42 protein-coding genes, 1 tRNA gene, 1 rRNA gene and 1 other RNA gene (1 of these 45 running past the window's edge) are annotated in these 47,179 nt (G+C 70.9%); 30 read left to right on the top strand and 15 right to left on the bottom strand.

Annotation, left to right across the window (positions count from 1 at the left end):
* Positions 1-4 precede the first annotated feature (4 nt).
* The 5 genes from rrf to ACCP09_RS09280 all read left to right on the top strand — a co-directional run bounded on the left by rrf (position 5) and on the right by ACCP09_RS09280 (position 4,909).
* Positions 5-121, top strand: a 5S ribosomal RNA gene (rrf, locus tag ACCP09_RS09300).
* Positions 122-209: 88 nt separating this feature from the next.
* On the top strand, positions 210-953 hold the full coding sequence (locus tag ACCP09_RS09295) for a type 1 glutamine amidotransferase (protein WP_123683763.1): 744 nt from the start codon (positions 210-212) through the stop codon (positions 951-953).
* Positions 954-992: 39 nt separating this feature from the next.
* Positions 993-3,971, top strand: coding sequence for a bifunctional [glutamine synthetase] adenylyltransferase/[glutamine synthetase]-adenylyl-L-tyrosine phosphorylase (locus ACCP09_RS09290; RefSeq protein WP_433744966.1), 2,979 nt, complete (start codon positions 993-995; stop codon positions 3,969-3,971).
* 52 nt (positions 3,972-4,023) lie between these two features.
* Entirely contained in the window at positions 4,024-4,449 is a 426-nt protein-coding gene (locus ACCP09_RS09285; protein ID WP_027932282.1) for an acyl-CoA thioesterase, read from the top strand.
* A gap of 91 nt (positions 4,450-4,540) precedes the next feature.
* The gene (locus tag ACCP09_RS09280) at positions 4,541-4,909 is read left to right on the top strand and encodes a hypothetical protein (RefSeq protein WP_433744962.1); all 369 of its coding nucleotides are present in this window, start codon (positions 4,541-4,543) and stop codon (positions 4,907-4,909) included.
* Between the two features lie 318 nt (positions 4,910-5,227).
* Here ACCP09_RS09280 and glnA read toward each other — a convergent pair whose 3' ends face one another.
* Entirely contained in the window at positions 5,228-6,652 is a 1,425-nt protein-coding gene (gene glnA, locus ACCP09_RS09275; protein WP_027932281.1) for a type I glutamate--ammonia ligase, read from the bottom strand.
* A 173-nt stretch (positions 6,653-6,825) separates the two neighbouring features.
* On the opposite strand from glnA, the gene ACCP09_RS09270 reads away from it, so the two are divergent.
* Positions 6,826-7,299, top strand: a complete 474-nt coding sequence (locus tag ACCP09_RS09270) for an RDD family protein (RefSeq protein WP_084022661.1) — start codon at positions 6,826-6,828, stop codon at positions 7,297-7,299.
* Between the two features lie 53 nt (positions 7,300-7,352).
* On the opposite strand, the gene ACCP09_RS09265 is transcribed toward ACCP09_RS09270, so the two are convergent.
* Positions 7,353-8,084, bottom strand: coding sequence for a DUF4191 domain-containing protein (locus ACCP09_RS09265; RefSeq protein WP_123683762.1), 732 nt, complete (start codon positions 8,082-8,084; stop codon positions 7,353-7,355).
* 80 nt (positions 8,085-8,164) lie between these two features.
* Between ACCP09_RS09265 and ACCP09_RS09260 the strand changes: the two genes are divergently transcribed.
* The 5 genes from ACCP09_RS09260 (at position 8,165) to ACCP09_RS09240 (ending at position 13,645) form a co-directional block, all read left to right on the top strand.
* Complete coding sequence (locus ACCP09_RS09260) at positions 8,165-10,225, top strand: ATP-dependent DNA helicase UvrD2 (protein WP_433744976.1); 2,061 nt, start codon at positions 8,165-8,167, stop codon at positions 10,223-10,225.
* Between the two features lie 1,099 nt (positions 10,226-11,324).
* Positions 11,325-11,561 carry a hypothetical protein gene (locus tag ACCP09_RS09255; RefSeq protein WP_027932277.1) on the top strand — a complete coding sequence of 79 codons (237 nt, stop codon included), beginning with the start codon at positions 11,325-11,327 and terminating at the stop codon, positions 11,559-11,561.
* 118 nt (positions 11,562-11,679) lie between these two features.
* On the top strand, positions 11,680-12,081 hold the full coding sequence (locus tag ACCP09_RS09250) for a WhiB family transcriptional regulator (protein WP_026153842.1): 402 nt from the start codon (positions 11,680-11,682) through the stop codon (positions 12,079-12,081).
* A 77-nt stretch (positions 12,082-12,158) separates the two neighbouring features.
* Positions 12,159-12,332 (top strand): hypothetical protein, encoded by a 174-nt coding sequence (locus ACCP09_RS09245; RefSeq protein WP_157360651.1) that lies wholly within the window; start codon positions 12,159-12,161, stop codon positions 12,330-12,332.
* A gap of 248 nt (positions 12,333-12,580) precedes the next feature.
* Positions 12,581-13,645 carry a methyltransferase domain-containing protein gene (locus tag ACCP09_RS09240; RefSeq protein WP_433744957.1) on the top strand — a complete coding sequence of 355 codons (1,065 nt, stop codon included), beginning with the start codon at positions 12,581-12,583 and terminating at the stop codon, positions 13,643-13,645.
* 183 nt (positions 13,646-13,828) lie between these two features.
* Here ACCP09_RS09240 and ACCP09_RS09235 read toward each other — a convergent pair whose 3' ends face one another.
* The 3 genes from ACCP09_RS09235 to ACCP09_RS09225 form a co-directional block, all read right to left on the bottom strand.
* Positions 13,829-14,770 carry a hypothetical protein gene (locus ACCP09_RS09235; RefSeq protein ID WP_433744954.1) on the bottom strand — a complete coding sequence of 314 codons (942 nt, stop codon included), beginning with the start codon at positions 14,768-14,770 and terminating at the stop codon, positions 13,829-13,831.
* A gap of 538 nt (positions 14,771-15,308) precedes the next feature.
* Positions 15,309-16,655 carry an ABC1 kinase family protein gene (locus ACCP09_RS09230; protein WP_433744973.1) on the bottom strand — a complete coding sequence of 449 codons (1,347 nt, stop codon included), beginning with the start codon at positions 16,653-16,655 and terminating at the stop codon, positions 15,309-15,311.
* Positions 16,652-17,764 (bottom strand): ThiF family adenylyltransferase, encoded by a 1,113-nt coding sequence (locus ACCP09_RS09225; RefSeq protein ID WP_433744951.1) that lies wholly within the window; start codon positions 17,762-17,764, stop codon positions 16,652-16,654. The genes ACCP09_RS09230 and ACCP09_RS09225 overlap by 4 nt, the downstream gene beginning before the upstream one ends.
* Before the next feature lie 166 nt (positions 17,765-17,930).
* Here ACCP09_RS09225 and ACCP09_RS09220 point away from each other — a divergent pair, with 166 nt between their 5' ends.
* Entirely contained in the window at positions 17,931-18,500 is a 570-nt protein-coding gene (locus ACCP09_RS09220) for a M48 metallopeptidase family protein (RefSeq protein ID WP_027932272.1), read from the top strand.
* Positions 18,501-19,542: 1,042 nt separating this feature from the next.
* Here ACCP09_RS09220 and ACCP09_RS09215 read toward each other — a convergent pair.
* On the bottom strand, positions 19,543-20,874 hold the full coding sequence (locus ACCP09_RS09215) for a zinc-dependent metalloprotease (protein WP_123683756.1): 1,332 nt from the start codon (positions 20,872-20,874) through the stop codon (positions 19,543-19,545).
* 116 nt (positions 20,875-20,990) lie between these two features.
* Between ACCP09_RS09215 and ACCP09_RS09210 the strand changes: the two genes are divergently transcribed.
* Complete coding sequence (locus ACCP09_RS09210; RefSeq protein ID WP_027932270.1) at positions 20,991-22,136, top strand: YlbL family protein; 1,146 nt, start codon at positions 20,991-20,993, stop codon at positions 22,134-22,136.
* A gap of 158 nt (positions 22,137-22,294) precedes the next feature.
* On the opposite strand, the gene ACCP09_RS09205 is transcribed toward ACCP09_RS09210, so the two are convergent.
* On the bottom strand, positions 22,295-22,843 hold the full coding sequence (locus ACCP09_RS09205; RefSeq protein ID WP_027932269.1) for a PPA1309 family protein: 549 nt from the start codon (positions 22,841-22,843) through the stop codon (positions 22,295-22,297).
* Between the two features lie 164 nt (positions 22,844-23,007).
* Between ACCP09_RS09205 and ACCP09_RS09200 the strand changes: the two genes are divergently transcribed.
* From ACCP09_RS09200 to ACCP09_RS09165, 8 genes are all read left to right on the top strand, one after another.
* Complete coding sequence (locus ACCP09_RS09200) at positions 23,008-25,977, top strand: UPF0182 family protein (protein ID WP_027932268.1); 2,970 nt, start codon at positions 23,008-23,010, stop codon at positions 25,975-25,977.
* A gap of 81 nt (positions 25,978-26,058) precedes the next feature.
* Positions 26,059-26,135: transfer RNA gene (locus ACCP09_RS09195), tRNA-Met, on the top strand.
* Between the two features lie 147 nt (positions 26,136-26,282).
* Positions 26,283-26,783 carry a PadR family transcriptional regulator gene (locus tag ACCP09_RS09190; protein WP_027932267.1) on the top strand — a complete coding sequence of 167 codons (501 nt, stop codon included), beginning with the start codon at positions 26,283-26,285 and terminating at the stop codon, positions 26,781-26,783.
* Positions 26,784-26,851: 68 nt separating this feature from the next.
* The gene (prfB, locus tag ACCP09_RS09185; protein ID WP_020417601.1) at positions 26,852-27,955 is read left to right on the top strand and encodes a peptide chain release factor 2; all 1,104 of its coding nucleotides are present in this window, start codon (positions 26,852-26,854) and stop codon (positions 27,953-27,955) included.
* 64 nt (positions 27,956-28,019) lie between these two features.
* On the top strand, positions 28,020-28,709 hold the full coding sequence (gene ftsE, locus ACCP09_RS09180) for a cell division ATP-binding protein FtsE (protein ID WP_017987098.1): 690 nt from the start codon (positions 28,020-28,022) through the stop codon (positions 28,707-28,709).
* Between the two features lie 48 nt (positions 28,710-28,757).
* Positions 28,758-29,654 carry a permease-like cell division protein FtsX gene (gene ftsX / locus ACCP09_RS09175; protein ID WP_017987099.1) on the top strand — a complete coding sequence of 299 codons (897 nt, stop codon included), beginning with the start codon at positions 28,758-28,760 and terminating at the stop codon, positions 29,652-29,654.
* Positions 29,655-29,694: 40 nt separating this feature from the next.
* Positions 29,695-30,171 (top strand): SsrA-binding protein SmpB, encoded by a 477-nt coding sequence (gene smpB, locus ACCP09_RS09170; RefSeq protein WP_026153846.1) that lies wholly within the window; start codon positions 29,695-29,697, stop codon positions 30,169-30,171.
* Positions 30,172-31,062 (top strand): amidohydrolase family protein, encoded by an 891-nt coding sequence (locus tag ACCP09_RS09165; protein WP_027932266.1) that lies wholly within the window; start codon positions 30,172-30,174, stop codon positions 31,060-31,062.
* Here the strand turns inward: ACCP09_RS09165 and ACCP09_RS09160 are convergent.
* From ACCP09_RS09160 to ACCP09_RS09150, 3 genes are all read right to left on the bottom strand, one after another.
* Positions 31,052-32,335 (bottom strand): acyltransferase family protein, encoded by a 1,284-nt coding sequence (locus tag ACCP09_RS09160; protein ID WP_027932265.1) that lies wholly within the window; start codon positions 32,333-32,335, stop codon positions 31,052-31,054. The genes ACCP09_RS09165 and ACCP09_RS09160 overlap by 11 nt on opposite strands.
* A gap of 97 nt (positions 32,336-32,432) precedes the next feature.
* Positions 32,433-32,651 (bottom strand): hypothetical protein, encoded by a 219-nt coding sequence (locus tag ACCP09_RS09155; RefSeq protein WP_020417604.1) that lies wholly within the window; start codon positions 32,649-32,651, stop codon positions 32,433-32,435.
* 94 nt (positions 32,652-32,745) lie between these two features.
* On the bottom strand, positions 32,746-33,201 hold the full coding sequence (locus tag ACCP09_RS09150) for a MarR family winged helix-turn-helix transcriptional regulator (RefSeq protein ID WP_378361882.1): 456 nt from the start codon (positions 33,199-33,201) through the stop codon (positions 32,746-32,748).
* Positions 33,202-33,280: 79 nt separating this feature from the next.
* On the opposite strand from ACCP09_RS09150, the gene ACCP09_RS09145 reads away from it, so the two are divergent.
* Complete coding sequence (locus tag ACCP09_RS09145) at positions 33,281-33,652, top strand: cupin domain-containing protein (protein ID WP_433744939.1); 372 nt, start codon at positions 33,281-33,283, stop codon at positions 33,650-33,652.
* Here ACCP09_RS09145 and ACCP09_RS09140 read toward each other — a convergent pair.
* Genes ACCP09_RS09140 through ACCP09_RS09130 form a run of 3 tightly spaced genes read right to left on the bottom strand, consistent with a single transcriptional unit; the run spans position 33,649 to position 36,169 of the window.
* Positions 33,649-34,293, bottom strand: a complete 645-nt coding sequence (locus tag ACCP09_RS09140) for a response regulator transcription factor (RefSeq protein ID WP_027932262.1) — start codon at positions 34,291-34,293, stop codon at positions 33,649-33,651. The genes ACCP09_RS09145 and ACCP09_RS09140 overlap by 4 nt on opposite strands.
* A 53-nt stretch (positions 34,294-34,346) precedes the next feature.
* On the bottom strand, positions 34,347-35,486 hold the full coding sequence (locus ACCP09_RS09135) for a sensor histidine kinase (protein ID WP_037322644.1): 1,140 nt from the start codon (positions 35,484-35,486) through the stop codon (positions 34,347-34,349).
* Positions 35,486-36,169 carry a sensor domain-containing protein gene (locus tag ACCP09_RS09130; RefSeq protein WP_027932260.1) on the bottom strand — a complete coding sequence of 228 codons (684 nt, stop codon included), beginning with the start codon at positions 36,167-36,169 and terminating at the stop codon, positions 35,486-35,488. Before ACCP09_RS09130 ends, ACCP09_RS09135 begins: the two co-directional genes overlap by 1 nt.
* A gap of 155 nt (positions 36,170-36,324) precedes the next feature.
* Between ACCP09_RS09130 and ssrA the strand changes: the two genes are divergently transcribed.
* Positions 36,325-36,697: a transfer-messenger RNA gene (gene ssrA, locus ACCP09_RS09125) on the top strand.
* Between the two features lie 482 nt (positions 36,698-37,179).
* Here ssrA and ACCP09_RS09120 read toward each other — a convergent pair.
* Positions 37,180-37,986, bottom strand: coding sequence for a nuclear transport factor 2 family protein (locus ACCP09_RS09120; protein WP_433744935.1), 807 nt, complete (start codon positions 37,984-37,986; stop codon positions 37,180-37,182).
* 63 nt (positions 37,987-38,049) lie between these two features.
* Between ACCP09_RS09120 and ACCP09_RS09115 the strand changes: the two genes are divergently transcribed.
* Positions 38,050-39,003, top strand: coding sequence for a helix-turn-helix transcriptional regulator (locus tag ACCP09_RS09115; RefSeq protein WP_433744932.1), 954 nt, complete (start codon positions 38,050-38,052; stop codon positions 39,001-39,003).
* Here the strand turns inward: ACCP09_RS09115 and ACCP09_RS09110 are convergent.
* Positions 38,994-39,767, bottom strand: coding sequence for an IclR family transcriptional regulator (locus tag ACCP09_RS09110; RefSeq protein ID WP_378335218.1), 774 nt, complete (start codon positions 39,765-39,767; stop codon positions 38,994-38,996). The genes ACCP09_RS09115 and ACCP09_RS09110 overlap by 10 nt on opposite strands.
* Positions 39,768-39,839: 72 nt before the next feature.
* Here ACCP09_RS09110 and hutH point away from each other — a divergent pair, with 72 nt between their 5' ends.
* The 6 genes from hutH to ACCP09_RS09080 form a co-directional block, all read left to right on the top strand.
* Complete coding sequence (hutH, locus tag ACCP09_RS09105; RefSeq protein ID WP_433744928.1) at positions 39,840-41,351, top strand: histidine ammonia-lyase; 1,512 nt, start codon at positions 39,840-39,842, stop codon at positions 41,349-41,351.
* Positions 41,348-43,000: a urocanate hydratase gene (hutU, locus tag ACCP09_RS09100; RefSeq protein ID WP_378361868.1), complete on the top strand. Its 1,653-nt coding sequence runs from the start codon at positions 41,348-41,350 to the stop codon at positions 42,998-43,000. Before hutH ends, hutU begins: the two co-directional genes overlap by 4 nt.
* Positions 42,997-44,157 (top strand): allantoate amidohydrolase, encoded by a 1,161-nt coding sequence (locus tag ACCP09_RS09095; protein ID WP_433744924.1) that lies wholly within the window; start codon positions 42,997-42,999, stop codon positions 44,155-44,157. The genes hutU and ACCP09_RS09095 overlap by 4 nt, the downstream gene beginning before the upstream one ends.
* Positions 44,154-45,431, top strand: a complete 1,278-nt coding sequence (locus tag ACCP09_RS09090; protein ID WP_433744921.1) for a formimidoylglutamate deiminase — start codon at positions 44,154-44,156, stop codon at positions 45,429-45,431. Before ACCP09_RS09095 ends, ACCP09_RS09090 begins: the two co-directional genes overlap by 4 nt.
* Positions 45,419-46,564 carry an imidazolonepropionase gene (hutI, locus tag ACCP09_RS09085; protein WP_433744918.1) on the top strand — a complete coding sequence of 382 codons (1,146 nt, stop codon included), beginning with the start codon at positions 45,419-45,421 and terminating at the stop codon, positions 46,562-46,564. The genes ACCP09_RS09090 and hutI overlap by 13 nt, the downstream gene beginning before the upstream one ends.
* 84 nt (positions 46,565-46,648) lie before the next feature.
* Positions 46,649-47,179 carry the 5' portion of an inorganic phosphate transporter gene (locus tag ACCP09_RS09080; RefSeq protein WP_123683740.1) on the top strand. 591 nt of this gene lie beyond the right edge of the window, so the window shows 531 of its 1,122 coding nt (coding positions 1-531); it begins with the start codon at positions 46,649-46,651; its stop codon lies beyond the right edge, outside the window.

The raw sequence follows: 47,179 nt of genomic DNA, 5'->3' as shown, positions 1-47,179 counted from the left end.
GAGTTTCGGTGGTCATGGCGGTAGGGAAACGCCCGGTCCCATTCCGAACCCGGAAGCTAAGCCTGCCAGCGCCGATGGTACTGCACCCCCGCGGGTGTGGGAGAGTAGGACACCGCCGAACACAACTTCACAAATAAGCCCAGGGGCTCGGTCGAGAACGTCGCGTTCTCCCGAGCCCCTGGGCGTTTTTGTGCCCTTATCCTGGACGCATGACGCGCCTCCTGGTCCTGCAGCCCGACCCGTCCGATCCGATCGGGCCCCTCGGCGACTGGCTCACCGCGGCCGGCGCGGAACTCGACCTCCGGCGCCTGCCCGAGGACCCGCTCCCCGGCACCCTCGACGGGTACCAGGGCCTCGTCTGCCTCGGCGGCGGAATGAACGCCGAAGACGACACCAAGCACCCATGGCTCGCCGACGTTCGGGCGCTCCTCGCGACCGCGGCCCGCACCAGCCTGCCGACGCTCGCGATCTGCCTCGGCGCTCAGCTCCTCGCTGTCGCCACCGGTGGGCGTGTCGAGCCGGGCGAGTCCGGACCAGAGGTCGGGGCAGCGCTCGTCGCCAAGAAGGACGCAGCCTGGACCGATCCGCTCTTCGCCGACCTCCCGCTCATGCAGGACGTCATGCACTTCCACGAGGACGTCATCACCCAGCTGCCCCGTGGCGCCGTTCTGCTCGCATCCGCTCCCAAGTACCCCAACCAGGCCTTCCGGCTGCACCGCTGCGCCTACGGCATCCAGTTCCACATCGAGACCACCACCCAGGTCGTCCAGGCCTGGGCCGACGAGGCGCCCCAGATGGCGGCGACCCGCCCCGCGAGCGCGTTCGACACCGAAACTCTCGATCGCAACCACGCCGACATCGCCGAGACCTGGCAGCCCTTTGCCACCAAGTTCGTCCGGCTGGCTGAAGGTGCCCTCGAGAGCGCCCCGCCGGCGTCCCTTCCGCTCACTTGATCGACAACGACCAGCCCGGCACGGTTACGGTGGACCCTGATGGCAGAGCAGTCACGAGGGGCTGGATCCCCTGCGCGCTACGGCTTCACCGACGACCGTGCCGAGGAGCACCTCCGCGCCGCCGGCTGGTGGACCGACACCGGGCCCGCCCTGGAAGCGCTGGACATCCTCGTCGCCCTGTCCCGCAGCGCCGATCCCGACCTGGCCTTGCGCAGTCTCGACCGCATCCGGGAAACCGACGAGCAGGGCTGGCCCGCCCTGACCGCCGCCCTGCGCGACAACCCCACGCTGCGCGGCCGGCTGGTCGGCGTCCTCGGCACATCGAGCGCGCTCGGTGACTTCCTCGTCGGCCACCCCGGCGAATGGACCCGCCTCGCCGCCGACAAGTGCACCGACGCCGACTGCTACGCCGAAACCATGCTCGACGCCGTCCGGGAGGACGGCGAGATCCGCACAGGCGCCCCAGCGGAGAACGCGCTTCGCACCGCCTACCGCGGCCTGCTCCTCGAAATCGCCGGCACCGACCTCGGGCACCTCGTCGAGGGCAAGCTCGACCGGCCCCGCTACGCGGAGGTCGCCCAGCAGCTCACACTCCTCGCCGAAGCGGCGCTCGTCACCGGCCTGGAAATCGCGCAGGCAGAGCAGGCGCCCAAGGGACTCGGCGACACCCGCCTGGCGGTCATCGCCATGGGCAAGTGCGGCGGCCGCGAACTCAACTACGTCAGCGACGTCGACGTCATCTTCGTCGGCGAGGGCGACCTGCAGCTCGCCACCCGTCTCGCCAGCACGATGATGCGCATCGTCGGCAAGGCGTGCTTCGAGGTCGACGCGGCTCTCCGCCCCGAGGGCAAACAGGGGGCCCTCGTCCGCACCCTCGAGGGCCACACCGCCTACTACGCGAAGTGGGCCCGCACCTGGGAGTTCCAGGCCCTCCTCAAGGCCCGCCCGGTCGCCGGGGACGCCGACCTCGGCAACCAGTACGCCGAGATGGTGACCTCCATGGTGTGGTCGGCCGCCGAACGGGAGAACTTCGTCGCCGACGTCCAGCAGATGCGCAGGCGGGTCGAGGGACACGTGCCGTCCGAGCTCGCCGAGCGTGAGCTGAAACTCGGGCGCGGTGGCCTGCGGGACGTCGAGTTCGCGGTCCAGCTGCTCCAGCTCGTCCACGGCCGGGCCGATCCGAACCTGCGATCGCCGTCCACCGTCGAGGCCCTGACGGCGCTCGGCTCGGGCGGTTACGTCGGCCGCAGTGACGCGGCCGAGCTGGAGATGTCGTACGAGTTCCTGCGGACAGTCGAGCACCGGCTGCAGTTGCGCCGCCTGCGCCGCACCCACCTGTTCCCGGACTTCAACGACTCGGACGAGCTACGCGTGCTCGGACGGGCGATCGGCATCCGCCCCGAGATGGCCCGCGGCGAGGGCGAGATCCTGCTCGTCGAGTTCCGCCGGCACAACCAGCGGATCCGCCGGCTCCACGAAAAGCTGTTCTACCGCCCGCTGCTGCAGTCCGTGGCCAGCGTGTCCACTGAGGACCTCCGCCTCACCACGAAGCAGGCCGCGCAACGCCTCGCGGCTCTCGGTTACGCGGCGCCCGACGGCGCGCTGCAGCACATCCGCGCACTCACCTCCGGGGTTTCCCGCCGGGCCGCCATCCAGAAGGCGCTGCTCCCCGTCCTGCTCGACCTGCTCGCCGACACCCCGGACCCGGACGGCGGGCTGCTCGCGTATCGGAAGGTGTCCGAGGCGCTGGAGGACACCCCGTGGTACCTCCGGGTGCTGCGGGACGAGGGCGCGGTCGTCGAACGGCTCGCGTCGCTGCTCGGCACATCGAAGCTGGTGCCGGACCTCCTGGTGCGTGCCCCCGAGGTCCTGCAACTGCTCGGCGACCCCGCGCGGCTGACCGGCCGAACGCCCGCCGAGGTGGCGAAGTCGCTGCGGGCGACGGTGCGCCGGCAGCCCGGGCTCAACGCGGCGGTGGCGGCGGCCCGGTCGCTGCGGCGCCACGAGGTCCTGCGCGTCGCCGCGGCCGACCTGCTCGGCCTGCTGGACGTGCGCGAGGTGTGCGAGGCGCTGTCCTCGGTGTGGGTCGCCGTGCTGCAGAGCGCATTGTCCGCGGCGATCCGCAAGCGCTGTGCCGAACTGGGTGGTGAGGCGGCGAAGATCGCCGTGATCGGTATGGGCCGGCTGGGTGGCGCCGAGCTGGGCTACGGCTCGGACGCCGACGTCCTCTTCGTCTGCGAGCCCGCCGAGGGCGTGTCCGACGGCGACGCGGTGCGCTACGCGTCCTCGGTCGCCGAGACGGTGCGCAAGATGCTCGGCGCCCCGAGCGCGGACCCGCCCCTGCAGGTGGACGCCGACCTGCGGCCGGAGGGGCGCGGTGGTCCGCTGGTGCGCACGCTCGACTCGTACCGGGCGTACTACGCGCGCTGGGGCGAGGTCTGGGAGACGCAGGCGCTGCTGCGCGCCCGGTTCGTCGCCGGTGACGCGGAGCTGGGGGAGCGGTTCATCGAGATGATCGACCCGATCCGTTACCCGGACGGCGGGCTGGACGCGTCCCGCGCCCGCGAGGTGCGGCGGATGAAGGCGCGGGTGGACACCGAGCGGATGCCGCGCGGAGCCGATCCGACCCTGCACACCAAGCTGGGCCGGGGCGGGCTGGCCGACGTCGAGTGGACGGTGCAGCTCTTCCAGTTGCGGCACGCGTTCGAGGTTCCGGACCTGCGGACCACCTCGACCCCACGAGCGCTCGCCGCGCTGGCCGAGGCGGGCCTGGCCGAACCGGAGGACACCGCGTCGCTCACCGAGGCCTGGCTGCTCGCGACCCGGGTGCGCAACGCCGCGATGCTGGTCCGCGGCAAGGCCGTCGACCAGGTGCCCAGCTCGGGCCGCGACCTGGCCGCGGTCGCGCGCATCCTCGGGCAGGGCGCCGACGACGACCCGGGGGAGTTCCTCGACTCCTACCGCCGCACCACCCGCCGGGCGCACGCCGTCGTCGAGAGGCTTTTCTACGAGGCCTGACGTGGCGAACGTCCCAGCCCGCGGCGGCTCGGTCTCGCTTTACAGTGGAGCCGTGACTGAGCGCGAACCGTTCCGGGTGGAGATCAAGGTCAGGCACTACGAGCTGGACACGCTCGGCCACCTCAACCACGCCGTCTACCACTCCTACGGGGAGGTCGCGCGCATCGAGGCGATGGAGCTCGCCGGCGGCGGCAAGCTGCGTGAGGAGAACGTGTCGCCCGTGCTGCTGGAGTCGCACATCGTCTTCCGCCGCGAGATCCGCGGCGGCGAAACCGTCTACGCGACGTGCGAGGCGAAGTTCGGCACCGGCAAGACGTTCCGGATGACCAACAACATCCTCAAGGCCGACGGCACGCTGTCCGCGGAGATCACCAGCACCCTCGGGCTGATGGACCTCGAGCGCCGCAAGCTGGTCGAGGACCCGCGCGGACGCTTCGAGCGCGCCGGGGTCGACTTGTCGGTCCTCGGCGCCGAGTAGCCCAACCTCCTTCACCGCGTGGCCGGCGTCTTGGTGGCGCTCGGACTCCTGGCGCTCCCTGCCGCCCAGAGGTGCCGCCTGAGGAGTCCCCATGCACCGGTTCCCCCGCCGCTGCTTCTTCAAGGAGCAGCACCTCGACGTGAGCCTGGAGACCGCCCAGGGCGGCGTGGCGATCGTGCCCGGTGTGATGAGGGGGCGGTTCCAGTTCGGCTTCAGCGACAACTGGCGTTCCCGGACATCGCCGCGGCCGCGGCGAAGGGTGACGTGGACGCCGGGCACTGGAAATCCTGTCGCGGTCGGGATCGTCGACGCCCGTTTCCTCGCCCCGGCAAGCGAAAACGCCCGGGCGCTCGGCGGTGAACTCGCGCACGGGGCGTTCTGGACATCGCTGGGACAGACCCTGCTCGGCTGGGCGGAGGGTCTCGCCATCGCGATGGCGGCCGGGCCGTCGTCGGCGTGATCGTCGGCAGCGTCCCGGTCCTGCGCTCGCGTTGATGGACGAGCCGTTCGCCGCGGTCGACGGCGGACCCGCGCCGAACTCGGCTAGGCGTGACGAACCGGCCCACCGTCGTGCTCGAAGACGTGCCGGTCGACCTGCCCGACGAACGGGACCAGCTGTCGACGCGGTCCACGCCGAACGCCGAGCTGCGCGCGCGTGTACGAGCAGATCCAGCTGGCCAAGCAGGGATACCGGCCAGGGAAATAAAGAACGCCGACGGCGAGGGCGTTTTCCGCTCCTCGCCGCCGGCGCGCTCAGGGTGTTTCTACCCAGTACGGATCACACGTCGTAGTACAGCGCGAACTCGTACGGGTGCGGACGCAGCCGCAGCGGGTCGATCTCGGTCTCGCGCTTGAGCGAGATCCACGTCTCGATGACGTCGGGGGTGAACACGCCGCCCTCGGTGAGGAAGTCGTGGTCGGCCTCGAGGTTGTTCAGCACCTCGTCGAGGGTCGCCGGGACCTGCTTGACGTCCTTGGCCTCCTCCGGCGGAAGCTCGTACAGGTCCTTGTCGATCGGCTCCGGCGGCTCGATCTTGTTCTTGATGCCGTCCAGGCCGGCCATCATCATCGCGGCGAACGCGAGGTACGGGTTGCCGGACGAGTCCGGGCACCGGAACTCGATGCGCTTGGCCTTGGCGTTGGAGCCGGTGATCGGGATCCGGACGCAGGCCGAGCGGTTGCGCTGCGAGTACACCAGGCTGACCGGCGCCTCGAAGCCCGGCACCAGGCGGTGGTAGGAGTTCACCGTCGGGTTGGTGAAGGCCAGCAGCGACGGGGCGTGGGCCAGGATGCCGCCGATGTAGTGGCGCGCCATGTCCGACAGACCGGCGTAACCGGACTCGTCGTAGAACAGCGGCTGGCCGTCCTTCCACAGCGACTGGTGGCAGTGCATGCCCGAACCGTTGTCACCGAACAGCGGCTTCGGCATGAAGGTCGCGGTCTTGCCGGCGTTCCACGCGGTGTTCTTCACGATGTACTTGAACAACTGCAGGTCGTCCGCAGCGTGCAGCAGCGTGTTGAACTTGTAGTTGATCTCGGCCTGGCCCGCGGTGCCCACCTCGTGGTGCGCGCGCTCGAGGGTGAAGCCGGAGTTGATCAGCTTCTGGCTGATCTCGTCACGCAGGTCGGCGAAGTGGTCGACCGGCGGGACGGGGAAGTAGCCGCCCTTGAAGCGGGTCTTGTAACCGCGGTTGCCGCCCTCTTCGTCGCGGCCGGTGTTCCACCAGCCCTCGACCGAGTCGATCTCGTGGAAGGAGCCGTTCTCACGCGAGTCGAAGCGCACCGAGTCGAACACGTAGAACTCGGCCTCCGGGCCGAAGAACACGGTGTCGGCGACGCCGGACTCGGCGATGTACTGCTCGGCCTTGCGCGCGATGTTGCGCGGGTCCCGGCTGTACGCCTCACGGGTGAACGGGTCGTGCACGAAGAAGTTGATGGAGAGGGTCTTCTCCTTGCGGAACGGGTCGATCCGCGCGGTCTCCGGGTCGGGCAGCAGCAGCATGTCCGACTCGTGGATCGACTGGAAGCCGCGCACCGAGGAGCCGTCGAAGGCCAGGCCCTCTTCGAACGCGTCCGCGTCGAACGCCTTCGCAGGGACGGTGAAGTGCTGCATCACACCCGGCAGATCACAGAACCTGACGTCAACGAACTGCACGTCTTCATCTGCGATGAGACGCTGGATATCGTCTGGAGTAGTGGACACCCTCTGTAACTCCTTCATACGCATTGCCGGGGGCAGTACTCTCTTCGGCTCACGCTAAGAGCGCGGTGTTGCCCGACCGTCACCCGTATGTTTCGCGGAGGTTAACGGGTTGGGCGATATCCCCCAGCAGACCAGGGCGGACGTGGCGCACGCCACCGGCATACCCTGGTCGGGTGGCGAGATGGACCGGTGAGTGGTTGTCCGCACCTCGGCTCGGCGCTGAGGAGCCCCCGCGCTGGCGAGGGGAACGCCTCGGCCTTCCCGAGCAGGGGGTTGGCGCCGTGGCCGGTGGCGGCGCGCGCCTGCTCGGCCTGGTCGTCGACCTGGTCGCCGCGTCCCTGCTGACCTCCCTCTTCGTGCGCCCCGACCTGCAGGACACCGCCGCGATGCAGTCCTACAACCTGTGGGCTGTCGCCGTGTGGGCGATCATCACGGTCGTCCCGGTCTCGTTCTTCGGGTTCACCCCGGGCATGTTCGTGACCGGCATCCGCGTCGCCCGCCTGGACGGCGCCGGGATGGTCGGGGTGCCCAGGGCGATCGTCCGCGCCGCGCTCACGTTCGTGATCATCCCGGCCGCGATCCGCAACGCCGACGGCCGCAGCTGGCTCGACCGCCTCACCGGAACCGTCGTCATCCGGATGCGCTGAGACCGAAAAAGGCCCCGACCTGCCTGGTCGGGGCCTTCTCTTCGGGTATGGGGTCAGCGGCGCTTGATGACCCGCTGCACGCTGCGCATCTTCGCGCCCTGCGGCATCGGGCCCTTCGGCATCGCGGCGCCACCGCGGTTGCCGAGCGCGGCGAGCTTGGCCTCCAGCGCGTCGACCTGCGCCGGGCGGAGGTTGCGCGGCAGCTTCATCATGTGGCTCGACAGGCGGCGCAGCGGGACCTGGCCCTCCTCGTTGCCGACCACGACCTCGTAGATCGGGGTGTCGCCGACCAGGCGGGCCACGCGCTTCTTCTCCTGCGAGAGCAGGTTCCGCACGCGGTGCGGGGCGCCCTCACCGACCAGCACGACACCCGGGCCACCCAGCACGCGGTGGACGGCGTCGAGCTGCGTGGTCGCGGCCACCGTCTGGGTGACCTTCCAGCGGCCGCGCAGGTTGTCCAGCGCCCAGCCCGCGGCTCCGGGCTGGCCCTCGGCCTTCGCGAACACCGTGCGCTGCACCCGGCGGCCGAAGATGATCACCGCGGCGAGCACGCCGAGGACGATGCCCAGCGGCAACAGGACCCACAGCATGCCGAGCAGCAGCCCGACCACGACGAAGACGCCGGCCACGACCAGGAACGCGCCGAGCATCCACGGGAGGAGCGCCTTGTCCTCCCGGCGCTGCATCTTGAACGCTTCCCAGATCTGACCGCGCCGGGCCTTGCTCGCGGCGCGTCGTTCCCGCTTGGCCTGCTTGGCAGCCTCTTTGTCCTGCTTTCCCGCCATATGAACCAGGATACGGCCGGGCAGGGCGACGCGATCCTGTCGGTCCCCTCTGCGAGGATGCCGGGGTGGCTAGCGCACCTGTGACCAAGTCCCCGACGGGCCTGTTGGACGGGCTGGACCCCGAGCAGCGTGCCGCCGCGGCAGCCCCGCGCGGGCCGGTCTGCGTCCTGGCCGGCGCGGGCACCGGCAAGACGCGCACCATCACCCACCGCATCGCGCACCTGATCGCGTCCGGGCACGTTTCCGCAGGTCAGGTGCTCGCGGTCACGTTCACCGCGCGCGCGGCGGGGGAGATGCGGACGCGGCTGCGCGCGCTGGGGGTCGACGGCGCCCAGGCGCTGACGTTCCACGCGGCGGCGCGGCGGCAGCTGCGGTACTTCTGGCCGCGCGTGGTGGGCGACCGGATGTGGGACCTGCTCGACGGCAAGCTGCGGCTGGTCGCCCAGGCGGCGCAGCGCTCGCGGGTCAGCACCGACACGGAGATCCTGCGGGACATCGCGAGCGAGATCGAGTGGGCGAAGGCGTCGCTGATCAGCCCGGAGGACTACCCGGCGCAGGCCGCGCGGCTGCAGCGGGACACGCCGATGCAGGCCGCACAGGTGGCCGAGGTGTACCGCAAGTACGAAGAGGTCAAGAACGCGGCGCGGATGCTCGACTTCGACGACCTCCTGCTGCACACGACGGCCGCGCTGGAGGACAACGCGGACGTCGCCCGCGAGTTCCGCGACCGGTACCGGTGCTTCGTCGTCGACGAGTACCAGGACGTCACCCCGTTGCAGCAGCGGCTGCTCGACGCGTGGCTGGGCGGCCGCGACGACATCACGGTGGTCGGCGACGCGAACCAGACCATCTATTCGTTCGGCGGGGCGTCGCCGCGGCCGCTGCTGGACTTCACGCGGCGGTTCCCGGAAGCGACGGTGGTGCGGCTGGAGCGGGACTACCGGTCCACGCCGCAGGTGGTCGAGCTGGCGAACAAGGTGATCGGCGCCGCGCGGGGGCGGCCGGCGGGGTCGCGGCTGAAGCTGATCGGGCAGCGCCCGGACGGCCCGCAGCCGCGGTTCGCGGAGTTCGACGACGAGCCGACGGAGGCGGGGGCGGTCGCCGGGCGGGTGCGGCAGCTGCTGGACGCGGGGGTGCCTGCGAGCGAGATCGCGATCCTGTACCGGGTCAACGCGCAGTCGGAGGTGTACGAGCAGGCGCTGACGGACCTGGAGATCCCGTATCTGGTGCGCGGCGGCGAGCGGTTCTTCGAGCGGCGGGAGATCCGGCAGGCGATGGTCTCGCTGCGCACGGCCGCGGCAGATCCGCCTCCGGGTGACCTGGTGACGGTGGTCCGTGCGGTGCTGGCCCGGGTCGGTTTGACGGAGCAGCCGCCGTCGGGCGGGGCGGCGAAGGAGCGGTGGGACGCGCTGCTGGCGCTTGTGGAGCTCGCCGAGGAGCTGGCGGCGTCGGTGGAGGGCGCGTCGATGGGCCGGTACGTCGCGGAGCTGGAGCAGCGCGCGGCGGCGCAGCACCCGCCGACGGTCGAGGGGGTGACGCTGGCGTCGTTGCACGCGGCGAAGGGCCTGGAGTGGGACGCGGTGTTCCTGGTGGGGCTCGCCGAGGGCACGATGCCGATCCAGCGCGCCGACGGCGACGAGGCGGCGATCGAGGAGGAGCGCAGGCTCTTCTACGTGGGGGTCACCCGCGCGCGGGAGCACCTGTGGTTGTCGTGGTCGCTGTCGCGGCACCCCGGCGGGCGACGGCACCGCCGCCGCAGCCGGTTCCTGTACGGCCTGATCCCGGAGGAACACCCGACGGCGCGGGTGCCCCGCCGCGCGGCGACCACAAGGACCAAGCCGAGCTGCCGCATGTGCGGCGAACAGCTGGCGAACACGCTCGAGGTGAAGCTGGGACGCTGCGCCCGCTGCCCGAGCGACCTCGACGAGGGCCTGCTGACGCGGCTGAAGGAGTGGCGAGCCGAGCGTGCGCGCGAACTGAAGGTGCCGCCGTTCGTCGTCTTCACGGACGCCACGCTGGTCGCAATAGCCGAACAACGCCCCGGCGACCAGCGCGGGCTGGTCGCGATATCCGGCATCGGCCCGACAAAGGTGCAACGCTTCGGCGACGAGGTCCTGTCCCTCCTCCGAGAGCACGTCTGAGCGGCTGTTCCGGTGGGCGGCCGTTTCTCGGTTGTCCAGTGGGTGGGTGTTTCTCGGTTCCCCGGTCGTCGGCCGGTTCTCGGCTGTCTGGTGAGTGGCTGTTTCTCGGTGGCCCACTGGGTGGCTGTTTCTTAGTGGCCCGGTGGGTGGCTGTTTCTCGGTTGCCCGGCCGGCGGCCGCTTCTCGGTTCCCCGGTGGGTAGGTGTTTCTCGGTCGCCCGGTGGGTGGCTGTTTCTCAGTGGTCCAGGGGGTGGGTGGTTCTAGGTTCCCCGGTGGGTGGCTGGATTCTCGGTTGTCCGATGAGCGGCCGTTCCTGATCGGTCGTTTGGTGGGATGGCTGTTCCTGCCCCGTTGTTCGGCAGCCGGCTGTTCTGGTCGGACGTGAGGTCGGCGGCCGTTCCTGGCCGCCGCGGGTGGAGTGACCGTTCCTGCCCGGTCGCTCGCGAGGGCGACCGCTCTCGCCCGCCCCACTGTCTACCCAGGCGGCTGCTCCTGGCCATCCGCCTATCGAGGGGCCGCTTCTGGCTCGTTGCTTACCGAGGCGGCCACTACTGACCGGCTGCATGCCGGGTGGCCGGTCTGCTCTACCACCCGCTGGGCGACCATTGCCGGCCTGGCTGGATTCGCAGCGGTCGCGGACCGCAATTACCCCCGTGATCGTGCCCTCGGCAAGCGGCCGGGTAGAAGCGGCCGTATCACCGGGCAGCCAGCCAGAAGTGGCGACTCGCCCGGGAGCTTGGCCCGCCCAGCCGCGAGCTCGGTCAGCAGCCTGTGGCGCGCAAAGACCTCGCGCGCTCACTCGGAACTGGCTAGCCTGGCGCGCCGGAACGACCGCGCAGCGTGCTGCATTCGTCACCGTGATCATCGGCGGTGCTGCGAGCTCGCGGGGCCACGCACGCTTGACCGCGTAGAAGGGCCGCTTCGCGCGGCGGAACCGCTGCTCAGGGACGATCTTCGTCGTCCGGGAAAGTTCTGCGAAAAATGAGTTGCCCCGCCTCGGGCAGGGGCAATAGCCTGCATGAGCGGGTGAAGAGCGCCCGCGAAGCGAACGCCCGTCGCCCGCCGGCGATGAGCGAAGGACGAGAGGAGGTGCTGGGACGTGAACATTTCGACCACGGTCACGCAGCCTGGCATCGCTCTGCCCTTCGCCCGTTCGGCGATGGCTTGCGCGAATGGCTGGGGCGTCGGCACTGCCGGCGTCGCTCTGCCGATCCTCGCCCGGCTGCGTGACCGCTTCGACGGGACCGGTGTGTCCGCCGTCAAGCCGGCGTACGTCCCGACCGACAAGCAGACCCGACTCCACGTTCCGCTGGCTCCTCCGGAGCTCAGACTCTGACCCCCCGTCAGGGAGACAGGCTCACGAGGGCCGCGGAACCGAGTTTCGGATCCGCGGCCCTCGTGTTTTTGTACCACCTCACAACCGAAAAACCGTTACTACACAAAGGAGAACGGGAATGTCATCGGCAATCGCCTTCGCGTCAGAGAAGGCGTTACCCGACGAACTCGCCCTTCCGGGATCCGGAATCGGTGAGCTTTTCGATGCCGTGGCCTCGCCGGACGCCGACCTGCCCTGCAGGTCCGGCGACGCCGACCTGTGGTTCGCGGAGTCACCGGCGGATCTGGAGCTGGCCAAGAGCCGGTGCGCCGACTGCCCGATCCGGAGTGCGTGCCTGTCCGGCGCGCTCGCCCGGCGGGAGCCCTGGGGGGTCTGGGGAGGCGAGATCTTCGAGCGCGGTGCCGTGGTCGCGCGCAAGCGGCCGCGGGGACGTCCTCGCAAGAACCCGGTGGAAACGCCCGTAGCGGAGAAGCGCATCGAGCGCCGCAACCGCACTGACCAGCAGAGTGCAGCCGCATGAGTACTGAAGCCCCCTTCGTTCCCGTGTCGTGGACGAAGCATCCGAGCACGCCGCGTCCCCGCGCCGGGGTCGCGCCCATGACCAAGGAGATCACCCGAATGTTGCTCAACGAAGAACTGGCCAGAGCACGAATACAGGACCTGCACGACGACGTCCGCCCGCGATCGGTGCGCACCAACGCACGCGCCGCCCGCCGGTGGGACCGGGTGGCCCGCTGGGCTTCCCGCCGCGCAGGTCGCTACCGCGCCTAGCCGATCGCTGACTCCGCTCGTAGCGGTTCGTCACGCCCATCGGCTCCTGGGCCCGGTGGTGTTTCGAGGAAGGCTCTCGAACACCACCGGGCCGGACGCCGTTGGGCATCCATTTCAATGACCGCCCAGTGGCGGCTGGAGGTTCGCCGCATCCAGTCGCCACTGCACGCGCTCCACTCCGCGTCGATGACCTCGGAGCGCACTCGAAACGGCGGCGAGCGACCGAACGCCGGTGTTGAATGACCGGTATGGCCGCACACACGCACGATCACATCGACTGGGCCGAGCGGATACCGGCGTTGCGCCGCGCCGATGAACTTCATGCAGCGACCCACGCGGGAATCGCCGCCCGCCTGCTCGGCCGCGTCGGCGTGCAGCCGGTGATCGTCGACGCAGGTAGTGGAGCCGGCGGGATGAGCGCAGCCTTCGCGGCCGAGTTGGCCCGCCGCGGCGGCGGCACGCTCGTTCTCGTCGACGCCGTTCCGGAGCTGCTCGAGGCGGCCGAGGCTGCTGCCAGGGCAGCCATCGTGCGGGTGAACGCGGAACGCATCGCCCGGGCGGACCTGGAAAGCCCTGAGGCTGCAACCCGAGGCGAGCCCCCAGCTGCACAGCAACAGGTCGAACTCGAGCAGGCGCGAGCCGAGTTGGCAGGGAGCGCTGTGGCTGCGACGGTAGGCCGCGCCCACCCCGGACCCGAGGCTGTTTCCAACGCCGCGTTCGCCGGGCAGGTCTCGATCGAGAGCATCCGAGCCGATGTCGCGTCGGTGGACCTCGCTCAACTCGTCCAGCCCGCGGACCTGGTCTGGGCCGCTTCGATGGTGCATCACCTCCCTGATCAGCAAGCCGGAGTCGAGGGCCTGGTCACTGCTCTCAAGTCGGGCGGAACGCTCGCCCTGGCTGAGGGGAGCCCACCGACGTACTGCCTCCCCTGGGATCTGGGCGTCGGCGAACCCGGGTTGGAGCGCCGTCTACTGGCAGCCCGCGATCACTCGTTCGGAGAAATGCGTGCCGGCATGCCGGGCTCGGTCCGGATGCCCTATGGCTGGTACACAGCCCTCGTCAAAGCCGGGCTGGGGCAAGTCGGCTCTTTCAGTTGTCTTGTCGACTTGCCAGCGCCACCCAGCCAGGTCGTTCGCAACTACGTGATCGAGCACATCACCTGGCTCGCGTCGGACGGCGACGGGCTGCTGACGCAGGAAGATCGGGACGTCCTGCGCCGCCTCCTCGATCCGGCGGATTCCGAGTACCTGGGCAGCCGTGAGGACATCTACGTGCTCGGAACGCAGACAGTCCACTTCGGATCGCGCCGATGAGCGAGCAGGTTGCCTGTTCTCGCTGCGGCACTGAACGGAAGCCGGACGAGGACCCGCTGGAAACGCTGGCTTGGGTCAGCGAACGCGAGGGCGGTGCTCTGCACTGGCTGTGTCCCCGGTGCGCTCGTGAGCACGTCCGTGACATCGAGGGGAAGCTACCACCCGAATATTGGTAAATGCTCGTCATGCCGCTACCTCCTTCAGCGCCTGAACCCTCGGCCGCCTGCGGCGAGCTGCCGCGGCGAACGCGCTCGTGAGTTCCCGCGCCACTGCCATCGCGTCACCGCGAAGACGGCTGGGGGTGGTGTGGACCAGCACGACTCCCGCGCCGGTGAGCGGAAGGTGGCTCGTCGCCGGACGGTCGGAGCAGGTGGGTGCGGGATCGAGGATCCAGCCCAAGGCGACTTCGTCCCACCAGGCGTCGACCACGCCGAGCCGGCGTCCGGCCGAGTCGCAGATGGTCACGTTCCAGACCGGCGGCGGCACCGGGACACCGCCGAGCAGTTCCCGCGCCACGCCCTGCTGGTAGGTGTCGCGGAGCGAACCCAGACTGCGCAGGGTCTGGCGGACCGCTGCTGTTCCGCGTTGGTTGCCAGCGTCGACTTCGTCACGCAACTGTTCGGCGCTGCACAGGCCGTAGTAGACCGGCAGCGTGAGCAGGCGCCGGAGCCTGTCCGGATCGGTCTCGTGCCTGGCGAGATCGACGGTGGCGCGGGCGGGCGGAGCGAACGGTAGCCCGTCCACGACGACCGGCTCGGGCAGGCGGGACGTGCGGTCGAGCCAGGTGAACTCGTGCGACGCGATCCGACGTCCGATCGGGATCAGGACATGGACGCGCCGGGACGGAGACAGCGGAATGCCTTGAGCCTGCAACGCATCCGTGCCGCTGATCACCGCATCCGGGCCGGCGTGGTAGATCGCTGCACGCAGCTGTTGGTCCCGGCTGGGTTCTCGGTTGCTCAACAGGATCACGCCCGGCAGGAGCCGTCGCCACGGCCCGCCCGGACGGCACCGGGACGAGATGACGTGCTGGCTCAGGCCCGCTCGGCGCAAGCGCATGCTGGTGGTGACGTCCTCGCCCGGAGTCGAGTCACACGCTGGTGTTGCGCTGATGGTTTCGGTCATGGGACCAGCGTTGCGCTGGAAATGAGGCAGGGGAAGACGTGACGGGGAACTGTGGACAACTCGGTGGTGCGACTGGTCATCTCGTGCGGTTCTGGTCGGAATTGTGGATAACTGGGGCTCCTGACGGCCCGCGGAACCCGCGGCGGCAGAAGTTGCGGCATGGTGGGTGTTGCGACGGGACAGGCAGGACGAAGGCCAGCGCGGAAGCTCGGTCCGCATGGCGGTGAAAGTTTCGCGCATCCTGCGCCCACTGGCGGGGATATGACGACGAGGAGGTGGCGGCAGGCAAAGCGATGTGTTGAGAAGACGGCGCAGGGATGCAACGGGCCGGATTGCAGATGCTGGTGCGGACTGGCCAATTGCCGGGCATACCTTGCGAGGCAAGAAACCGGGCGGGAAAGGGCGCGTGTTTGTGAGGATGGCCAGAACATCGGGATCAGTGCGATGAACGGGGCGCCGGACTCCGGGACGTCAGGGGCTCGCGCGAGAGCGTCGCCCCCGACGTCCGGATGGAAATGGAACGAAAGGGAGGTGTTGCTCAGTCGGCGAAGCCGGGCTGCCAGCGCTCCACGATCGCTCGTGCTGGGATCTCCGCGTCGAGCTGGCACAGGATCCCCGTCGAACCTGCCGTCACGCGGTGGATCAGCAGGTACTCCGGCGGGAGGTTCAGTGACCGGCCGGTGCGGAAGTCGCGGCCACGGGTGTCGCCGACTCGCATCGCTTGGCGTTGCATCCAGCGGCGCGTGAAATGGAAGCGCTCATTGGCGAGGGGCTCGGTGAACGGGGCAAGGTAAGCAAGCACGTCGTCAGCGCTGAGTTCTGTGCCAGGCCGGATGAAGCCGGAGGAGCGCAACAACTCCATGAGTTCGACGGAGCGGTGATCGAGGGCCAGACGAGTCATCTCGCCCAGCTGGCGGGGAATGCCATGCGGTAGGCGGGCCACCGCGCCGAAGTCGATCACGGCGAGACGGCCGTCGTCCAGCAACATGAAGTTGCCGGGATGCGGGTCGGAATGCAGTAGCTTCGCCCGGGCCGGTGACGAGAAGTGGAACTCGGCCAGGAGCGCGCCGACGTGGTTGCGAGTCTCGGCGTCCGCGCCGGCGATGATCTTGGCGAGGGGGGTGCCGGTGACCCACTCCGTCACGAGCACCTTGGGCGCGCTCGCGACGACCTTCGGCACCAGGACCTTGTCGTCGCCGTCGAAGGCCTTCGCGAACTCGCGCTGGCTGTCGGCCTCGCCGCGGTAGTCCAGCTCCTCGTCCATCCGCGCGGACAGTTCGGCAAGCAGTGGCTTGACCTCGGTGCCCGGCAGGAGCGCCTGGAAGAGCCTGCTGAACCGCTGCAGCTGCCGCAGGTCGCTGCGCAGTGCCTCGTCGGCGCCCGGGTACTGGACCTTGACCGCCACCTCGCGACCGTCGTGCCAAACCCCGCGGTGCACCTGACCGATACTCGCCGATGCGGTGGGGGCGTCGTCGAACTCACGGAACCGCGTCTCCCACGACCGGCCCAGCTGTTCGGCCAGGACGCGCCGGGTTTGGCGGACCGGCATCGGCGGCGCGGCGGCCTGCAGGCGGGTCAGTGCGTCCCGGTACGGGGCGGCCAGCTCGTCGGGCACGGCCGCCTCGAAGACGCTCAAGGTCTGCCCGAACTTCATCGCGCCGCCCTTGAGCGTGCCGAGCACCTCGAACAGCTGCTCGGCCGCCTTCGCCGACAGGTTCGCGTTGACTTCTTCCGCGCTCTGACCGGTCAGGCGCCGCCCCCAGCCGCCGACCGCCCGCCCCGCGATTCCGAGCGGCAGGCTCGCGAGCTTCGCGGCGCGGGCGGCGGTGCGGCGGGGAATCCCGGGATCGGCACGGTCGTCGGTCTCTTCGGGAAAGTCGGTCACTCCTGCGATTGTGCCTTGTCGACCATGTCCTCCGCAGCCATCGGCGCGAGCACGTTGCTGACCAGCGGTTCCGGGCGAGCCCCGCAGGTGCAGGCCGGGTTGGGCGGCCACGGGCGGTGGTAGACCGTGCAGTCGTAGGGGTCGATCTCCATCGTCGTGTTCCAGCCGGGCGGCACACCGTCGGCCGGTCCGAGAGCCCGGAGCACCTGACCGGTCGCCAAGGCGGCGGTCGCCTGGACCGTTGTGAGGTCGGCCTTCTGGGTGCGCCCGGCGAGCTGTCCCGCGACCGTGGGCCAGCGGTCGTCCATCGAGCGGCGGGTGAGGTCCGCGCACGCCAGGCAGCTGCTCCGCCCGGGTTCGACGAGCGGGCCCACGATCCCGATGCCTTCCCGCACGCGCACCGCCAGGTGCGGCACCCGCTCGTGCATCAGCTGCCGGACCAGCTCGGGCGCCGGAACGATGGCGTCGGCGAGTACGACGAGCTCCGGAAGCCGCCCGTCGCGCAGGCGGCGCGTCACGGTCGCGGGGTTCGCCCGCCGGATGGCTTCAGCCGCCGCGGCGGACCGCGACCGGCCGATGTCGGCGTCGGTGTAGCCGCTGCCGGTGTCGTGCTCGGTGACATTGCCGGCGGCCTCGACACACACCTGCCCCACTCCCGCCGTGGCGAGCAGCACCGCGATGGCGACCGTCAGCCGCCCCGACCCGAAGAGCACGACGGCGCTGTGGCGTCGCCGGGCGACGGTCTCGCCGTGGCGGTGCCCGGTCGACAGGGACCACAGGGCGGCCTCGCTGGCGGCGCGGTTGTAGGCGGACGGCGGCCACGCCTCCTCGACCAGTCCGAGCCGGGTCAGGTTCGTGACGATGTCGCGGAGGATTTCGACGTGTTCGCTCTTGGCGAGCGCGAGCAGGCTCTCCAGCCGGAGACTGCCGTCGAGGCGGTGCAGAGCGTCCACCAGGTCGGGTGGCAGGTCCTTGGCCACCATGGCGTGCCTGGGGTCGAGACCGATCTGGACCTCGCCCGGACCGCGGTCGAAGACTTCGAGGCCCGGCCGCAGCCAGGGACGTTCGGGCAGGAAGACCGTGTGCTGATTTGTGCCGATGTCCGTCATGGAGCACAGGGTGACGGAAGGTGGCTAAGAATCCGCTAACCAAGATCGCGAGTTATCCACAGGTGGGCCATCATGTGGATAACTCGGGCCTTCTCGAAGTCGGCTCTCCCGAGTTGTCGGCCCCTGGCTTTACCGTGGACGGGTGGCGAACGCACGGGTGCCCTCTTTGAGGAACCGGGACAACACCGGGCAGTCATCGAACCCGCAGCTCAAGGTCGAAGTACGGCGCAGTGCACGACGAAGGCGGACGGTCAGCGCGTACCGGGACGGCGACACCCTCGTGGTGCTCATCCCGGCGAGCATGAGCCGAGCCGAGGAAAAACACTGGGTGGCCGAGATGGAGCGCAAGCTCCAGCGCACGGAGACAAAGCGGGCGTCTCCGGCACGCGAGTCGGATGCCGCCCTGCTCGCGCGGTGCGCGCAGCTGTCAGCGCGATACCTCGACCGGCAGGCGTTGCCGGCAAGCGTCCGCTGGGTCCCGCCGATGCGCACCAGATGGGCATCGTGCACACCGGCGGACCGGACGATCCGGGTGAGTGACAGGTTGCAGAACGTGCCCGCGTGGGTGCTGGACTACGTGCTGGTGCACGAGCTGGCGCACCTGCGGGTGGCGGCGCACAACGCCGAGTTCTGGGAGCTGGTCCGGCGCTATCCGAAGACGGAGCGGGCGATCGGCTACCTCGAGGGCCTGTCCGCCGCGGCCGGTTGGGGGATCAGCGAGCTGGACGACGACTGAGGAACGCAGCTCGGGGCCCCGCAACCTGGCGGGGCCCCGAGCTGTTGAGGGGGGTGGGAACAGCGGCCTTACCAGGTGGCCAGCGATGCCGGGTGCGGCGTTGAGCGGGCGGCGCTACTCGGATCGCCGCGGGCGGGGGTGGCCCCGGGTCCTCTGTCAGGGACGGCATCGCTGCTGTTGGCCGGGACTGCCGGGTGCAGGGCTGAGGGCGGCGTGGCCGGTGGCTGGGCTGTCGAGATGCACGGCCGAGGCTGGCGGGGCCGTTGGCCGGTCTGCGGGGATGCAGGGTTGAAGGCCGGCGGGTCGGTGGCCGGGCTTGCCGGGAGCCACAGTTGACCGCGATGTTGCTGTTGGTCGGGATGCCGGGATGCGGGGATGCCGGGATGAAGGGTTGAGGGCGGCGGGGCCGTTGCCGGGCTTGCCGGGGCCAGGGTTGAGGGCGGCGGGGCCGTTGCCGGGCTTGCCGAGATCCAGGGCTGAGGGTGGCGGGACCGGTGGGCGGGGCTTACCCGGAACGCGTGGCTGAGGACGGTGTTTGCTATCGGCTGGGTTGCCGGGCTCGACGGCTGAGGGCGGTGGGGCCTGTGACGGGGCTTGCCGGGCTCGACGGCTGAGGGCGGTGCGGCCTGTGACGGGGCTTGCCGGGCTCGACGGCTGAGGGCGGTGCGGCCTGTGACGGGGCTTGCCGGGATCGACGGCTGTGCGCGGCCGCCGGTGGCCGGGGATTGCCGGGATGCCGAGTGAGGGCGGTGTTGGTGTTGGCCGGGTTGCTGGGATCGACGGCCGTGCGCGGCGCCGCCGGTGGCCGGGCTCATCCAGATGCAGGGCTGAGGGCGGCGTTGCTGGTCGCCGGGCTGTAGGGCCGATGGCAGCGGGCCGTTGCCGGGGCTATCGAAAGCCTGGGCTTAGAGCAGCGCGGCTGGTCGCGGGGCCTCTCAAAGCCAACACCTGAACGCGCCTTGCGAGGGGCGCAGCGGGTCGCGCTCGGCTGGGGCGGCACTTGCCGTCCGCCCCAGCCGAGCTTCGCTTGTGCGACCTGGGGTCAGTTGCCGGGCTCGTCGCCCTTGCCGGGGTCTTGCTTGTCCTCCGGCTTGGTGCGCTCCAGCTCGGCCATCGGGTCGTCCAGCTCGCCCGGCTTGCCCAGCCGCTCGGCGAACTCCAGCGGGTCGTCCAGGTCCTCCGCCGACGGCATGAGGTCCGGGTGCGACCACAGGCCGTCCCGCTTCTCGGCGCCGTGCCGGTCGCCCACGAGCTTCCACAGCGCGGACGCCGCACGCATCCGGCGGGGCCTCAGTTCGAGCCCGACCAGCGTCGCGAACGTCTGCTCGGCCGGGCCGCCCGTCGCGCGGCGGCGGCGCAGCGTCTCACGCAGGGCGTCGGCCCCGGGGAGCCTGTCGCCGACCGCGTCGGCGACCACCACGTCCACCCAGCCCTCCACCAAGGCGAGCAGCGTCTCCAACCGGTTCAGCGCCGCCTGCTGCTCGGGCGTCGTCTGGGGCTCCAGCAGCCCCGAGGACAACGCCTCCTCGATGCTCGCCGGGTTCGACGGGTCCACCTGGCCGGCCAGCTGCTCCAGCGCGGAGGTGTCGACCTTGATGCCGTGCGCGAACTCCTCGACCGTCGCCAGCAGGCGCTGCCGCAGCCACGGCACGTGCGAGAACAGGCGCTGGTGCGCGGCCTCCCGCGCGGCCAGGAACACCAGGACCTCGCTGCTCGGCAGCTCCAGCCCCTCGGTGAACTTCTCGATGTTCGCGGGCAGCAGCGCCGACGTCCCCTCCGGCCCCAGCGGCAGACCCACCTCGGTCGAGGTGAGCACCTCCGACGCGAGCTGCGCGAGCGCGTTGCCCAGCTGCGAGCCGAACGCCATGCCGCCCATCTGGCCGACCATCGACAGCAGCGGCCCGGCGGCCTGCTTCGCCTCGGCGGGGAGCGCCTCCACCCACGCGCCCGACACCTGCTGGGCCACCGGGTCGCACAGGCGCTGCCATGTCGGCAGCGTCTTCTGCACCCAGTCGCGCGGGGACCACGCCGCGGTCACCGACGCGCCCGCGGGGAGGATCGTCGCGGCGTCGAGCCACAGCTCCGCGAGGTGCCCGGCGTCGCGCACGGCGCTGTCGGCGTCGCCGCTCGAGGCGAAACCGATCGTGCCGCCTGCGCTCCCGCTGAGCTTCTGCAGTGCGATTTGTTTTGCGAGGTCGTAGTTCACCGGGCCCGACGAACTGCCGGCCTGGCTCAGCATCTGCCCGAGCTGGCTCAGCATCTGGCCGAGCTGGTTGAACGCGTCGGCGCCGGGCTGCTGGCCGCCCTCCGACGGCCCGTTGTCACCGGGCTTGTCGGGATCCGGGGGCCCGAAGCCGAACGGGAGATTGCTCATAGCTCCACCGTACGCGGCCGGAGCAGCCGTGACCCCGCCAGAGGTGTCCGATTTCGCTCGGCGCGATCAAGGCCTGGTGATCGAGCGTGCGGGCCGGTCACCGTACGCTGTGGGCCGTGAGCGAGTCCCGCGACGAAAGCACTGCTCCCGGCGCCGCGACCGGCACCAAGCCCGACGACGGCGACCAGGCCCGCAACGGGCACCGCGCGACGCGGCCCCGCGAGCGCGCCCGCATGACGAGGCGCGGCTGGACCGTCGTGACCAGCGGTGTCCTCATCGTGGCGTTCGGGCTCATCGGCGCGTTCGTCCAGGTGCCCTACGTGGCGATCGGCCCCGGCCCGACCTACGACACGCTCGGCCAGGTCAACGGCGTCCCGGTGGTCGAGATCGACGGGCAGCAGACCTACCCGACCGCGGGCGAGCTGCGGATGACCACGGTCTCGCTCAACGACGAGATCAGCCTGTTCGGCGCGCTCGGGCTGTGGGTCAGCGGCCGGTACGCGCTCGCGCCGCGCGAGGAGTACTTCCGCCCCGGCGAGAGCGACGAGCAGGTCCAGCAGGAGAACGTCCAGCAGTTCCAGGACTCGCAGAGCAACGCCGAGGTCGCCGCCCTGCGCCACCTCGGCTTCCCGGTCAAGGTGCTCGCCCAGACGATCGTCGACAACACCCCGGCCAGCCGGGTGCTCGCGGCGGGCGACCGGCTGCTGTCGGTCAACGGCCGCGCCATCACCAACGAGGACGACGTCACCGCGGCGCTCGCCGACACCACCCCAGGCCAGACCGTGCCGATCACGTTCCAGCACGGCACCGAGCCGCCCCGCACCGAGCAGATCACGCTCGCCGCGAACCCGGACCCGTCCAAGAAGCAGGGGTTCATGGGCCTGCAGCCCATCGACCGGGCCGACGTGCCCTTCGACGTGAAGATCTCGCTGCAGGACGTCGGCGGCCCCTCGGCCGGCCTGATGTTCGCGCTGGCGATCGTCGACCGGCTCACCCCGGGCGAGATGGTGGCGGGTGAGCACGTCGCCGGCACGGGGGAGATCACCGAGAAGGGACAGGTCGGCGCGATCGGCGGGATCTCGTTCAAGGTCGTCGCCGCGCGCGAGGCCGGCGCCACCGTGTTCCTCACGCCCGAGGCCAACTGCGCGGAGGCCTCCGCCGCGGCGCCGGACGGGCTGAAGCTGGTCAAGGTGTCCGACCTGGACAGTGCGCTCTCGGCGCTGGACGCGCTCAAGGCGGGGCAGCCCACGCCGTCCTGCTGACCCGGACCCGCGCCGGGGAGGGGAATCCGCGGTGCTCATGGGACCCGGGGGAGTGCCCGGGCTGTGGGGCCTGGGCGCTGAGCGCGCGGCTGCGGCGGTGCGGAATTCGCGGCGCTCAGCCGGGTGCCCCGCCTGGGGCACGCGGCCGAGCGGTGAAGTCAGGGAGCCAGCGTGGCGCGAAGCGCGTCCAGCAGGTTCGGCGCCAGGTCGGGGTGCTCGACGATCTCGTCGGCGGGCTCGGCGTCCTCCGCCTTGGTGTAGCCCCGCAGCCGCATGACGCAGGCTCCCGGGCCGTCCCGCAGCACGGCCGCCACCAGGCGCGCCTCCGTCCGGTCGGGGTGGTCCGCCGCGGCCTGCCGCAGCCGCTCCGCGTCGCCGGACCCGGACAGCTCCGACTCGGCACTCGGCGGCAGCACGATGATCTCCTGGGCCAGCGCGCAGCCGAGCACGGCCTCCGGCCACGCGATCCGCCCCAGCGCCTCCGCCAGGTCACCCTCTGGCAGCGGCTCCTGCGCCACCGGGGTCAGCGCGCTCGACGGGTCGAGCTGCCCGGCCAGCTCGGGCTGCTCGCGCAGCAGCGACGCGGTCGGGACCAGCGCGAACAGCTGAGGAGGCTGGTCCCACCCGGCGGCGGCCACGAACTCCTCGACCTCACGGGCCAGCGCCGCGATGGCCGGACCGGTGGCGGGGTTGACTTCCGATGCCATCTCCTCATCGTGTCAGGTGCCTGCCGGACGTGTCCGATTCGGGCCGGTCGGGGAACCCGCGGCGGCCCTCCTACAGTTAGGGGTTCAGGGGTGTCCTGCATTACGGGTCGCCCCGCCAGCGGACCAAGACATCAGGAGCGTGCGCAGTGGCCAGTCGGCCCCCAGTGAGCCTGCCGAAGCTGTCCCGTCGCAGCCGGGTACTGCTGATCATCGCCGCGGTGATCGTCCTGGCGCTGCTACTCGGCGCGCGCCTGTTGGACACCTATGTCGACTGGCTGTGGTTCGGCGAGGTGGACGCCCGCCAGGTCTTCAACACCATGGTCGTCACCCGCATCGTGTTGTTCTTCGCGATCGGGCTGCTGGTCGGCGGCTCGCTCGCGCTCAGCCTGTGGATCGCCTACCGCACGCGGCCGGTGTTCGTCCCGGTCTCCGGCGCCGACGACCCGCTGGCCCGCTACCGCTCGGCCGTGGTCGGCCGCATCCGGCTGTTCGGCATCGGCATCCCGCTGGTCACCGGCCTCATCGCGGGCGCGACCGGCGAGGGCGACTGGCAGCGCATCCAGCTGTTCCTGCACGGCACGAGCTTCGGCCAGACCGACCCCGAGTTCGGCAACGACATCGGCTTCTACGCCTTCACGCTGCCCTTCTACCAGTGGCTGCTCGGCTGGCTGTTCGTCGCGGTGACGATCTCGTTCATCGGCGCGCTCATCGCGCAGTACCTGTTCGGCGGCATCCGGCTCGCCGGTCGCGGCGGCCAGCTCGCCGGCTCGGCCCGCGTCCAGCTCGCCGTCACCGCCGGCCTGTTCGTGCTGCTGAAGGCCGTCGAGTACTACTTCGACCGCTACAACCTGCTGTTCTCCGACCGCAACGCCCCGCTGTTCTACGGCGCCACCTACACGGACCTGAACGCGGTGCTGCCCGCGAAGCTGATCCTGCTGTGCATCTCCGCGATCTGCGCTGTCGCGTTCTTCGCGGGTGCGTTCCTGCGCAACATCCAGCTGCCCGCGATCGCGCTGGTGCTGCTGATCCTGTCCGGTGTGCTGGTCGGCGTCGCCTGGCCGGCGATCCTCGAGCAGTTCTCGGTCAAGCCGAACGCCAACCAGAAGGAAGCGCTTTCCATCAGTCGCAACATGGACGCGACGAAGTCCGCGTTCGGGCTCAACAACGTCCAGTACGAGGACTACACCGGCACCGGGCAGGCCACCGCGTCGGACATCAGCGCGGACGTCACGACCGTGCCCAATATTCGCCTGCTCGACCCGAACGTGCTGGCGCCCACCTTCACCCAGCGGGTCGGCCGGGAGAACTTCTACGGCTTCCCGCAGAAGCTCGACATCGACCGCTACGAGATCGACGGCAAGCTGCAGGACTACGTGGTCGCCGCGCGTGAGATCAACACCGCCAACCTCACCGGCAACCAGACCAACTGGATCAACAAGCACATGGTCTACACGCACGGGAACGGGTTCGTGGCGGCACCGGCCAACACGATCGACCGTGCCGTGAGCAACGCCAACAGCGATGGCGGTTACCCGATCGCGGTCACCAGCGACACGCAGAACCCGACCGGCGCCGGCATCAACCCGGCCAACCCCACCGCGCCCGGCATCTCGGTCACCGAGCCGCGGATCTACTACGGCGAGCTCACCAACGACTACGCCATCGTCGGCGGCCAGGAAGGCCGCGCACCCGGCGAGTACGACAGCGCGAGCAGCAGCAACTACCGCTACGACGGCACCGGCGGCGTGAACCTCGGCAACTGGTTCAACCGCCTCGCCTTCGCGGCCAAGTACGGCGAGCGCAACATCCTCTTCTCCGACGCCATCAGCGACGGCTCGAAGATCATGTACAACCGCGACCCGCGCCAGCGCGTCAGCAAGGTCGCGCCGTGGCTCACCGTCGACGGCGACCCGTACCCGGCGGTGGTCGACGGCAAGATCGTCTGGATCGTCGACGGCTACACCACGCTGAACAACTACCCGTACTCCCAGCAGACCCCGCTCGGCGCCGCCACCGAGGACACCCTCGCCGGCGTCGCCCGCCAGGCCAACAACAACATCAACTACATCCGCAACTCGGTCAAGGCGACCGTCGACGCGTTCAACGGCACCGTCACCCTCTACTCGGTCGACGAAAAGGACCCGGTCCTCAAGGCGTGGGAGCAGGTCTTCCCGGGCCTGGTCAAGCCGGGCACCGAGATCAGCCCCGAGCTGCGGTCGCACTTCCGGTACCCCGAGGACCTGTTCAAGGTCCAGCGTGAACTCCTGACGAAGTACCACGTCACCGACCCGCAGGAGTTCTACACGACCAACACCTTCTGGAACGTGCCCCAGGACCCGACCCAGGAGGGCGGCACCAACCTGGACGCCTCCGGCCTGGCCAACCAGCCCGGCTACTACGTGCTGGCGCAGGCGCCGGGGCAGAGCGGCACGACGTTCCAGCTGACCAGCCCGCTCACCGCCCTGCAACGGCAGTACCTCGCGGCCTGGATGACAGTGTCCTCCGACCCGAACGACTACGGCGCCATCAAGGTCCTGCGGCTACCCACCACCGCGGCGGGCAACAGCCAGGTCGACGGCCCCGTCCAGGTCCAGAACAGGTTCCAGAGCGACTCCCGGTTCGCCCAGGAACGCACCCTGTTCAGCAACCAGAGCGTCACGGTGATCTTCGGCAACCTGATCACCCTGCCCGTCGGCGGCGGGTTCCTCTACGTCGAACCCGTCTACATCCAGCAACGCAACCAGAACAGCTACCCGCAGCTCGCCCGCGTGCTGGTGTCCTACGGGTCCAAGGTCGGGTTCGCCTCCACCCTCGCCGACGCGCTCAAACAGGTCTTCGGCGACCAGGCCGGCCAGGCGGCGACCTCGCCGACCCAGCAACAACCGACGACCACGCCGACACCGTCCACCACGCCGACGACCCCGCCCGCCACCGGCGGCACCGGCAGCAGCCCCGCCCTCGACCAGGCCGTCGCCGACATCCAGTCGGCGCTCGAACGGCTCCGGCAGGCCCAGCAGAGCGGCAACTTCGCCGCACAGGGCGAGGCGCTCGCCGCGCTCGACGCCGCCGCCCGCGCCTACGAGAACGCCAAGGCCGCACAGACGACCTCGGCGCCACCCCAGCCGGGCGGATGACGCACCCCACCGGGTGCCGGAACTGCTTCCGGCACCCGGTGTGCACACCCCCGCAACCAAGGCGTAAACTCATCCTCACAACGCGGGGTGGAGCAGCTCGGTAGCTCGCTGGGCTCATAACCCAGAGGTCGCAGGTTCAAATCCTGTCCCCGCTACCAGGGAAAAGGCCCGGTCTTCACGGACCGGGCCTTTTTCGTGCGCTTGGGGCACCCCCGATTGGGCCGGACGGGGGAAGGTAATGACCTTTGTGGACATTGACCGTGACCACTGTGGACAGATCGGCGGAAAAGTGGCACCTTGTAGGGGTGTCTGAACTCAATGCAACAGCAGCGGCATTGCTCGGCCTGCTCCAGGACGGCCCGGCCACCGGGGGGCAGCTGGTTGCGGCGGCGGAGGAGCGGTTCGGGACGTTCTTCAGCGTCACCCGCAGCCAGGTCTACCGTGAGCTGCCCGCCCTCGCCAAGGAAGGGCTCGTCCGGCTCGGCAAGCAAGGCCCGCGCTCCAGCCAGCAGTACGTGATCACCGCCGCCGGGAAGAAGGCCTTCAAGGCCTGGCTGACCTCCGACGCCGGCCCCGACCACCTCCGCAGCCCCCTGATCCTGCGCCTCGTGCACGCCGCCTCGCTCACCGCGAAGCAGCGCGCCGGCCTCATCGAGACGGCCAGGGCCAGCTACCAGGAGGACCTGGACGAGGCGAGGGCGGCCGTCAAGGCAGCAGGCGACCCCTACAGCAAGGCCATCGCCGAGTTCGGCCAGGCGCACGCCCGCGCGGCGCTGAAGCTGATCGACGCGATCCCGGACGCCTGAGCGGCCACGGGGCCCCAAGCGGCCGGTTCCCGTAACCGGCCGCGCCCCGTGCCGTAACCTTGAAGGTTGTGAGTGGTGACTTCGCAGCCGACCTGAAGGACCTCGCCGGCAAGCTGACGCAGGTCGAGTCCGTCATGGACCTCGACGCCCTGCGCGCACAGGTGGCTGACCTGGAAGAGCAGGCGTCCAACCCCAACCTGTGGGACGACCCGGAGGCCGCGCAGAAGGTCACCAGTCAGCTGTCCCACCGGCAGGCCGAGCTGCGCCGGGTCACCGACCTGCGCCAGCGGCTCGACGACCTCGAGGTGCTCCACGAGCTCGCCGAGGCCGAGGGCGACAACGCCAGCAAGGCCGAGGCCGAAGGCGAGCTGACCCGCCTCGCGAAGGAAGTGGACGCCCTCGAGGTCCGCACCCTGCTCTCCGGCGAGTACGACGACCGCAACGCGGTGGTCACCATCCGCGCGGAAGCCGGCGGCGTCGACGCGGCCGACTGGGCCGAGATGCTCCTGCGCATGTACCTGCGCTGGGCCGAGCGCCACGGCTACCCGACCGACGTCTACGACATCTCCTACGCCGAAGAGGCCGGCATCAAGTCGGCCACCTTCAAGGTCGCGGCCCCCTACATCTACGGCACCCTCTCCGTCGAACAGGGCACCCACCGGCTCGTCCGGATCTCCCCGTTCGACAACCAGGGCCGCCGCCAGACGTCGTTCGCCCACGTCGAGGTGCTGCCCGAGGTCGAGGAGGTCGACCACGTCGAGATCCCGGAGAAGGACATCCGGGTCGACGTGTTCCGCTCCTCCGGCCCCGGCGGGCAGAGCGTCAACACCACCGACTCCGCGGTGCGCATCACCCACCTGCCCACCGGCATCGTCGTCTCCTGCCAGAACGAGAAGTCGCAGCTGCAGAACAAGGCCGCCGCGCTCAAGGTCCTCCAGGCCAAACTCCTCCTCAAGAAGAAGGAGGAGGAACGCGCCGAGCTGGACGCGCTCAAGGACTCCGGCAGCAGCTGGGGCAACCAGATGCGCAACTACGTTCTGCACCCGTACCAGATGGTCAAGGACCTCCGCACCGAGCACGAGGTGGGTAACCCCAGCTCGGTGCTCGACGGGGAGATCGACGACTTCCTGGAGGCCGGTATCCGCTGGCGCAAGCAGGCCAACGCTGCGTAACCGCCGCGCCGGAGGCAATAGGCCAACCCGGGCTTAACGACGCCCATGGGTAGGATTGCCCACCGTGATTCGGCTCGACAGTGTCTCCAAGGTCTACAAGACGTCGACGCGTCCCGCACTCGAGAACGTGTCGGTCGACGTGGACAAGGGCGAGTTCGTCTTCCTGATCGGGCCCTCCGGGTCCGGCAAGTCGACGTTCCTGCGCCTCCTCCTGCGCGAGGAGGTCCCCACCAAGGGCCGGGTCTTCGTGTCCAACTTCGACGTGGCCAAGATGGCCCGCCGCAGGGTCCCCCGCCTGCGGCAGACCATCGGGTGCGTCTTCCAGGACTTCCGCCTGCTCGGCAACAAGACCGTCGCGGAGAACGTGGCGTTCGCGCTCGAGGTCATCGGCAAGCCGAAGCACACCATCAAGAAGGTGGTGCCGGAGGTCCTCGAGCTGGTCGGGCTGGAAGGGAAGGCCGACCGCATGCCCCACGAGCTCTCCGGTGGTGAACAGCAGCGGGTGGCGATCGCCCGCGCGTTCGTGAACCGGCCGCTCGTGCTGCTGGCCGACGAGCCCACCGGGAACCTCGACCCCGACACCAGCCAGGACATCATGCTGCTGCTGGAACGGATCAACCGCACCGGCACCACCGTCCTGATGGCCACCCACGACCACTCCATCGTGGACTCCATGCGGCGCCGGGTCGTCGAGCTCCAGCTCGGCAAGGTGATCCGCGACGACGCCCGGGGCGTGTACGGCGTCGGCCGATAAGTCACCCCGAACCCCCCGCCTGCCCCCGACCTGAGGAACCACCCCCCGATGCGTGCCAGTTTCGTGTTCAGCGAGGTCTTCACCGGCCTGCGCCGCAACATCACGATGACCATCGCGATGATCATCACCACGGCCATCTCGCTCGGCATGCTCGGCGGCGGCCTGCTGATCGTGCGGACCATCGACAAGATGCAGGTCAACTACATGGCCGACGTCGAGGTCTCGCTCTACCTGACCCAGGACGTCAGCGCCAACGACAAGACCTGCACCCAGGACCCGTGCCGCGGACTGCTGGCCGACCTGAACAGCAACCCGGCCGTCGACTCCGTCGTGTTCGAGAACCGCGACCAGGCCTACGAGCGGTTCAAGAAGCTCTTCCAGGACAACCCGATCCTGGTCCAGTCCGCCCGCCCCGAGGCGCTGCCCGCCTCGCTGCAGGTCAAGCTCAAGGACCCGAGCCGCAGCGACGTCATCACCCAGGAGTACGGCACCCGGCCCGGCGTGTCCCGCGTCGACGACCAGAAGCAGTTCCTCGACCGGTTCTTCGGCGTGCTCGGCGGCGTCCGCGACGGCACCTTCGTCATCGCGCTCATCCAAGCCCTCGCCGCGCTGCTGCTGATCTCCAACACGGTGCAGATCTCCGCGTTCACGCGGCGCACCGAGGTCGGCATCATGCGGCTCGTCGGCGCCACCCGCTGGTACACGCAGCTGCCGTTCCTCCTGGAAGCGGTGGTCACGGGTGTCATCGGCTGGGCGATCGCGGTCGGCGGCCTGATCGCGGCGAAGTTCGCGTTCATCGACCGCATCCTGTCCGTCACCGGCGGGATCATCCCCAACATCCAGGTGCTCGACGTGATCGTGGTGGCGCCGTGGCTGCTGCTCGCGTCGATCATCATCTCGGCCACCACCGGGTACCTGACGCTGCGGCTCTACGTGCGGCATTAACGCCGTGCTCCGCCCGGGACGTGTGGGATAACCTGGAACTATGCCCAAAGAACGAGGCTCCAAGGTGATCGCGTCGAACCGCCGCGCGCGGCACGACTACGCGGTGCTGGACACCTATGAGGCCGGGATCGCGCTGGTGGGCACCGAGGTGAAGAGCCTGCGCGCCGGCCGCGCCTCGCTGGTCGACGCGTTCGCCACGGTCGACGACGGTGAGGTGTGGCTGCGCAACCTCCACATCCCCGAGTACGAGCACGGCACGTGGACCAACCACGAGTCGCGACGCAAGCGGAAGCTGCTGCTGCACCGCGGCGAGATCGAGAAGCTGATCGGCAAGACCAAGGAGGGCGGGCTCTCGCTCGTCCCGCTGTCCATGTACTTCAAGGACGGCAAGGTCAAGGTCGAGCTCGCGCTGGCCAAGGGCAAGAAGGCCTACGACAAGCGCCAGGACCTGGCCAAGCGCGACGCCCAGCGCGAGATCAGCCGCGCCGTGGGCAGGGCGTTGAAGGGCCGCCGCTAGGTGGGGCCGGAGCGCGACGAGGACATCCGGGAGTGGGTGCGCGGTCTCGGCCTGGACGGTCTCGTCGACCTGCACCTGCACTTCCTGCCGGAACGGATGCTGGTCAAGGTCTGGGCCTACTTCGACCGGATCGGTGAGCGCACGGGCTACGAGTGGCCCATCCAGTACCGGGTGGCCGAGGACGAGCGGGTCGCGCTGCTCGAATCCTTCGGGGTGCTGCGATACGCGCCGCTGGCCTACCCGCACAAGCCCGGCATGGCCGAGTGGCTCAACGGGTGGCTGCGCGAGTTCGCCGAACGCGTCCCGGCCGCGGTGCCCACCGCGACGCTCTACCCGGAACCGTCGGCGGCCACCTACGTCGTCGAAGCGCTGCAGGCCGGCGCCCGCTGCTTCAAGGCGCACGTCCAGGTCGGCGCGTACGACCCGCGGGACGAGCTGCTCGACCCCGCGTGGGGCGCGCTCGCCGAAGCCGGGGTGCCCGTCGTCGTGCACGCCGGGCACGGGCCCGAGCGCGGCCCGCACACCGGGCTCGACGTGTTCGGTGAGGTGCTCGCCCGGCACCCGCGGCTGACCGCGGTGCTCGCGCACGCGGGGATGCCCGAGTACGCCGAGGCGCTCGCGCTGGTCGAGCGGTACCCGCGCGTCCACCTGGACACCACGATGGTCGGCGTCCCGTTCACCGAGGCGCTGATGCCGCTGCCGCCGGACTGGACGAGCCGGCTCGCGGACATCGCCGACCGGATCGTGCTCGGCACCGACTTCCCGAACATCCCCTACTCCTACGCCACGCAGCTGCGGGCGGTCGCCGGCTGGGCTGCCGACGACCGCCTCGGGGACGACTTCCTGCGGGCCGTCCTGCACGACACCCCGGCGAAGCTGCTCAACCTCTGACGGCGACCCGCACCGGCTTCGCCGCCAGCAGCAGCCCCGTCACCACCAGCGCCACCCACGGCACGGGACCGGCGAGCATCCCGGCTTCCAGCGGCGTGGTGAACCCCTTCGCGGCCAGGCCGAGCAGGCCGGCGGACGCCAGCACGGCCGCCGCGGCGAGCTGTCCGGCCGGGACGGCGCCGGCCGGGCTGGGCCGGGTTTCGAAGCGCCCGAACGCCTTCAGCAGACCGGCCAGCACGACCGCGGCCGCACCGACCCACAGCGGGGCGACGGCGAACCAGTCCGCGCTGCCGGGTTCCGGTGTCGCGTAACCGAAGCCGAGCACCGCGACACCGGCGACGACGACCAGCGCCGGCATGTGCCACAGGTACATGCTCATGAACCGCGGTCCGCTCCAGCGCAGCACGGCGGCGACGGCGGGGCGCTCGGCGAGCGTGGCCAGCGTGGGCTTGAGCGCCAGCCAGAACCCGGCCTGACCGACGGCGAGGCTCATCAGCACCGCGGTCGGCGGGCTCATGTTGGACACCGGCGCGCCCGGCATGCCGATCATGCTCGCCGGGTACGGACCGAACGCGACGGCCAGCGCGGTGACCCCGAACCCGGCCACGGCCAGCGCGGCCGCGCCACGACGGCTCAGCGTGCCGAGCCTGCCCTCGGCATAGGAGAAGCCGAGCTGGTGCACGGCGAGCCAGACGAACACCGCGTTGGCGTAACCGAGCGGGCCGAACACCTCGAACCGTCCGAAGTCGACGATCACCGCGAGCCCGGTGAGCACCAGCGGCACGCGCAGACCCCAGCGGCGGTGCGCGGCCAGCATGAGCGGCGTCGCGGCGACGGTGATCAGATAGACGGCGAGGAACCACAGCAACTGCCCGGCGATCGCGCCGGCGATCTGCACCGGCTGCTCCGGAGCGCCGAGGTCGCGCAGCAGATCCGGCGCCAGGAGCCACACCGCGAACAGCGGCAGGACCGGGACCAGCAGGCGCTTGAGCCGCGTGGACAGCCAGTCGCGCGTGGACGCGGCGCGGCGCAGCGACATCAGGTTGGCGGCGCCACCGGCGAAGAAGACCATCGGCATGACCTGGGACAGCCAGGTCAGCGCCCACCAGCCGGGTGTGGTCAGTGCGTTGCCGGTCGCGAGACGGCCGTGGTCGTAGCTGAGCACGGGCATCAGCCAGTGCTGCCCGATGACGGCGAGGATCGCGGTCGCGCGGACCACGTCGAGGAAGGTGTCGCGGGCTCCCGCCGGGGCCTGCCGCAGGCTTGTTCGCATGCGTTCAGCCTGGTCGGAACGGGTTCCGGGCACAGCCGGGCAGACCGCCGTCTTCGGGCGGGGGACAGGTGCAGGACTGTGGTGGGGTCCGCCCTACCTACAGCTCGCGAGCCTCGTCGACCTCGGAGGCGGGCAGGCCGCAGAGCCGGTACTCCCAGCCGGCCTCCGGGGAGAACCCGAGCTGGTAGAAGGTCTCGATCTTGGGGCCCTCGTGCAGGTGGACGTGCCGCATGACCGTGCCGCTCACCGGGTCGTCGAGCGTCTGGACCCGGCCGTCGAGTGGGCCACCGAAGAACCGGACGTTCTCTTCGGTCATGGGGCCCTCCTCGTGCGGGGAAACGATGTCAACGTCCGCCCATGGTAGGTGAGCGGCGGACCGGGCGCCGCCGTCAGAACGGGTGAGGAGCGATTCACCACACCGGACGGACGGTGACCCTCCGGTGTCGCGCCATATCGTCCGCGAACGCCGATAACCCTTGGTGCATCCGGGCGAAATCGTCGGCGCCGATCAGGTGCGCCCACCGCTCCTCGGCCGCTCGCGAGTGCGCCACCACCCGGTCGATGCACTGGCGGCCACGCGGCGTCAGGACGACCAGCCTGCTGCGCCGGTCGGTCGGGTGCGGGCGGCGTTCGACGTACCCGCGGGTGATCAGCTCGTCGACGAGCTGCACGGCGGCCTGCTTGGTGATGCCGAGGTGCTCGCCGAGCTCGACGGCTGTGGCGGGGCGGTGCGACAGGAAGTGGAACACGAAGCCGTGTGCCGGGCGGACGTCGTCGAACCCCTCCGCGGCGAGGTGCTCGTGGATCTCGTCCATCAGCGCGCGGAAGGTCAGCGCGAGCAGTCCCGGCAGGTCGCCAGCGGTCATGGTCAAGCTCCTTGACTAGATGGTCAAGCTGCTTTACCTTAAGACTGGTAAAGCTGCTTGACTACTTGGAGGTCGGAAAATGCCTGTCGCGACGTTGGCGGAGGCGCCCCGGTTCGAGCGCGGCGGTGCGGTGTTCCGCCCGCTGGCCGTGCCCAGTCGCGGGTCCGCCGAGCTGGCCGTCTGGCTGCTGGAGCTCGAGCCGGGGCTGACCGGCGAGGAGCACTCGGTGAGCCGGGAAGAGGTGTTCGTGCTGCAGTCCGGGGCGCTCGAACTGACGCTCGGCGGCGAAGTGCACCGGCTCGCCCCCGGCGACGCGATGATCGTGCCGCCGGACACCCTGTTCCGGTTGGACAACCCCGGCGCGGAACCGGCGCGGGCCACGGTGTGCACCTCGGCCGGGATGGTCGGCACGGTCCAGGGCGCCACGATCGTGCCGCCCTGGACCCGCTAGGGGCGGCCGAGGTAGGTGAGCACCGCGCGGACCCGGCGGTGCTCCTCCGCGCTGGCCTCCAGCCCGAGCTTGGCGAAGATGTTGCCGATGTGCTTCTCCACGGCGCCGTGCGAGACGACCAGCGCCGCCGCGATGGCCGAGTTGGACAGGCCCTGCGCCATCAGCCCGAGCACCTCGGACTCCCGCGCGGTCAGCGCGTCCAGCGGGTTCTTCCGTCCCCGAGCCATGACCTGCGCGATCACCTCCGGATCGATGGCCGTGCCGCCCCGTGCGACACGGCGGACCGCGTCGAGGAAGTCGGCCACGTCGGCCACGCGTTCCTTCAGCAGGTAGCCGACGCCGCCTGCCCCGCCGGACAGCAGCTCGACCGCGTAGCTCTCCTCGACGTACTGCGAAAGCACCAGCACCGGCAGGCCCGGCACCGCCTCACGCGCGGCCAGCGCGGCGCGCAAGCCTTCGTCGGTGAACGTCGGCGGCATCCGGACGTCGACGATCGCCAGGTCCGGCCGGTGCTCGGTGACCGCGCCGACCAGCTCGTCGCCCCGGTCGACCGCGGCGACCGTCTCGATGCCCTCGTCGGCGAGCAACCGCTCGACCCCGGCCCGCAGCAGGACCGCGTCCTCGGCGATCACCACACGCATTCCGCCAACCCCCAGTCCGTGAGTGAATTCGCCCTATTCACTCACGAACCGGGTCACCAGGTACACGGCAGGTCGGCTCGCACCACCGTCGGGCCGCCCTCGGGGCTCACCACCGTCATCACGCCGTCGATGGTGGCGGCCCGGTCGGCCAGCCCGGCCAGACCGCCGCCGGGGCGCACCTCCGCGCCGCCGTGCCCGTTGTCGGTGATCTCGATGATCACCTTGTCGTCCGTGCGCCACGCCTTGACCTGCGCTTCCGTCGCGCCGGAATGCTTGGCGACGTTGGTGAGCGTCTCGCCGGCGATGAAGTACGCGGTGGTCTCCACGGCGGCCGGCGGGCGCGGCTCGATGTCGACCGCGACCTCCACCGGGATCGGCGTCTTCGCCGCCAGCGCGGACAACGCCGCGTCGAGGCCGCGGTCGCCCAGCACCGCCGGGTAGATGCCGCGCGCGAGGTCCCGCAGCTCCGACACCGCGAGCTTGGCGTCGGTGTGCGCCTCCTCGATCAGCGCGCGGACCGCGTCCGGTTCCTTGTCCAGCTTGTTCTTGACCCGGCCCAGGTTCAGCGCCACCGCGACCAGCCGCTGCTGCGCGCCGTCGTGCAGGTCCCGCTCGATCCGGCGGCGCTCGGCCTCGGCGGCGTCCACCCCGCGCGCCCGGGACGCCTGCAGCTGCTGCGCCTTGACGCGCAGCCGCTCCGCGCGGTTCGGGCCCAGCAGCGCGATGGCCAGCGAGCCGTGCACCCAGCCGATCCACGGCGCGACCCAGATCGCCATCGGCACCAGCACGATCGACGCGATGCCGACCGCGAACTCGACCACGCTCAGCGGGAACGCGACCAGCAGGTACGCGAGGTCCCGCCACGTCGTGCTGTCCACCAGGCGCATCCGCCACCGGCGCAGCACCCCGCCCTCGACCGGCACGCGGTCGGCTGGCGGCAGGGGAGTGCCCAGCATCCGGCGCACCCAGCGGCGCTCCAGGTCGCCGAACCCGCGCACCATGCTCGTGGTCCACAACAGGATCGGGATGCCGATCCAGATCACCGTCGTCGCGATCCCGACCAGGCTGAGCGTCACGACCAGCACGAACTGGACCAGGCGCAACGCGAAGGAGGAGATCATGTACGCGATCGACTTCGCGGCCCCCGGACGCGGCTGCTCGATCGGCCCGTGCTCACCGGCCACGGCGCTCATCATGCCACCGCACCACGGCGGTCGGTGTCCGATTCGACGAGCCTGCGGGCACGCGGCCCCGGACCGAGCATGGCGCGGGCGAACAACGCGTGAGCCGTGCCCATGCCGCGGGTCAGCGCGATCGCGCAGGCCAGGACGATCAACCCCAGCGCCGCCCACGGCAGCGCGTCGACCGGCGAATCCACCACGATCCAGCGTTCGTCGAAGGCCGGGAAGAAGTAGGCGCCACCAGGCAGATAGGTGCAGTAGAACGGCAGGGTCGTCGCGGCCAGCCCGACCGACCACAAGCTCACCACGATCGTGAACTCGGCGATCCCCAGCGGCAGCAGCAGAACCAGGTAGAGGACGTCCCGCCAGGTCGCGCCGTCGGTCAGCCGCGCACGCCAGCGGGCCTGCAGGCCGAACTCCGGCAGCGGCTTGTAGGGCGTCGGGATGTAGGCGCCCAGCATCCGGTGCACCCTGGCGCGCTCGAAGCGGCCGGCCGCACGGGCGATCAGCACCCCCGCGGCCAGCACCGGCAGCCCCACCCACACGATCGCGGTGCCCAGACCCGCCGTGAACAAGGTCACCATCAGCGCGAACCCCGCCACCCCCAGCGGCAGGTTGCACAACAGGTACCCGAGCGAACCGAGCACCGGAGGGCGCGGCCGCGTCCCGTCCAGCGCGGAATACGTCGGCCCCATGATCCGTTCCTCTCTCTGCAACACGGGACCAGCATCGCGAGGTTCCCGCTGGTGAACCATGGGGCGCGCGGGCGTCACCGAGGTAGGGACAACCCCACCGGTGCGGAACAAACCCGGTTGCCGGAGGCGTTATGCTGGTAACGGAACACCATCAAGGGGGTGAACGGTTTCGACTCTGGACGTTGAGTCAAGGGAAGCGTGCCGGTGCAGGCGAGAGACCACCGTTAAGCGTCGTCGTAACCAAATAAGCGCCAAGACTAATAGTCAGCGCGACTTCGCCCTCGCCGCCTGAGCGAGTGCGAGTCTGTCGGCCCGGGAGCGCCTCCGTCCCGGTAGCCGGCATCAGCTAGGAGGCTCACCTTCCGGACCCGGCCGCGGGGACCGGAAGGGAAAACCACAGCGGCTGGGCCCGTCACACCGGCTTGTTCGCGTGACCGGTGGGGCCGAGTAGAGGCACAGCGAACTGCGCACGGAGAAGCCTAGGCAAGGCGCCAGAGGACCCGGGTTCAATTCCCGGCACCTCCACTCGGCCGAAGGCCGAGGTCTGCTCGCGGAGAACGCTCGCAGGCCTCGGCCTTCGTCGTTTTCTCTGGGGGTCGAACCCCCAGACCCCCGCCAGGAGGGCTTCGCCCCCTGGACCCCCATCTGCGGCTGGTTGCGTTGGGTGGGTTGCGGTGGTGCTGGTGGGGCGGGTGTCTCGCGTTCGGTGGGCGGCCTCGTGGGCCTCGTCGAACCCCCGGACCCCCGCCAGGAGGGCTTCGCCCCCTGGACCGCCATCTGCCGCTGGTTGCGTCGGGTGGGTGAGTTGCGGTGGTGCTGGTGGGGTGGGTGTCTCGCGTTCGGTGGGCGGCCTCATGGGCCTCGTCGAAACCCCAGACCTCCGCCAGGAGGGCTTCGCCTCCTGGACCCCCATCTGCGGCTGGTTGCGTTGGGTGGGTGGGTTGCGGTGGTGCTGGTGGGGCGGCCTCATGGGCCTCTCCGTCAGGAGCGGTTCGCCCGCTGGACCTCCATCAGCCGGTGGGTGGGTGGCGGGGCGTGTCCGGTTCTGCGGCGAGTGCTTGCGCCACCGAGAGGCTGTCCTCGTAGACGTGGTAGCGCGTGATCAGACCGTCAGTCACGGTGAGGCGTAGCGCGCAGAGCGCCCTGTAGGACCTGCCGGTCCTCCGGACGGTCTGCCGGATCTCGCCCAGCACCACGGCGTCCGCGCCCTGGACCAGCACCTCGGGCTCCCGTCCACCGCGCCGCTCCGGGACGTGGAAGCTGTCCAGCGCCCGGAAGTGGTCGGCGACATCGGCCCTGGTCGACCGGGCGCGGATCCATGGCACCGCCGGATGGCCGGTGGACGGCCAGGCGAGCTGCCAGTCCACGACGTCGGCGAACAACTCGGCGATCCGCTCCGGAGACCCCTCGGACAACCGGCGCAGGAACTCGGTCACCACCGCGCGGGTGCCGGCATCCGCGCCGCTGAACTGGTAGTCGCGGGTGATGCGACCGTCCTCGCCGAGGAGCAGGAAGACCACGCCGGTCCACGCGGGGCCACCGCCGGCCGCGGGAACCATGTGGGTCGTGAAGGTGACGGCGCCGTGGTGACCCACCACGCCGGGTTCGAGGACGAACACGAACTCGCCCGGGGCGACGAACTGCTCGTACGCCCCGGCGATCCGCGCTTCGAGCGCGCCGTGACCCGTGTACCGGCTCGTGTCGGTGAACTCGCTGCCGTCCTCGGCCCAGAGCTGGGCGACGGCTTCGCGGCGCCGGTCGGGATCGGGCTCGTTCCACACTGCGGTGTAGCGCTCGGCGATGCTGGTTTCGGTCATGATCAGCACGCTAGGCACGATTCCCTGACACCTTCTGTCAGTGGAGTGCGGCAAGCTTCCGGCATGCGCGCGAGTCGTCTGATGTCGATGCTGTTGCTTCTGCAGGCGCGCGGGACGATGACCGCGCGGGAGCTCGCGGACGAGCTCGAGGTCTCGGTCCGCACCGTCTACCGCGATGTCGAATCGCTCGGCGCGGCCGGTGTGCCGGTGTACGGGGAGCCCGGTCACGACGGGGGCTACCGGCTGCTCGACGGCTACCAGACCCGCCTCACCGGCCTCACCGGCGCCGAAGCGGAATCGCTGTTCCTCACCGGGGTGCCGTCGGCCGCCGCCGAGCTGGGGCTGGCGGCCGCCGTGACCACGGCGCAGCTCAAGCTCAAGGCCGCCCTGCCGGCGGGGCTCCGCGACCGCGTGAGCCGCATCGCCGAACGGTTCCACCTCGACGCCCCGTCCTGGTACCAGGACGCCGACGACACACCTCACCTCGCCGCGATCGCCGGAGCCGTGTGGAACCGGCACCCGGCGCGCATCCGATACCTGCGCTGGGCGGAGCCGCACGAGACCAGCCGCGTCGTCGAGCCTCACGGGCTCGTCCTCAAGGCGGGCCGGTGGTACCTCGTCGCCAGGCGCGACGGGCAGTTCCGCACCTATCGGGTCGCCCGGATTCTGAGCACGGAGGTGCTCCCCGGCACCTTCGAGCGGGCATCCGGCTTCCGATTGGCCGAGTACTGGGACACCTACCTCGACCAGTTCGATCGTCGGCGGCACCGGGATGTCGCCGTCGTCCGGCTCTCCGGGCACGGCCTCGAGCGACTCTCCGGCCTGCTCGCGCCGGCCATCCCGGCAGACGAACCCGGCGCGGACGGGTGGACCGAGGTCAGGATCCCGATCGAGTCGGTGGAATGGGCCCTCCCGGAACTCCTGAAACTCGGCGCCGACGCGGAGGTCCTGGCTCCCCTCGAACTCCGTGAGCGGATCGTCGCGACCCTGAGCGCGATGAGCGGGCTCTACGGCTGACCGGGTGCGCGGCCGCCGATCTGCCTGGTCAGGGCCGCGGCCGTGCCCCGGACCTCCTCGGCCAGTCCGGGCCAGGTCTCCCCGCAACCCGCCGGGCAGACGTGCCGGAACGTCACCGCCACCGACGCCAGCGGGCGCCCGTTGTGGTCGAAGACCGCGTGCGCCACCGAGGCGAAATCGGCGGTCACCTGGCCGTCCTCCACTGCCCAGCCGCGTGATCGCACTGCGGCCAGCGCCTGCCGCAGTTCGGCAGGCGACGTGGGGCCCCGGCCGGTGCGCGTGACGAACGAGCGCGGGTACAGCGCCCGGACGTGCGCGTGCGGCAGGTAGGCCAGCAACACCTGGCCGCTCGCCGGCAGGTGCGCGGGCAACCGGACACCCACGTCTGTCACCAGCGTCTCTGGCGCCGACGGGCGCTCCTTCAGCAGGTACAGCAACTCGTTGCCGTGCAGCACCCCCAGCTGCGCGGTGTGCCCCACCCGGTCGGCCAGCTTCCGCAACAACGGCGCCGCCAGCCGCTCCAGCGGATCGTGCCGCAAGTACGCCGAACCCAGCTCGAATGCGGCGATCCCCAGCCCGTACCGGCGCTCGGCCGCCAGGTGCACCACGAAACCCGCCGCCTCCAGCTCCGCCAGCAGGTGGTACGTCGTCGACCGCGGCAGGTCCAGCTCACGCGCGATCGCGGCGGCCGAGATCGGCCCCGGCCGCGCCGCCAGCACCCGCAACACCGCCAGACCACGGCGCAGAGCGGGGACATCCGTCATCTGTCTGGGATACCAGACACAACCACCCCGCGGGGACCACCGGCCGCTCCCGCGGCGGAGTGCAATGACGACATGAGCACAGTGCGGTTGGACTCCGGGCCACTCGACCGGCAGCAGGTCGTCGCCGTCGCGCGGCACGGCGCCACGGTCGAGCTCGCCGACGAGGTCCGCAAGACGCTCGGCGAGACCCGCCGCCACATCGACGCCCTCGCCGACGCCGACCAGCCGACCTACGGCATCTCCACCGGCTTCGGCGCACTCGCGATCCGGCACATCCCGCCCGACCGCCGCACCGCACTGCAGCGCTCCCTGATTCGCTCGCACACCGCCGGCACCGGTCCCGCCGTCGAGGCGGAGGTCGTGCGCGCCCTCATGCTCTTGCGCCTGCGCACCCTCGCCTCCGGGCACACCGGCGTCCGCCCGGCGACCGCGGACGCGCTGGCCGCCATGCTCAACGCGGGCATCGTCCCGGTCGTCCACGAATACGGCTCGCTCGGCTGCTCGGGCGACCTCGCGCCGCTCGCGGCCGTCGCGCTGGCGATGATGGGCGAGGGCGAGGTGCTCGACGGCCGTCCCGCCGCGCAGGCCCTCGCCGAGGCCGGGATCGCGCCGGTGACCCTCGCCGAGAAGGAGGGACTGGCCCTCACCAACGGCACCGACGGGATGCTCGGCATGCTCGTCCTCGCCCTGGACGACCTGAACCGCCTGCTCGACACCGCCGACCTCACGGCCGCGATGAGCGTCGAGGCCCTCCTCGGCACCGACCGGGCGTTCGCGGCCGACCTGCAGGAGCTGCGCCCGCACCCCGGGCAGGCCCGCTCCGCGCGCCGGATGTTCGCCGCGCTCGCGGATTCGGAGATCGTCGCCAGCCATCGCGGACCGGAGTGCACCCGGGTGCAGGACGCCTACTCGCTGCGCTGCGCGCCCCAGGTGCACGGCGCGGCCCGGGACACCGTCGCGCACGCCGAGCTGGTCGCCGATCGGGAACTCGCCGCCGCCATCGACAACCCGGTCGTCCTCGCCGACGGCCGGGTCGAGTCGAACGGAAACTTCCACGGCGCGCCGCTGGCCTACGTGCTGGACTTCCTTGCCATCCCGGTTGCGGATGTGGCGAGCATCGCCGAGCGCCGCACCGACCGGATGCTCGACGTGTCCCGCTCGCACGGTCTGCCCGCGTTCCTCGCCGACGACCCGGGCGTCGACTCCGGCCACATGATCGCCCAGTACACGCAGGCCGCGATCGTGAGCGAGCTGAAGCGGCTGGCCGTCCCGGCGTCGGTCGACTCGATCCCCAGCAGCGCCATGCAGGAGGACCACGTCTCGATGGGCTGGGCCGCGGCCCGGAAGCTGCGCCGCGCGGTCGACGGGCTGACCTCGGTGCTGGCGATCGAACTGCTGACCGCCGCCCGCGCGCTCGACTTCCGCGCACCCCTGCGCCCCGCGCCGGTCACCGCCGCGGTGCGCGACCTGCTCCGGGAACGCGTCGCACCGCCGGGACCGGACCGCCACCTCGCCCCGGAAATCGCGGCCGCCGAGGAACTCGTCCGTTCGGGAGCCGCCGTCACCGCACTGGAGGAAGCATGAGCCGCACCGTCCGGGCCGCCCGCGGGACCACGCTGACGGCCAAGAACTGGCAGACCGAAGCCGCGATGCGGATGCTGCACAACAACCTCGACCCCGAGGTCGCCGAGCGCCCGCAGGACCTGGTCGTCTACGGCGGCACCGGCAAGGCCGCCCGCGACTGGGCGAGCTTCGACGCGATCACCCGCTGCCTCACCGGGCTCGAGCAGGACGAGACCCTGCTGGTGCAGTCCGGCAAGCCGGTCGGTGTGTTCCGCACGCACGAGTGGGCCCCCCGCGTGCTGATCGCGAACTCGAACCTGGTCGGGGACTGGGCGACCTGGCCCGAGTTCCGTCGGCTGGAGAAGCTCGGCCTGACGATGTACGGGCAGATGACCGCCGGGTCCTGGATCTACATCGGCACGCAGGGCATCCTGCAGGGCACCTACGAAACGTTCGCCGCCGTGGCGGAGAAGCGGTTCGGCGGCACGCTGCGGGGCACGCTCACGGTGACCGCCGGGCTGGGCGGCATGGGTGGCGCGCAACCGCTCGCGATCACCATGAACGGTGGCACCGCGCTCGTCGTCGAATGCGACGCCGCCCGAGCCCGCCGTCGCCTGGAGACCCGGTACCTCGACGAACTCGCGTCCGATGTGGACGCCGCCGTGCGCCGGGTCGCCGAGGCGAAGAAGGCCGGCGAGGCCGTGTCGGTCGGCGTGATCGGCAACGCCGCCGAGGTGCTGCCCGACCTGCTGCGCCGCGGGCTCGAGGCGGACATCGTGACCGACCAGACCTCCGCACACGACCCGCTCGCCTACCTGCCGATCGGCGTCGACGTCGCCGACTGGCACGACTACGCGTCCGCGAAGCCCGACGAGTTCACCGACCGCTCGCGCGAGTCGATGGCCGAGCACGTGGGCGCGATGCTCGGTTTCCTGGACGCCGGTGCTGAAGTGTTCGACTACGGCAACTCCTTACGTGGTGAGGCGAAACTCGGCGGCTGCGAGCGGGCCTTCGACTACCCGGGTTTCGTGCCCGCCTACATCCGTCCGTTGTTCTGCGAGGGCAAGGGACCGTTCCGTTGGGCCGCGCTCTCCGGCGACCCGGCGGACATCGCCGCGACCGACCGCGCCGTCCTCGACCTGTTCGGGGACAACGAGACCCTCACCCGGTGGATCCGGCTGGCCGGCGAACGCGTGGCGTATCAAGGGCTTCCGGCACGCATCTGCTGGCTCGGCTACGGCGAACGGCACCTCGCCGGGCTGCGGTTCAACGAGATGGTGGCTTCCGGTGAGCTGAGCGCGCCGGTGGTGATCGGCCGCGACCACCTCGACGCCGGCAGCGTGGCCTCCCCGTATCGCGAGACCGAGGCGATGGCCGACGGCTCGGACGCCATCGCCGACTGGCCACTGCTCAACGCGCTGGTCAACACCGCCTCCGGCGCCAGCTGGGTGTCGCTGCACCACGGCGGGGGCGTCGGCATGGGCCGCTCGATCCACGCGGGTCAGGTGTGCGTGGCCGACGGCACGCCGCTGGCCGCGCAGAAGATCGAACGGGTGCTGACCAACGACCCCGGCATGGGCGTGATCCGGCATGTCGATGCCGGGTACGAGCGTGCGGCCGAGGTGGCGCGGGACCGTGGCGTGCGCGTGCCGATGCGGGAGGAGGCGTGAGCCTGCTCGACGATCTCGCCGATGTCGGCCGTGCCCCCGGCGGCGGATACGCGCGCCACGGGTTCGACCGCGCCGAGACCGAGATGCGCGAGTGGTTCCGGGAGGAGGCCGGGCGGCGCGGGCTGGACGTCGAGACCGACCGCAACGGGAACCTGTGGGCGTGGTGGGGCGCGCCGGGGCCGGACGCGCTGGTGACCGGCAGCCACCTCGACTCGGTGCCCGGCGGCGGCGCTTTCGACGGACCGCTCGGCGTGGTCAGCGCGCTGGCGGCCGTCTCCCGGTTGCAGGACAACGGTTTCCGCCCCACGAAGCCGTTCGCGGTGGTCGTCTTCGCCGAGGAGGAGGGCGGCCGGTTCGGCGTGCCCTGCCTCGGCTCACGGCTGCTGACCGGCGCCCTCGACCCGGACCGGGCGCGGGCTCTGCGCGATCCGGACGGGACGACGCTCGCCGAGGCAGCCGCGGAGGCGGGTGTGGATCCGCGGCACTTGGGGCGCGACGACGTTGCCCTCGGCCGCATCGGCACGTTCGTCGAACTGCACGTCGAGCAGGGGCGGGCGCTGGACGTGCCGGTGGGCGTCGGCAGCACGGTCCTGGAGCACGGGCGGTGGCGGTTCTCGTTCACCGGACAAGGGAACCACGCGGGTACGACAATTCTGCGCGATCGCCGGGACCCGATGTTGCCTGCCGCGGAAACCGTGCTGGCGGCCCGTAAAATCGCATCCACAATGGACGCACGGGCCACAGTGGGCCGGCTCGTGCCGCGCCCGGGCGGGACGAACGTCATCCCGTCCACCGTGGACCTGTGGCTGGACGCCCGCGGCAACAGCCGCGACGTGGTGGCCGAGCTGACCGAGGCGGCCCAGCGGGCCGCGGCCGCGGAAGGGTGCGCGGTCACCGTCACCGAAGAGTCCTACGGCGGCACCGTCACGTTCGACGCCGCGCTGCGCGACCGCCTGACCGGCCTGCTGAACGCTCCCGAGTTGCCCACCGGCGCCGGGCACGACGCCGCGATCCTGGCCGCGCACGCGCCGACCGCGATGCTCTACGTGCGCAACCCGACTGGGATCAGCCACGCGCCGGAGGAGTTCGCCGAGGACGCCGACGTCGAGGAGGGCGTGGTCGCGCTCACCCGGGTGCTGGAGGCGTTGTCGACATGACGACCTTGTGGGCCGAGCATGCGTGGCTGCCGGACGGCGTCGCATCCGCGGTGCGCTTGCAGATCACCGACGGCGTCTTCACCGAAGTCACCCCCGGCGCGCCACGCGAGGGACGCACACTGCCCGGGCTCGTGCTGCCCGGTTTCGCCAACGGGCACTCGCACGCGTTCCACCGGGCTCTGCGTGGCCGGACGCACCACGGGCGCGGCACGTTCTGGACCTGGCGCGAGCGGATGTACGCGCTGGCCGAGCGGCTCGACCCGGACTCCTACCACCGGCTCGCGCGGGCCGTCTACGCCGAGATGGCGCTCGCCGGGTACACGGCGGTGGGCGAGTTCCACTACCTCCACCATGCGCCGGGCGGGCGCCGCTACGCCGACCCGAACGCGATGGGCCACGCCCTGGTCCAGGCGGCCGAGGACGCGGGCATCCGGCTCACCCTGCTGGACGCCTGCTACCTCACCGGCGGCTTCGGGCGCGAGTTGTCCGGCGTGCAACTGCGGTTCGGCGACGGGGACGTGGACGGCTGGGCCACGCGCGTGGCCGCCCTGAAACCGGATTCGGCGCTGGTCGGGGCGGCCGTGCACTCCGTACGGGCGGTCCCGGCCGAGCAGCTGCCGTTCTTCGCCGGCTGGGACGGCCCGTTGCACGTCCACCTGTCCGAACAACGCGCCGAGAACGAGGACTGCCTCGCACACCACGGCTGCACCCCGGCCGAACTGCTCGATCGCGCCGGCGTCCTGGGCCCGCACACCGTCGCGGTGCACGGCACCCACCTGACGGCCACGGACCTCGGACTGCTGTCGCAGGTCTGCTTCTGCCCGACCACGGAACGCGACCTCGGCGACGGCATCGGCGAGGCACGTCGTTTGGCGGATGCGGGCGTCCGGCTGAGCCTCGGCAGCGACAGCCAGGCCGTGATCGACCCGTTCGAGGAGCTGCGCGCGCTCGAACTGCACGAACGGCTCGCGTCGGAGGAGCGCGGGCGCTTCGGCGCCGCCGAACTGGTGGCCGCGGGCACCGACCACGCCGCGATCGGACGCGACGGTGGGCGGCTGGCCGCGGGGGAGCCCGCCGACCTGGTCGTCGTCGCGCTGGACTCGGTCCGCACGGCGGGAACCGAGCCGGCAGGCGCCGTGTTCGCCGCATCGGCTGCTGACGTGACGGACGTCCTGGTCGGCGGCCGGTGGATCGTGCGGGACCGGGCGCACCAGCTGGCCGACCGCCCGGCGGCGGTGCTGGCTCAGGAGGTGGCGGCGCTGTGGCAGTCCTGATCACCGGCATCGGCGAGCTGACCACGAACGACGACGAACTCGGCACGCTCACCGGCGCCGCGATCGTCTTCGACGGTCCCGCCATCGCCTGGGTCGGCCCCGCCCCGGCCGCGCCGGACGCCGACGAGCGGATCGACGTCGAGGGCCGCGCCGCGCTGCCTGGCTGGGTCGACAGCCACACGCACCTCGTGTTCGCCGGCGACCGCACCGCCGAGTTCGAGGCCAGGATGGCCGGTCAGCCGTACTCCGCGGGCGGCATCGCGGTCACGGTGGACGCGACCCGCGCGGCCAGCGACGCGGAACTGACCGCCAACCTGCGGCGGCACCTGTCCGAGGCCGTGCGCCAGGGCACGACCTGCCTGGAGACCAAGACCGGCTACGGGCTGACCGTGGCCGACGAGGTCCGCGCCGCCCGCATCGCCGCCGCGGTCGCCGACGAGGTCACCTTCCTCGGCGCCCACCTGGTGCCGCCCGGCGCGGACGCGGAGTCCTATGTGGATCTTGTCTGCGGGGAGATGCTGGACGCCGTGGCGGGGTCGGTGCGCTGGGCGGACGTGTTCTGCGAGACGGGCGCGTTCGACGAGGTCCAGTCGGAGCGGGTCCTGCGCGCCGCCGCGCGGCGCGGCCTCGGTCTGCGGGTGCACGGCAACCAGCTCGGCGCCGGGCCGGGGGTGCGGCTCGCGGTCCGGATGGGCGCGGCCAGTGTCGACCATTGCTCCCATTTGTCCGACTCGGATGTCGAGGCCCTCGCGTCGTCGGACACCGTCGCGACCCTGTTGCCCGCCTGCGACCTGTCCACCCGCCAACCGCTCGCGCCCGCCCGCAGGCTGCTCGACGCGGGAGCGACGGTGGCACTGGCCACCAACGCGAATCCGGGCAGTTCGTACACCACGTCGATGGGCTTCTGCGTGGCAACGGCCGTCCTGCAGATGGGCCTGTCCGTGGAAGAGGCGGTGCGTGCGGCGACTCTCGGCGGGGCGCGGGCCCTCCGCCGCACCGACGTCGGCGTGCTCCGGCCGGGCGCGCGAGCCGACCTGCACGTGCTCGACGCGCCGTCCCGGACGCACCTCGCCTACCGGCCCGGCGTGCCCCTGACCTGGCGGGTCTGGCAACGCGGTTCCCGTGTGGCGTAAGGCAAATCACTCCGAGGTCACGGTTCACCGCGAGTTCGTCGGCCGAGGTGGGTGATCGTTCACCCGAAAGGTACCGTGGGAGGTGTGGACCTCTCGCTGATCGTCCTGGTGGTCATCGTCGCCGCATTGGCCTTCGACTTCACCAACGGTTTCCACGACACCGCCAACGCCATGGCCACCTCCATCGCGACCGGCGCCTTGAAACCCAAGGTCGCGGTCACGATCTCCGCCATCCTCAACCTGATCGGCGCGTTCCTGTCGGTCGAGGTCGCCAGAACCATCTCCGGCGGCATCGTCGACGACGCGAAGGTCACCCCCGTGGTCGTCTTCGCCGGACTCGTCGGCGCGATCCTGTGGAACCTGGTGACCTGGCTGGTCGGCCTGCCGTCCAGCTCCTCACACGCCCTGTTCGGCGGCCTGATCGGCGCCACCTGGGTCGCCTCCGGGGCCGACGCGGTGCACTTCGCGCAGGTCGTGCAGAAGGTCCTGATCCCCGCGGTGGCCTCGCCGCTGGTGGCCGGGCTGGTCGCGATCGTCGGCACCTACCTCGTCTACCGGATCACCGCGAAGGTGCGGCAGGACGTGGTGAGCAAGTCGTTCAAGCGCGCGCAGGTG

The sequence above is a fragment of the Amycolatopsis sp. 3B14 genome, from assembly GCF_050958625.1.
Lineage (GTDB): Bacteria > Actinomycetota > Actinomycetes > Mycobacteriales > Pseudonocardiaceae > Amycolatopsis_E > Amycolatopsis_E thermoflava.
Note: the sequence above shows the minus strand (reverse complement) of the source record. Positions and strands in the feature narration are given on the sequence as shown.

What these genes read in the sequence shown, in the direction of transcription:
- hutH (WP_433744928.1), top strand. Translation starts at nt 39,840, where the DNA reads ATGAGCACAGTGCGGTTGGACTCCGGGCCACTCGACCGGCAGCAGGTC.
- ACCP09_RS09110 (WP_378335218.1), bottom strand. Translation starts at nt 39,767, where the DNA reads ATGACGGATGTCCCCGCTCTGCGCCGTGGTCTGGCGGTGTTGCGGGTG.
- ACCP09_RS09150 (WP_378361882.1), bottom strand. Translation starts at nt 33,201, where the DNA reads ATGACCGCTGGCGACCTGCCGGGACTGCTCGCGCTGACCTTCCGCGCG.
- ACCP09_RS09295 (WP_123683763.1), top strand. Translation starts at nt 210, where the DNA reads ATGACGCGCCTCCTGGTCCTGCAGCCCGACCCGTCCGATCCGATCGGG.
- ACCP09_RS09225 (WP_433744951.1), bottom strand. Translation starts at nt 17,764, where the DNA reads ATGACGGACATCGGCACAAATCAGCACACGGTCTTCCTGCCCGAACGT.
- ACCP09_RS09130 (WP_027932260.1), bottom strand. Translation starts at nt 36,169, where the DNA reads ATGGGGCCGACGTATTCCGCGCTGGACGGGACGCGGCCGCGCCCTCCG.
- ACCP09_RS09250 (WP_026153842.1), top strand. Translation starts at nt 11,680, where the DNA reads ATGTCATCGGCAATCGCCTTCGCGTCAGAGAAGGCGTTACCCGACGAA.
- ACCP09_RS09120 (WP_433744935.1), bottom strand. Translation starts at nt 37,986, where the DNA reads ATGACCGAAACCAGCATCGCCGAGCGCTACACCGCAGTGTGGAACGAG.
- ACCP09_RS09280 (WP_433744962.1), top strand. Translation starts at nt 4,541, where the DNA reads ATGCACCGGTTCCCCCGCCGCTGCTTCTTCAAGGAGCAGCACCTCGAC.
- ACCP09_RS09215 (WP_123683756.1), bottom strand. Translation starts at nt 20,874, where the DNA reads ATGAGCAATCTCCCGTTCGGCTTCGGGCCCCCGGATCCCGACAAGCCC.
- ACCP09_RS09240 (WP_433744957.1), top strand. Translation starts at nt 12,581, where the DNA reads ATGGCCGCACACACGCACGATCACATCGACTGGGCCGAGCGGATACCG.
- ACCP09_RS09135 (WP_037322644.1), bottom strand. Translation starts at nt 35,486, where the DNA reads ATGAGCGCCGTGGCCGGTGAGCACGGGCCGATCGAGCAGCCGCGTCCG.
- ACCP09_RS09160 (WP_027932265.1), bottom strand. Translation starts at nt 32,335, where the DNA reads ATGCGAACAAGCCTGCGGCAGGCCCCGGCGGGAGCCCGCGACACCTTC.
- hutU (WP_378361868.1), top strand. Translation starts at nt 41,348, where the DNA reads ATGAGCCGCACCGTCCGGGCCGCCCGCGGGACCACGCTGACGGCCAAG.
- ACCP09_RS09090 (WP_433744921.1), top strand. Translation starts at nt 44,154, where the DNA reads ATGACGACCTTGTGGGCCGAGCATGCGTGGCTGCCGGACGGCGTCGCA.
- ACCP09_RS09140 (WP_027932262.1), bottom strand. Translation starts at nt 34,293, where the DNA reads ATGCGTGTGGTGATCGCCGAGGACGCGGTCCTGCTGCGGGCCGGGGTC.
- smpB (WP_026153846.1), top strand. Translation starts at nt 29,695, where the DNA reads ATGCCCAAAGAACGAGGCTCCAAGGTGATCGCGTCGAACCGCCGCGCG.
- ACCP09_RS09155 (WP_020417604.1), bottom strand. Translation starts at nt 32,651, where the DNA reads ATGACCGAAGAGAACGTCCGGTTCTTCGGTGGCCCACTCGACGGCCGG.
- ACCP09_RS09265 (WP_123683762.1), bottom strand. Translation starts at nt 8,084, where the DNA reads ATGGCGGGAAAGCAGGACAAAGAGGCTGCCAAGCAGGCCAAGCGGGAA.
- ACCP09_RS09115 (WP_433744932.1), top strand. Translation starts at nt 38,050, where the DNA reads ATGCGCGCGAGTCGTCTGATGTCGATGCTGTTGCTTCTGCAGGCGCGC.
- ACCP09_RS09235 (WP_433744954.1), bottom strand. Translation starts at nt 14,770, where the DNA reads ATGACCGAAACCATCAGCGCAACACCAGCGTGTGACTCGACTCCGGGC.
- ACCP09_RS09290 (WP_433744966.1), top strand. Translation starts at nt 993, where the DNA reads ATGGCAGAGCAGTCACGAGGGGCTGGATCCCCTGCGCGCTACGGCTTC.
- ACCP09_RS09145 (WP_433744939.1), top strand. Translation starts at nt 33,281, where the DNA reads ATGCCTGTCGCGACGTTGGCGGAGGCGCCCCGGTTCGAGCGCGGCGGT.
- ftsX (WP_017987099.1), top strand. Translation starts at nt 28,758, where the DNA reads ATGCGTGCCAGTTTCGTGTTCAGCGAGGTCTTCACCGGCCTGCGCCGC.
- ACCP09_RS09205 (WP_027932269.1), bottom strand. Translation starts at nt 22,843, where the DNA reads ATGGCATCGGAAGTCAACCCCGCCACCGGTCCGGCCATCGCGGCGCTG.
- ACCP09_RS09245 (WP_157360651.1), top strand. Translation starts at nt 12,159, where the DNA reads ATGACCAAGGAGATCACCCGAATGTTGCTCAACGAAGAACTGGCCAGA.